This window comes from Vibrio cincinnatiensis DSM 19608 (assembly GCF_900167345.1).
In the GTDB taxonomy this organism is placed as follows: domain Bacteria; phylum Pseudomonadota; class Gammaproteobacteria; order Enterobacterales; family Vibrionaceae; genus Vibrio; species Vibrio cincinnatiensis.
Window position 1 is genome coordinate 1 of record NZ_FUXB01000016.1, and the last position, 57,200, is coordinate 57,200.

Here is a 57,200-nt window from a genome sequence, read left to right on the forward strand (position 1 = left end):
GCTCTTGCAAACAAGCTCGGTCGGGTAGCATGGCACATCTTGGCGAAAAATAGTGAATACGATATTAATCAGGCATTTAAGCCTGTTTGACTAAAAATACTAAGTTCTAAGGAGATATCCTCAAGAAGCAACTGAGTTTGCAATAGCTGATGAATAAACGGTGAACCATCCTTACTACACTCTGATAACGCAACGAGGTTATTGAAACCGAGGCTTTGAAAAGACAGTGAGGAGCGGATTACATCATGGCGCAGGTCACATAGTAGACCTAGAAAGACGTCGGATATATGTTAGCGACCGTATCATTGAATCAGTCATTGCATCCTGAGGTGCGTCCATATATGTTGCTATATTATGTTCTTGTTTTGAAATGTGTCTCTGGATGTTTCTATCGAATTGAAACTTTATGCTTGTCTATAGGTTATTTTATAGAATATCTGAATAACACAATCTGCTATAGAAAGTCTCAGTAATAGACAAGGAAGAGAGATTTATAATTCAAGGCCGTCAGGATAGCCATAACAAGGCCTACAGCAACAACATCTAATTAGGAGTTACTTATGAGTAACCAAGCCGTAAATTTATCGCCATCAGGTAAATCTAGCCGCATTGATGGTTTTTTGAACGTAATTGAACGGGTCGGAAATAAGATTCCCGATCCTGCTATTTTATTTTTCTGGGCTCTGATCATTGTCTGGATTTCTTCTGTTCTTCTCTCTCATGTCACCTTTGATTTGATCAACCCTAGAACGGGAGAAGCGTTGCAAGTGACCAACTTATTGACGGGAACGGCATTGGCCAGTTTTTTGGCTAACATGGTCACAACGTTTACCAGTTTTGCTCCATTAGGGATTGTTCTTGTTGCAATGCTTGGGGTTGGGGTAGCTGATTCATCGGGTTTCATTACCACTGGGTTAAAGAAAATGCTTAACTTTACCCCTTCTCGGCTCTTAACACCGATGCTGATTCTCGTAGCTATTGTCTCTCATACTGCCGCTGATGCTGGGTATGTATTGGTTATTCCGCTTGGGGGAATAATTTTCCATGCTGCTGGGCGTCATCCTCTTGCGGGTATTGCTGCGGCTTTCGCTGGGGTGTCGGGGGGCTTTTCTGCTAACTTTATCCCCTCGGGAATTGATCCTCTTTTAGCGGGCTTTACTCAAACCTCAGCTCAAGTGTTGGATCAAACATACCAAGTTAACCCTTTAGCCAATATTTTCTTTACTGGTCTATCTTCCATCATCATTGTTGCTATCGGTTGGTATGTTACCGAAAAAGTGATTGAACCTCGCCTAAATCAGATTCCTGTGGATGAAGATGCAGAAACGGCTCCTGATCTCGGCTCTTTTTCTGCGATAGAATCGAAAGCGTTTCGCTACGCAGGTGGAGCCATGTTACTGGGTATTGCACTATTGGTTGTGGCTCTCTGGCCAGAGACATCGGCATTACGTTCACCAGAAGGCGAACTTACGGCATTTTCAGCCCCGATTATGAAATCGATTGTGCCACTGATCTTTGTACTCTTTATTATCCCTGGTATTGTTTATGGCCGAGTGACGGGAAATTTCCGTAATAGTAACGATGTCATCAAAGCGATGTCTTCGACCATGTCGACCATGGGAGCCTATATTGTAATGTCTTTCTTCTGTGCTCAGTTTTTGTCTGCATTTAGTCATTCAAATATAGGCACAATGCTGGCTTTGTATGGTGCAGAAGGGTTGAAAGCACTCAATTTACCGGGGCAAGCGACCATTGTTGGCATGATCTTATTAACGGCGATGGTTAACCTATTGGTGGGCTCTGCTTCAGCAAAATGGGCACTCATTGGCCCTATTTTGGTTCCTATGCTGATGGCGGTTGGCATTTCGCCTGAACTGTCTCAAGCGGCTTATCGTGTTGGAGACTCTGTCTCAAATATCATTTCTCCCCTTATGGTGTTCTTCCCTCTGGTCGTGGTTTATTGCCAGCGTTATGTAAAAGGGACGGGGATTGGTACGTTAGCCTCATTGATGATGCCGTATTCGATTGCGATGTTGATTGGCTGGACTATTTTCTTACTGGCTTATTGGGCATTAGGGATCCCACTAGGTATTCAAGCCCCTTATACCTATACCTTGTAGATTACTTTTTTATGATTCCCTCAAGCCCAGACGCTGTGGGCTTGAGGGGGTAGGTTTGAACAAGACAAGGTATGCAAAGCGCCGCTAAAGAATACTTGGTAGCCAAAGTGATAGTGCTGGGATAAAAATGAGCAACAGTAAACGTAGGATATCTGCGCACCAGAAGGGGGTGACGCCTTTAAATATGGTGCTAGTTTTAATATCTTTTACCACACTACTTAATACAAAAACGTTTAAGCCAACGGGGGGGGTAATTAAGCTAATCTCCGTGACGACCACGACAACAATACCAAACCAAACAAGGTCGAGCCCTAAACTGGCCACTAATGGATAAAAGATAGGAACGGTTAATAGCAGCATGGATAAGCTTTCAAAAACCGTACCAAGTAGAATATAAATACCGATAATGGCTAGAATGATAAAAATGGGTTCCACATCCCAATCACCTAACCAGTTAACGAGTTCATTAGGTAGCCCTGCACGGTTGACAAAATTGGAATAAATCAGTGCCCCAATAATAACGCCAAATAACATGGTTGAGGTACGAGCGGTATCGATCAAAATTTCTTTTAATACTGGTATAGATAGGCTTCGTCGATATAAGGCAATCAGAAATGCTCCTCCCGCTCCTACTCCAGCGGCTTCTGTTGGGGTAAAAATACCAAGGTAAATACCTCCGATTACCAGCAGAAATAATCCAACAACGCCTGTTACTGATTTTAGAGCCGTGATTTTCTCGTTAAATGGGACTTTTTCTCCTTTGGGGCCTTCACTCGGTTTTCGCCAAACGACATATTTAGTGGCTAATAAGTAAAAGAAAATGCCGAGGATACCGGGAATAAAGCCAGCAGCAAATAAATCCCGAATACTCTGTTCGGTTAACACTCCGTAGATAATGAGAATGACACTGGGTGGAATTAGTATCCCCAATGTACCGCCTGCGGCAATTGAGGCAGAGGCAAGTCCATCTGAATAACCGTAACTTCGCATGGCGGGCATGGCTACTTTAGCCATCGTTGCCGATGTTGCCAAGCTAGAACCGGAAATCGCAGAGAAACAACCACAAGCAGCTACTGTCGCCATGGCTAGCCCACCGCGATAGTGACCGAGGAAAGCATGGCAGACTCTGTAGAGTTCTTGTGACATACCAGCACGAGTAAGGAGATTTCCCATTAAAATAAACATAGGAATCACTGATAACCCGTAATCCTGTGCGGTATCAATCAATCGTTTGGCACTGACGGTTAAAGCCCCATTAAAATTCCAATCACCAAGAGCGGCATAGCCGATAAATCCCACCACACCCATTGCAAAAGCAATCGGCATTCTCAGCAGTATGAGTAGCATTAATACTGCAAATCCAATTAAGGCAATAGTCATATCAATCCCTTTGATTTATATATTCTTTGTTAAATATCCGTGTGATCGCTAAAACCAGCGAAGTGATGGCGGTTAGCCAGCAGGATACCGCTAAGAAGTAGGTAAAATAGTAGGTTGGAATTTCAAGATATTCGGTCATTTCGTTATATCTCAATGAACGATTGGCTAGATCCCATACTTTCACCCCGATAACGAAAAGGCTGATCGATACGGCGATATCAAAGCCGATGTCACTGAGGTTTTTTAGCTTTGTTGGAATAATATGGCTGGCTAAATCGACGCTGATGTGCTCTTTTCGCCAAGTGACTAATGGCATGGTTGAGAAAACAAGGGTTCCTAAAAGAATTTCTGTTAATTCTACGCTTCCGGTAATTGGGCGTTCAAACAAGTACCTGCCCATCACATCAAAACAAGTTAAAAACATCATGGCCAACAAGATAAGACAAGCACACAGTTTTAATGCGTTATCTAAATAGTGGGCGGTGGTTTCCCAACTTTTAATAAATAAGAGGAATGAGTTTTTCATCACGGTATCCTAAAGTTCCATGGGTTCATAGTTGCTGACTATGTGACGAAATTCGGTTAGAGCGGCTTTCGCATCGACTTTTCTGGACTTCACGGATTGAATCCATTGCTCATCTAGCCCTTGGATTAATTGGTTGAAGTAGGTAACTTCTTCACTGGAAAAATTGGAAACTTGACTGCCTGAGGCAATGATATCAGCTTCTCCAATATCATCGGCTTTAGCCCAATATCGTCCGGCGAGAGCGGAGAGTTTATCTCCAGAAACGGCTCTGATGGCTTCTTGGTCCTCTTTCGATAGCTTGTCCATAAATTGGGGGCTAATAAAAATACCAAAAGATCCTAAATACAATCCTGTGGGTAATTTATAGCTATACGGCGCGACATCTTTGAAGCGAGCCGCTTTCATCATATCCATCTGCATGAAGAGTCCATCAGCGACACCTTGAGAGAGCATTTCATAGGCTTTCGTTGCTGGTGCGCTCACCCCTGACACTTCTAGTAACTTACCTACTTCTGTGGAGATCCCTCCACCTACTCGTATTTTTTTCCCTTTTAAATCTTTTAAAGAGTTGATCGGTTCCCGCATGTGCACTTGCCCCGGACCATGGACAAAGAACCCAACAATTTCCACGCCTTCATACTCAAAAGAGTTGGTAAAGTACTGTTTATGAACTCGCCAATGAGCAACGGATGCGGCTTCCCCCGTTGCCTGATTGCCCGGTAGTTCTGCAAGTTGTGATAAACGAAACCGCCCGGGAAGGTAGCCATGGAATGTCCATGCTGCATCAACGGCACCATCTTCGACTAGTTCAATCAGGCTCTTGGGGTGAGCGAGGTCGTATTCTAATTTGATGGTGACTCTACCTTCGGTTGCTGCTTCTATCCATTTTCCCCAAGTTGGTAATACATCACTATTCATGGTCTGCATGGGGCTTAACCAAGTAGCGATTTTTAATTCATGCTGGCTGGAGAAAGCGGGTTGTGTCAGAAATAAAGTTGAAGTGATAAGCCCTAAAGAGGCTTTTACTAAGTTCGATTTAAACATAATGCTTTTCCTTTATTTTATCGTTAACGATATATACAGCTAATCAATTGATACGTATTTTGTTTGTCATTTAAATTAAATGTATCATTTAAAACTCCCATTGTGTATCATAATTGTTAACAATGTGTTTGTTTTGTGAATTGAGTATTTTGTCAATTAGGTCAATTTACTTGGATTTACTCGTTAACCTCTTCTTTAATGGAACGTATCTGGTGGAGAAAGGGAGACGGTAGTGATGCTAAGAACGAAGAAGGAGTAAACAAAAATGGAACAACTCACGAGTTATATCGCAGGGAATTGGTATTACGGCACAGGGGCTGCACGTACTATCTCTAGTGCATTGATAGGAACACCGTTATACCAAGTGAATGCGGACGGGATAGACACAGCTTCTCTTCTGGAATACGGCCGAGAAAAAGGAACTAAAGCCTTATCCAGTATGACCTTTCTTGAACGAGCAAAGATGCTTAAAGACCTTGCTAAATATCTGCTGACGAGGAAAGAGGAGTTTTATCAACTTTCTCATCATTCAGGTGCAACTCGTATTGACTCATGGATCGATATCGAAGGGGGGATCAGTACGTTATTTAACTATTCAAGCTTGGCTAATAAAGAGTTACCGAATGATGTGATTTGGCCGGAAGATGAGCTGATCCCTCTCTCTAAAGAAGGGGGATTTGCTGCACGACATTTTCTGACAAGTAAAACGGGTATTGCGCTCCATATCAATGCCTATAATTTCCCTTGTTGGGGAATGTTAGAGAAGCTTGCTCCCACTTGGTTGGCTGGGGTTGCAGCGATTATTAAACCCGCCACGGATACCGCTTATCTTACTCAGGCGATGGTCAAAGCAATGACGGAAAGCGGCTTATTACCTGAAGGTGCTATCCAGCTTATTTGTGGCTCGGTTGGGGATATGTTTGAACACTTGGATTATCAGGATGTGGTGACCTTTACTGGCTCGGCTGAAACAGGGCAGAGGTTAAAATTACATCACCAGATCACGAAAAAATCCATTCCTTTCACCATGGAAGCCGATTCCCTAAACTGTGCAATTCTTGGCTCTGATGTCACTCCAGAGATGCCGGAATTTAAGCTCTTCATCCGCGAAGTGGTACGAGAGATCACCATCAAAGCGGGGCAAAAATGTACCGCTATTCGTAGAGCGATTGTCCCTGAGCATTTAATGAATGATGTCGCTGATGCCCTAGTTGCCAAACTGGCACAAGTCAAAGTGGGCGATCCTGCCAATAAAGAGGTCACAATGGGAGCGCTGGTTAGCCAATCCCAAGTGACAGATGTGAGAGAGAAAGTCGCCAGTTTACTCGCTTCATGTCAGTTGTTGACGGGGGGGAATGAGGCCAGCTTTACCATTATGGGGTCATCAGAAGGGGCTTATTATCCTCCCACACTGCTGCGTTGTGACCATCCTTTAGAGAGAGAAGACGTGCACTCAATCGAAGCCTTTGGACCGGTTTGTACACTTATGCCCTATCGAGATTTGAACGAGGCGATTTTGATCGCAAGGAAAGGTCAGGGCAGCTTGGTGGGCAGCCTTGTTACCGCTTCTGGTCAAGTTGCGGCTCAACTTGCTTTAGCTTTAGGTTCTTCTCATGGACGTTTGCATGTTTTAAATGAGGAATCAGCGAAAGAGTCTACGGGGCATGGTTCACCATTACCTATGTTGGTTCATGGCGGACCAGGTAGAGCGGGTGGCGGTGAAGAGATGGGAGGGCTACGCAGTGTGAAACACTATATGCAACGAACCGCCATTCAAGGTTCTCCTAGCATGTTAGCGAGTATTGGTCGGGAATGGGTGCGTGGTGCAGAAACCACCGGTGACCTTGTTCACCCCTTTAGAAAATATTTTGAAGATCTCTCGTTAGGAGAGCGATTAACGACAGCCAGACGGACGGTCACTGAAGCGGATATTGTTAACTTTGGCTGTTTAAGTGGCGATCATTTCTATGCCCATATGGACAAAATATCCGCTGCAGAATCCATCTTTGGTGAGCGTGTTGCACATGGATACTTTGTCATTTCTGCTGCGGCTGGTCTATTTGTTCAGGCCGCTCCAGGTCCGGTGATCGCCAACTATGGTATGGAAAATCTGCGCTTTATTGAGCCAGTAAAAATTGGCGATACCATTCAGGTTCATCTTACTTGTAAGAAGAAGATTAAAAAGCATCAACGTTCAGCCGAAGAGCAAGCACAAGGTGTGGTTGCTTGGGATGTGGATGTGAAAAACCAGCATGGAAAATCGGTGGCGCTATACACCATCATGACCTTAGTGGCGAGAAAACAGGGTGATTACTAAGTCACAGTAAGGCTGACACCTCTTTATTTGATATTCAACAGGACCTTCGGGTCCTGTTTTTTTGTTAACAAAAAGGTTACTTGTTTGGTTTTTGTAAAATTGTTGTTGCATTAAGGATTACTTATGATACATTTTGATCATCAATAATGAATATCTCGTATCACTATGGAGGCGGGTATGTCTTTGGAAAACACAGTATTTGAAGAGAAGATCAAACAAGAAGTTGCGATTGAACCAAAAGATTGGATGCCAGAGGGGTACCGTAAAACGTTGGTTCGTCAGATAGGTCAGCACGCTCATTCAGAGGTCGTGGGAATGCTGCCTGAAGCCAATTGGCTGACACGCGCCCCCTCGCTACGTCGTAAAGCTGTGTTACTTGCCAAAATTCAAGATGAAGCAGGGCATGGTATGTATTTATACAGTGCAGCCGAAACGCTAGGCGGTGATAGACATGAGCTGTATGGAAAAATGTTAAATGGGGAAATGAAATATTCGTCCATTTTTAACTATCCAACGCTGAACTGGGCAGATGTTGGTGTTATCGGCTGGTTGGTCGATGGTGCCGCAATTGTGAATCAGGTTGCGTTATGTCGAACGTCGTATGGTCCTTATGCCAGAGCAATGGTACGAATTTGTAAAGAAGAGAGTTTCCATCAACGCCAAGGTTATGAAGCTTGCCGTGCCTTAGCTGATGGCAGTGAAGAACAAAAAGCTATGTTGCAAGATTCGATCAATCGCTGGTGGTGGCCTGCTCTTATGATGTTTGGTCCTAATGATAACGATTCTCCTAACTCTGCTAAGAGCATGGGTTGGAAAATTAAACGGGTCAGCAATGACGATTTACGCCAAAAATTTGTAGATAACACCGTTCATCAAGTTCATGCACTTGGCATGACGATTCCCGATCCAGACTTAAAGTGGAACGAAGAGACTGGGCATTATGAGTTTGGTGCCATCAATTGGTCAGAGTTTTATCAAGTGATTAATGGTCATGGAATCTGCAATCACGAGCGTCTGAAAGCAAAACAACAGGCTTGGGATGATGGTGCATGGGTCAGAGAAGCGGCTCTCGTTCATTCCCAAAAACAGATGGAAAATGCGGCATAACATGAGTGCGCTGCACCGATTGACAAGGATAAGGAGAATCAAAATGAGTTCATTAAACTGGCCATTGTATGAAGTGTTTGTTCGCAGCAAACAAGGTTTAGATCATAAGCATGTGGGTAGCGTTCGTGCTGCTGATGGAGAGATGGCATTAGATGCGGCTCGTGATCTGTACACTCGACGTAACGAAGGATGTTCTATTTGGGTTGTCGAGTCGGACAAAATTACGGCGACTCAACCGAGTGATGCTGGTCCTTTCTTCGACCCGTCAGAAGATAAAGTTTATCGACATGCCAGCCATTACACCATTCCTGCTGATATTAAACACATGTAAGGAGAGGGTAATGGATACTCAACAAGTCAAAGTTAATTACCTATTGCACCTAGCTGACACCAATTTAATTTTGAGTCACCGGCTCGCGCAATGGTGCGGAATTGCTCCCGAACTCGAAATTGATATGGCACTTGCCAATATCGGTTTAGACCTTTTAGGAGAGGCTCGCAACTTATATCAATATATTGCTGAGTTAGAAGGAAAAAATAAATCAGAAGATGATTATGCCTACCTCAGAGAAGAGCGTGAGTATAAAAACCTGCTATTGGTTGAACGGCCCAATGAAGGGTTCGACCAGTCAATTGCTCGCCAGTTTCTTTACGACAGTTTCCACTCTTTATTGCTGCAAGAGTTAGTGAACAGTAACGATGCGCAATTGTCGGCGATTGCCCAAAAATCGCTTAAAGAGGTCTCTTACCACTTGCGTTACAGCTCGGGCTGGGTGATTCGCCTAGGTGATGGAACACAAGTCAGCCACACGAAAATGCAAGCGGCACTCAATGATTTGTGGCGTTACACCGATGAAATGTTTGAACCCAGCGATGAGGAGCGTGCATTAGCAGAACTGGGTGTTATCGCTGATGTAGCAAGTTTAAAAGAGCAATGGCGCAGCAATGTGCAGGCTGTTTTAGATAAAGCCACCTTGACACTTCCGGAGAGTGCTTACGCTCAACATGGCGGTAAAGGTGGTCAGCATAGCGAATACTTGGGTTTCATCTTAGCTGAACTGCAATATATGCAGCGGACATATCCAAACCAACAATGGTAGGGGGCTAAAGATGGTTAATCAAACACTTAACTCACTGGCTGACCCAGAAACCTACCGCGTATGGCAGCTAGTGAGCTCAATCCCTGATCCTGAGATCCCGGTTCTTTCTATCGGTGAATTGGGAATGGTTCGTCAGGTCATGAAAGTGGGAGAGCAGTGGGTGGTTAAGTTTACGCCCACGTATTCAGGCTGCCCTGCCACCGATATGTTAGTGAGTGATATTCAAACAACTCTAAAGAGTGAGGGATATTCGGATATCGCCGTTGAAATTCAACTTAATCCAGCATGGACAACCGACTGGATCGAAGAATCAAGCAAAAAGAAACTACGTGAATATGGAATTGCACCACCAGATAGAAAAGCTTGTATGCACAGCACGATTAATCGTCAGCCACACTGCCCACGTTGTGGGAGTGATGACACGAAAATGGTGAGTGAATTTGGCTCAACAGCATGTAAGGCACATTTCCAGTGTAGGGCGTGTAAAGAGCCATTTGATTACTTCAAATGTATATAAAAGAAGGGATTTACTATGACAGACTTTTACTCATTAAAGGTTGCTCGTGCAGATAAGGAAACGGACGACTCTCTTGTTGTGCAATTGAATATTCCAGATGACTTACAAGACGAGTTCCATTTTCATCCTGGGCAGCATTTGACCATTAAAGCCAATATTGATGGTGAAGAATTAAGACGTTGTTACTCCATTTGCTCTGCGCCTAGTGAGCCAAGCTTGCAAATTGGTATTAAAGCTATCCCTGAAGGACGTTTTTCCAATTTTGCACTGAATGAATTAAAAATGGGGGATGAACTTAACGTGATGCCACCCCAGGGGAAGTTCGGTTTTATTCCTAGGAAAGAACAAAATAAACATTATTTAGGCATCGCTGTTGGTTCGGGAATTACGCCAATCTTATCAATGTTAAAAGCCACACTGGAACAAGAGAAAAGCAGCACTTTTACTCTGCTATACGGCAACCAAAGCCTAGCGAGTATGATGTTCCGCAATCAATTATTGGATCTTAAAAACCAGTATCCTGACCGTTTCCATGTCAATTATTTCTTCTCGCGGGAAACGAACGAGATTGAACTCTGGAATGGGCGTTTAGATGGCAACAAACTCCGTGAGTTAGGTCAGTCCCTGTTCAATTGGGGGGAGTTTGATGCCTGTTATGTTTGTGGACCGGAAGAAATACTGGAGTCTTGTTATACCGCTTTAGTTGAAGGGGGCTTAGCTGAAGATCGATACCATGTTGAGCGCTTCAATACTGCAACTACCTCACGTAAAAAATCGGAGAATCAGTCAGCCAATACCGTGGTTACGCTTAAGCGAGATGGTCGGGTAATGACTATCAATATGACCTCACAGGATAACAACTTACTGGATGCCGCACTGCGCCAAGGTGTGGATTTGCCTTATGCGTGTAAGGGTGGGGTCTGTGCTACTTGTGTCTGCAAGCTGAAATCAGGTCAGGTAGAAATGAGCACCAATTATAGTCTGGAAGCGGATCAACTGGAAAAGGGCTATGTCTTAAGCTGCCAAGCAGTTCCGACGACCAGTGAAATAGAAATTGATTTTGATGTATAGGTGACAGGATGACATGGTTAACCGGCTATCCAGATCTCATCTGTGATATGAGATCTGAGGGAGTGTTGATCATTACCTTAGATCGACCTCAGAAACGTAATACACTGAGTAATGACGTCTTAGCGCAGATCGTGACAGTACTCAATGGCGCATCTGAGCATGAATCGGTCAAAGCCGTTGTTATTTATGGCGGGAAGAGATTATTCGCTGCTGGAGCGGATCTCAATGAATTGGCAGAGCAAAAATCCATTGCCACTTGGCTCAATTCGCGTCCTAAGCTATGGCAACACATCGATCAGTTTGACAAGCCGCTGATCGCTGCGGTCAATGGTTATGCGTTAGGGGCGGGTCTGGAACTGGCTTTACTTTGTGACATTACCGTCGCCGGTGACGGAACACTTTTTGGTCTACCAGAAATTACTTTAGGGTTAATGCCTGGCGCTGGTGGTACGCAGCGCCTTGCTCGCACCGTGGGTAAATCTCTTGCTAACCAAATGGTGTTTACTGGGCAGGCTATCTCTGCCCAGAAAGCATTGGATGCAGGATTGATCAGTGAAATTACGATTCCAGAGAACACCTTAAATAAAGCGTGTGAATTAGCCAGTTTAATTGCCCAGAGAGCGCCATTAGCACTTCGTGCCGCCAAAATGGCATTAAAAGCCGTGCCTAACGGTTCATTGAGCCAAGGTCTGATGATGGAGCGGCAATTGTTTAGCTTACTGGCAGAAACTCAGGACAGGGAAGAAGGCATTCTCGCTTTTTTAGACAAAAGAAAAGCGGTATTTGAAGGGAAGTAACATGGAAGAAGCAATTTTATTTCAGGTTGAAGGCGGAGTTGCGGTGATCACACTCAACCGACCGAATCAGCTCAATAGTTTTAATCCGCCGATGCATAAAGCACTAAGAGCGGCTTTACAGCAAGCAGAAAGTGATGAAGCAATACGGGCGATTGTACTCACCGGTAGCGGACGGGGATTTTGTGCCGGACAGGATCTAAATGATCGTAATGTGAATAGCGGCAATACGATGCCCGATCTGGGTGAAAGTATTGAGAAATACTATAACCCATTGATTAAACAGATCTCTACAATAAGTAAACCCATTATAGCTGCGGTGAATGGTGTGGCAGCCGGAGCCGGAGCCAATATTGCGTTAGCGTGCGACATTGTTTTTGCTGCTCAATCTGCCAGCTTTATTCAGGCATTTTGTAAGATCGGTCTGGTTCCTGATTCAGGGGGCACTTGGTTCTTACCGCGTTTAGTGGGAAGCGCAAGAGCCAAAGGGTTGATGATGCTTGGTGACAAACTCTCGGCATCTCAGGCGCAAGAGTGGGGAATGATTTGGCAATGTGTGGATGATGATCGTTTGATGGAAGAAGTGCTGACCGTTGCCCACCACTTAGCGACTCAACCAACCAAAGGGCTGGGCTATATTAAGCAAGCGTTACTCTATTCCAGTGCTAACCGTTTAGATGAACAACTCAATTTAGAAAAAGATCTCCAGCGGCTCGCCGGACGGACGAACGATTATCGTGAAGGTATTAACGCTTTCTTCGATAAACGGGCTCCAGAGTTTAAAGGAAATTAACCATGAGTAAGAGCATACAAACCGTTGCGGTGATTGGTGCTGGTACGATGGGCGCAGGGATTGCGCAAGTCGCTGCCCAATCGGGTTACCAAGTGGTGCTGTTTGATTTACAACCGGCTAAAGCGCAGCAAGCCAAGGCTGATATTTCGGCTCAATTAGCGAAGCGGGTTGCTCGTGGCAAAATGGAAGAAGCCAAACGAGAAACGCTGCTTAACGCTATTGAGTGCTCTGCCATCTTACAAGATGTCGCAAAAGCCGATTTGGTGATTGAAGCTATCGTTGAAGATCTTGCTGCAAAACAGAGTCTGTTTAGAGATTTAGAAGCCATATGTAAAGAGCATTGTCTATTGGCAAGTAACACCTCTTCTATTTCTATTACTTCCATTGCCAGCGCTTTAACGCAACCTGAGCGATTTGTCGGGCTGCATTTTTTTAATCCCGCCCCTTTAATGAAGTTAGTGGAAGTGGTGCGGGGGATAGCGACCAATGATGAGACCTGCAATACAGCAAAAGTGTGGGCGGAATCCTGTGGTAAACATGCGGTTGTGACCCGTTCGCTGCCCGGTTTTATTGTTAACCGTGTTGCTCGACCATTTTATGCTGAAGCACTGAGAGCGTTAGAAATGGAGGTGGCTCAGGTACAGGATATTGATTACTGCTTTAAACAAGCCGGTCAATTTAATATGGGACCTTTTGAGTTAATGGATCTGATTGGTCATGACGTTAACTATGCCGTGACCAAAAGTGTTTACGATGCTTATTATCAAGATAAACGCTTTCTACCCTCCTTAACTCAAAAAGAGTTGGTCGATGCGGGTTTTCTTGGGCGAAAAAGTAGACGGGGATTTTACCGTTATGATGATTCGGCTTCGCTCTCAGAGGTTAACTTTGCCTCTCTTCACACATTGCCGGATAACGCTACCTGCTCACTGCATGGTGACTGGGCATTTGCTCCGAGCTTTGTTGAGATGACGGAACTGCCTTTAGCTGACTCAACCTCTTCTCCTTATCTGAATATTAACGGTATCCATGTTGTCCCTACACAGGGCATCACAGCGACCCAACTTTCAGTATCCCTAGCATGCCCTGTGGTGGTTTTTGACTACTGCCAGAACTACCTGAATAGCCCAGTGATGGTTATCGCACCTGCCATGCAAAATACCGAACAGCAAAATCAGCAAGTGGTCGCTTACTTTCAGTCGAAAGGGAAGCAAGTCTTAATGGTCAAGGATTACCCGGGATTACTTATTTGGCGTACATGGATGATGCTGATCAATGAAGCGTTGGATTTAGCTAATCTTGGTGGAGCCTCCATGTCTGATATCGACGTTGCAATGAAAAGTGGAGTCAATTATCCGCTTGGTCCAATTGAACAAGGTGAACAGCTCGGCTGGTCGTCAGTGTTGCAGACCATCACTCATCTTCAGCATTTTTATGGAGAAGAGAGATACCGTCCTTCGCCACTACTTCGCCAACTCGCACTCGTATCATAGGGAGAAAATGATGAGTCAGCCTAAATCTATATCATCAACGCAAGATGCAAATGAGCTTACGATTGCTCAACGTTCTGCCTCAGCCATGCTAGAGCATGACTATTGTACTAAAGCAATGGGGATGACCATTGTCAGCGTGGCTAAAGGGCAAGCCACAGTAGAAATGACCGTGACTCAAGCCATGTTAAACGGTCATGGAAGTTGTCACGGTGGCATGCTGTTTGTGCTGGCAGACTCCGCATTTGCTTTTGCTTGTAATAGTGAAAATCAGGCTGCGGTTGCTTCTGGGTGCAGTATTGACTACGCCCGCCCAGTCTTTGAAGGTGAGCGCTTAACGGCTATAGCGAACGTTAAATCGCAAGGCAAAGTCATCGGTACTTATGACGTAGAAATCGTTAATCAGGATAACAAGTTAGTCGCCCTGTTTCGGGGTAAGGCACATCGATTAGGTAAGAAATTGGTAGAGGAGAATAGCTAAGTGGCAAACGCATACATTTGTGATGGTATCCGTACCCCGATAGGCCGATTTGGCGGCGTATTATCAGGTGTTCGGGCTGATGACTTAGGAGCGATTCCAATCAAAGCGTTGAAGGATCGTTATCCTGCGCTCGATTGGACATTACTTGATGATGTCATTTTAGGCTGTGCTAACCAAGCAGGGGAAGATAATCGTGATGTCGCACGAATGTCACTCCTCTTAGCCGGTATGCCGATGGAGGTATCAGGAACCACCATTAACCGTCTGTGTGGATCGGGAATGGATGCGATTAGCTACGCAGCCAGAAGCATTAAAGCAGGTGAAGCTTCATTGATGATTGCTGGCGGAGTTGAGTCAATGTCACGCGCTCCTTATGTGCTTAGCAAACCGACCGTGGCGTTTGATCGAAACGGTGAAATGTTTGATACCACTATCGGATGGCGTTTTATTAATCCACTGATGCAAAAGCAGTACGGAAGTGACTCTATGCCTGAAACGGCAGAAAACGTTGCTCGTCGCTTCAATATCAGTAGAGAAGATCAGGATGCGTTTGCTCTGCGTAGTCAGCAACGTACCCAAAATGCTAAAGAGAAAGGGGTATTGGCACAAGAAATTACGCCGGTCGCTATTCCCCAGCGTAAAGGCGAGCCTTTGCTTATCTCTGAAGATGAGCACCCTCGTCCTGAAACGACGCTAGCTCAACTATCGTCTCTTAGAGCTCCGTTTGCAAAAGACGGGTCGGTAACCGCAGGAAATGCGTCAGGAGTTAATGATGGTGCAGCTGCGGTATTAATGGCTAGTGCTGAAATGGTTTCACAGCTTGGTTTGAATCCAGTAGCGAAGGTGATCGCTACCGCAACTGTTGGCGTTGAACCTTCAATTATGGGGATTGGACCTGCGCCAGCTGCAAAAAAAGCGCTAGAAATAGCCGGGCTATCCATTGAGCAAATGGATGTTATCGAACTGAATGAGGCCTTTGCTTCACAAGCATTAGCCGTATTGCGTGAGTTGGGTTTACCTGATGATGCAGAGCATGTGAACCCCAATGGCGGTGCTATTGCCCTAGGTCACCCATTGGGAATGAGCGGTACGCGTCTGGTTATTGCTGCCTGTAATGAACTAGAACGCCGTGGTGGAAGATACGCCTTGTGCTGTATGTGCATTGGGGTTGGTCAAGGTATCGCTATGGTTATTGAAAGCGTTTGAAATAAAAGCAAGTAGAACAAGGCATGGTTGTAAGGTGCTAGAAACAAAAGGATTTTGAGGAGAAAGGATCATGATAAAATTTTCAAATACACAAGAAGCGATTGAAACCGCATCAATAGCAGAACTGAGAGAGTTACAGTTCCGTCGCATGAAGTGGACGATTGAACATGCGTATAAGAATTCCCCTATGTACAACAAGAAGTTTACCGAAGCCGGAGTGCATCCTTCAGACTTTAAATGTCTTGAAGACATCGCTAAATTTCCTTACACCACCAAAGATGATCTAAGAGAGCATTATCCTTTTGGCGCGTTTGCGGTGCCAATTGAAGATGTCGCTCGTATACATGCTTCTTCCGGAACCACCGGTAAACCGACCGTGGTTGGCTATACCCAAAATGACATTGAAACTTGGGCAAATGTGGTTGCTCGCTCGATTCGTGCTGCAGGAGGCAATGCTAAAGATATTATTCATATTGCTTATGGCTATGGTTTATTTACGGGTGGCTTAGGCGCACATTACGGTGCAGAGAAACTGGGTGCAACCGTCATTCCTATGTCCGGTGGTCAAACGGAAAAACAAGTGCAATTAATCGAGCATTTTAAGCCAACCATCATCATGGTGACCCCGTCTTATTGCCTAAACTTACTGGATAAACTGGAAGAGCATTATGGTGGTGATGCTTCTCAGTGTTCACTGAAAATTGGTATTTTCGGTGCTGAACCTTGGTCGAATGAAATGCGTCAAGAGATAGAAAAACGGCTAGGTATCGTTGCTCTAGATATTTATGGCTTATCTGAAGTTATGGGACCGGGAGTGGCGATGGAATGTGCCGATACCAAAGACGGCCCCACCATTTGGGAAGACCATTTCTATCCAGAAATTATTGATCCTAAAACGGGACAAGTTATGGCTGACGGCGAATATGGAGAACTCGTCTTTACCACGTTGACTAAGGAAGCACTGCCGGTCATTCGTTACAGAACTCGTGATCTTACCCGGCTATTACCTGGGACAACGAGAACGATGCGTAGAATGGACAGAATTACCGGACGCAGTGATGATATGATGATCATTCGTGGTGTGAATGTGTTCCCTTCACAAATTGAAGAACAGATTCTGAAAATAGAGCAGTTAAGTCCCCATTATCAACTGGAGCTTATCCGTAAAGGTAATCTTGACCATTTAGTGGTGCTGCTTGAAGCAAAAGATAACATTTACCTTGATCAAAGAGAGGTGATTATTAAGCGTCTACAACACCAAATTAAGTCAATGATCGGGATTTCAACCACGGTTGAGTTACTCCCCGTTGATAGTATTCCTCGCTCAGAAGGAAAAGCACAACGAGTAAGGGATTTACGTCCCAAATCGTTGTCATGAATCTAATCGACATCCAACAAACCTCTTACTTGGGTGTGGTATAAGCTCAGATAATTGTTAATAATAGATAGCTTGAGTATATGGCTGAGTTTCAGCTAATGAGATGTTATACATGGAGCTATTTTGAATTTAACATTAGATACTTTTTTTAAGGAAATTGTCGACCACCAATCGATCAGTGGTACATCTCTTATCATTTCTCTTTATGGGGATTATTTATGGACTTGTGGTGGTGGAATATGGCTTGGCTCTCTTATTAATAGCTTGGAAATACTAGGTATTAATCAGCGAGTGGTTCGCTCTTCTGTCTTTCGATTACATAAAGATGGCTGGTTAACCATTAGTAAGGTTGGACGGAAGAGCTACTATTATTTAGCTCAAGAAAAATATAATGAAGTACTAAGTGCTAATAAGAAAATATACCATTCTGAAAACCCAGTCTGGAATGGGAAATGGAATATTATTCATACATCACTCGGGCCAGTTAACCATTGTAAAGATAAGTTGCAGTATTTAAGATATAAAGGTTTTGGTTGCTTTGATAAGGATTTTTTTATTCAGCCTTATCTAAAAGAAATGGCTCAGGAAACAAAGGAAGAAATTATAGGTAAAATACCAAGTGCCAAGATATTTCAACAGGCAGAATTGTTCTACGATAATTTTGATATTGTTGAGAATATGATAAATAAATCGTGGGATCTAAGTAAGATAGAAAGTGAGTATAATGATTTCTATTCTAGGTTTTATCCTGTTTTTAACATGATAAATTCATTAGGTGAATCATCATTAACGGATGAGGATGCATTTAAAATTCGTTTGCTGGTCATTCACTTTTATCGAAAGATTATCATTAAAGATCCTGATTTACCTCTGGAACTGTTACCGAGTAATTGGCCAAGGAAGAAAACTGAAAAATTAACAATAGATATTTATAATCAGGTTCACTCAAAAGCATTAAATTACTTAATGAATAATGGAGAAGCGATAAATGGTAAATTACCATTGCCTTCACCAAACTACTACCTTCGATTTGGAGGTTTAATTAAATAAGGAAAATTACCAATGCCCGTCTATCAATTTGCCAATGTAACCCCTGTTATCCATAGCTCGGCATTTGTACATCCAAGTGCTGAGATTATTGGTGATGTTATTATTGAAGAGAATGTTTATATTGGGCCATTGGCTGTTCTTCGCGGCGATTTTGGACGTTTGATCGTAAAGAGTGGTTCTAATATTCAAGATAATTGTGTGATGCATGGGTTTCCTGGAAAAGATACAGTATTGGAGAAAAATGTACATGTTGGGCATGGGGCTATTATCCATGGGTGCCATATTTTCGAAAATACATTGGTAGGAATGAATTCTGTGATCATGGATCTAGTCATCATAGAGAAAGAATCCATTGTTGGAGCCAATAGCTTTGTTAAAGCTAAAAGTTATTATCAGGAAAGAAGCTTAATATTAGGAAGTCCCGCAAGAAAAATTAGAGATGTTTCTGATGAAGAATTGCATTGGAAAGAGAATGGAACTCACCTTTATCAACAATTAGCTCATCGTTGCCAAACAGAATTGAAATTGGTTGAACCATTGACAGAATTAGACGTAGATAGGCCACGAATTATTTGGGAATCTACCCATGATCTTAAGTGATTTTAACTTATATAATAAATATTTTTATTTAAAAGTGACCGATTCCGACTTTCAGTGAACATGTTGTTATTGATCGGTTTTTTAACTGAAAAATGAAAGGGTAAATATTAATTCTACCATAGTGGATAGTTACCCTTTGCAATCAATGACGAATTAAGTCGAAAGATATTGAGCATGAAACTCTAGATGTTCATCAATAAAGCTTTGAATAAAGAAATAGCTGTGATCATACTCTGGGTGCATTCGTAGCGTCACTGGTAATGCGTGCTGCTGTACAACATCCTGGAGAGTATGGGGCTGTAACTGCTCCTTTAAAAAAGGATCGGCTTCACCTTGGTCAATCAAGGTAGGAAGTGTTGTTTGTTGTTCTTTTAATAGCTCCACCGAATCATATGTTAGCCAATTTGAGGTGTCTTCACCTAAATAATGGCGGAAGGCTTTTTGGCCCCAAGGCACCACACTCGGGTGGCAGATCGGGCTAAACGCGGAAATCGATCGATAACGATGCGGATTTTTAATACCAATGGTGAGTGCGCCATGCCCCCCCATACTGTGCCCACTGATGGCTCTTTCTTGGGTGACCGGAAAGTGTTGTTCTATCAGTATCGGCAATTCATCAACGATGTAGCTATACATTTGATAGTGAGCTTTCCATGGTTCTTGAGTGGCATTGAGATAAAAGCCTGCACCAAGCCCTAAATCATAAGCGCCATCAGGCGCATCCGTGACCGATTCTCCCCTTGGGCTGGTGTCTGGTGCCACAATAGCGATACCAAGCTGAGCGGCTTTACGAAAGGCGGCTGCTTTTTGCATAAAGTTTTCATCGGTACAGGTTAAACCTGATAACCAATACAGAACAGGTACAGGGTGGTGAGGGGTAGCCTGCGGGGGGAGAAAAATAGCAAAACGCATATCACAGTTGAGAGAAAGTGAGTAGTGCTGATGCTGTTGATGCCAACCAGAACAAACTTTTGCCTGACTAAGAAGGGTAAGGCTCATTTTGTACTCCTATAGCGGACTTATTGCCCGCTAACGATAATATGAATGATGAGACGGTTATTTAAAATGAATGACAGAACGAATACTGTCACCGGAATGCATGAGATCAAACGCATCATTGATTTTATCCAGTGACATGGTATGCGTAATAAACTCTTGTAGGCCAAATTCACCGGCTAAATATTGGTCAACAATGCCAGGAAGCTGTGAGCGACCTTTTACACCACCAAAAGCGCTGCCTCGCCATACTCGACCAGTTACTAACTGGAAGGGACGTGTTGAAATTTCTTGTCCAGACCCTGCGACACCAATAATGACCGATTCCCCCCATCCTTTATGGCAACATTCGAGCGCTTGGCGCATTACGTTGACATTTCCAATACATTCAAAAGAAAAATCAACGCCACCATCGGTCATCTCGATGATCACATCCTGAATCGGCTTATCAAACTGTTGAGGATTGAGACAATCGGTAGCCCCTAACTGTTTGGCTAGAGCAAACTTTTTCTCATTAATATCAATACCAATAATTTGGCTGGCTCCAACCATGCGAGCGCCAATAATGGCAGAGAGTCCGATGCCGCCGAGGCCAAAAATGGCAACCGTATCGCCTTTTTTGACCTTGGCCGTATTCATTACCGCGCCCATGCCCGTAGTCACGCCACAGCCAAGTAAGCACACCTCTTCTAACGGAGCGGTTTTATTCACTTTTGCCAATGAAATTTCAGGAAGAACGGTATATTCAGAAAAAGTAGAACAACCCATATAGTGATAAATTGGCTGGCCATCTTTATAAAAACGAGTAGTGCCATCTGGCATGAGACCTTTGCCTTGTGTTGCTCGAACAGCCTGACATAAATTGGTTTTACCGGATAAACAAAACTTACATTGTCCACATTCCGCAGTATAAAGGGGGATAACATGATCCCCGACTTCGACGCTCGTCACACCTTCGCCCACCATTTCAACCACCCCACCGCCTTCATGACCGAGAATGGTTGGAAAGACGCCTTCAGGATCTTCACCAGAGAGTGTAAAGGCATCGGTATGACAGACCCCTGAGGCGATAATTCGGACTAGAACCTCACCTTGACGAGGAAGCATAACATCCACTTCTTCAATACTGAGTGGTTGATTCGGGCCCCAAGCAATGGCGGCGCGAGATTTAATAAATTTATCTTGTGGCATGGTGTATTCCTTACCGAAGAATCAGAAGTCGGGTTTTATTGGTTAGATTTTTAGTATAGTTCTTTCTTTATTCGAGATAATTGGGGCAAAATGAGAATAACTTTTACAAATAAGTAATAATGAGGGGTTATGGCGAGTTGGGAAGGTGTGAATGAATTTGTGGCGGTTTCCGAGGCGAGGAGTTTTACACACGCCGCGCAGCGTCTGTCCACCTCTGTCGCCAATATCAGTCGCCGAGTTTTACAGCTTGAAGAACGCTTAGGCGTCAAGTTATTAGTCAGAACGACACGTCAAGTCTCTTTGACCGAAGCGGGACTGGTTTATTACCAGCAATGCAGAGTGCTTGTGGACGGGCTACAGCAAGCAGAGCAAGCCGTGACTCAGATGCAACACTCTCCAAGCGGAAAAATCAAAGTGACGGCTCCGGTCACGTATGGTGAGCAGAAAATTGCGCCGTTATTGCATGATTTTTTATTGCACTATCCTCAATTAGAGTTAGAACTGATTCTCACCAACCAAAAGTTGGACTTAATTGAACAAGGCATCGATTTAGCGGTGAGGTTAGGCAAACTAGAAGATTCTAGTTTTATGGCACGTAAACTGAACCATCGTCAGTTGCATGTTTGTGCGAGTGAGAGCTATTTTTCGCAATTCAAACGCCCGATCCGCTTATCGGAGTTAACGGAGCATCATTGTCTGATAGGGACTTACGATCACTGGCGTTTTAAAGAAAAGGGCCAGTCTCGAGAAGTGCGGGTAAAGGGGCGAGTACGTTGTAGTAGTGGCGTGGTATTGCTGGATGCCGCTTTGAAAGGGATGGGGCTGGCACAATTGCCGGACTACTATGTGGAAGATTATTTAGCGGATGGACGCTTGATTGAAGTGCTCTCTGATTATCGAGATGATCGAGAAGGCGTATGGGCAATGTATCCGCAAAATCGGCATTTATCCACTAAGGTTCGATTGTTGGTGGATCACCTAGCTCTGCATTTATCGTCTTAACCTGCAGTAATCTTGTCGGTATACTCTCGCTCAATGAATTTAAGAGGCGATTATGACGAATTCCCCCTATAGCTTTTCTCCCCAAGATCATGCGTTTATGCGCCGGGCTATGCAACTGGCTAAGAAAGCGGAAGCGGAAGGTGAAGTCCCTGTTGGGGCGGTGTTAGTTAAAGATGGCGAAGTGATCGCTGAAGGTTGGAACCGTTCGATTGGCCACCATGATGCAACCGCCCATGCAGAAATCCAAGTGATTCGTCAAGCAGGGCAGGTATTACAAAATTACCGTCTCCTCGATACCACCTTGTATGTGACCTTAGAGCCTTGCCCTATGTGTGCGGGAGCTTTACTGCATAGCCGAGTAAAGCGAATTGTTTATGCTGCACCGGATCTCAAAGCCGGAGCCGCCGGAACGGTGCTGGACCTTTTTGCCAGCCAAGCGGCATATCATTATGCCTGTATTGAAAAAGGATTGTTGGAAGATGAATGTCGAGAACAGCTACAGGCCTTTTTCAAACGGCGAAGAAAAGAGATTAAAGCAAGAAAAGAGCAACAAAGAAACGAATAAAAGCCAGTGAAGTAGTAAGCAAACACCTAAATGGTACCGATGTTTGCTTTTTTAGGTTAATCGGTTAACTGAACAAATGCTCGATGACGAGCCAACACTTTCTTCTTTGTATTGGCCAGCATACGTCGGCGACGGTTGGCTGATACGGCTTTATTAAAGAGTTTTGACTGACGTTTACGTCGTAACATAAAACCCCTCCTACTACTGATAAATAAAAACAACCTTACCCTGATACCTCTGCCTTTATGATGTTGTGTCATCGTGAATGGGGTTGAAGTCGTGTATGTAAGGAACCAAGCATAAAAGCTTATCAATGTTTTGTGACAGTTGATTTTCACTGGTTTTTTATTTTTGACAAGCGACAGCGCTCACACTACGAATAAACACTGTACCTGAATATGTATGATTTTTAGTAATGAAAATCAAGGGGGAGAATAGAGTAAATGTCATCCATAAGATAGATGAACATTACTCTATGCTATGCGTTTTTTACTCATTATTATGGGGGGCGCTTTCTGGAGGCATCGTTTCTCCCTCATCAGGCCGACTATCGTTACTTGTTATCGCTTCGGAGACGGTAATCACAATTAAATCATCCGTTCCGGCGTCGAGATTATTGGTATTGGGGTGTTGCTCCATGTGGCCAATAATACTTTGGTAATAACGACGAATATTCTCTACATAATTTCGTGCTTCATCACCTCGAGCATAACCATAACGAGTCTGAGTAAAATATCTTTTTTGGCGCAATAATGGCAAACGATCTTTCACATCGGCCCAAGCGTCAGGTGAACCACCTTGCTGTTTTGTTAACCGACGAGCATCCATCATATGCCCATAGCCAACATTATATGAGGCAAGGGCAAACCAAATTTTTTCATGCTGTGGCACACTGTCTGGTATGCGTTCGACCATACGACGAAGGTATTCAACCCCTCCACGGATGGATTGCTCGGCATTTAATCGATCGGTTACTCCCACGCTGCGTGCGGTCGGTAAGGTAAGCATCATCATCCCTCGCACCCCCGTTGGTGATTTGGCATTGGGGTTCCAATGTGACTCCTGATAGGCTACGGCCGCAATCAGTCGCCAATCAAATTCTTCTGAATATTTCTGAAATAGAGGGATCCACTTGGGTAAGCGGGCTTCCAAAGCGCGGATAAATGCTCGGGTATCAACGTAGTCAAAATTACCGACATGACCGATGTATTTTTCTTCGAGTGAAGCCAGCATGCCGGATTGTTTCAGATTACCAAAAAATTCAATCATTAATGCATAAAGGCTTTCATCATCAGAACGGCGCATAAACCAAGATATGGGTTGGTCTTCCGTCATTTCGAAAGCGGTGGCGATGTCTGGATAGATACGTTGTGATAGAGACACTTCCACAGAGTCTGCCATAGTAAAGAGCAACTCCCCTTTAGAGACCTGTTTAAGCAGTTCACTGACATCGGCATTATTGTCAATCTGGTATTGAAACTCAGGATTTGAGGCTTTAATCGCTGCAAGAGTGCTCGTGAAATGGGTGTCGTTGACAATTTTAAAAATGGGGTGTTGATCATTTTGTGCCAGTAATTCTTCTTGTTTTGCCAGTAACTGGTCAATGTTTCGAGGACGCCATTGACCGGGCTTGTACACCACTTGCTGAGAAACATAGTAGTAAGCAGGCCCTGCTCGGTAATCTTTTAAACGAGATTCAGATTGGCTTAACCCTGCCGCGATAATATCTATTTCACCATTTTTTAGCGCTGGGAAAAGGCTAGAGAGGCGGTAAGCGGGCTTCATTTCTAACCGAACACCCAATTCACGGGCAAATTCACGGGCAAGTTCATAATCAAGCCCTGATGGCCCTTCGGGACCAATGTAGTAAGACAACTGATTATTGAGCGTTCCTACCCGGAGCACGCCGCGAGCGCGAATTTGTTCCAACTCACTTTGAGGGTCTGAGTCAATCTGACAACCCGTCATCAATAGTGCCAAACAAATGAGAAATAAGGTGCGACTGAAAGACGCGAAAGGAAATACGGTCATTAATTCGAGTTCTCTTACATCAAGTACTGCCTTTATATCAAACCCCAGCGCCAAGGCAAAGTTTAGACTTTATTCTTTGCTGGACCCGTAATTTAAAGAGAGCGGAATGCGCAATAACTCAAATTTAAGTAAAAAATGACGCAAACGGTTGCTTTTGGTGTTACGTCACAAAAAGAAATCCTCTATAATGCCCACGCAATGACGAGGTGACATTGGCATACGCTTTATAAAATACCGTTAACTTATTGTAATTTATTAAACTTATGCCAATTCCATCTTAATCACTTGTATATAGAGACCTAAGCACATGAGAATTTTGCGTGGCTCCCCAGCTCTTTCTGAGTTTCGAGTTCAAAAACTGCTTGAAGCATGTCGTGAACAAAACCTACCTGTGACTGGCATCTATGCTGAGTTTATGCATTTTGCTGATCTAAAAGCAGAGTTAGGGGCATCTGACCTGAGTAAGCTAGAGAAACTCCTAACTTACGGTCCCACAATTCAAGAACATCAACCACAAGGCTTGCTTCTTCTCGTCACTCCTCGTCCGGGGACCATTTCTCCTTGGTCATCGAAAGCGACCGATATTGCTCATAACTGCGGCTTAGCCCAAGTAAAGCGTCTTGAGCGAGGAACCGCTTACTATGTAGAAAGCGAAAGCACTTTATCTGAATTACAGCAGGCAGTACTGCAATCGCTTCTCCATGATCGAATGATGGAAACGGTGTTTACTGAACTGGATTCTGCAGCGGCTTTATTTAGTGTGGCTGAACCGGCTCCTATGTCTCAAGTCGATGTCTTAACCGGTGGCCGTGTTGCGCTTGAAGAGGCAAACATTTCCCTTGGCCTCGCATTAGCTGAAGATGAAATTGATTATTTGGTAGAAAGCTTTACTCAGTTAGGGCGAAATCCGAATGATATTGAGTTGATGATGTTTGCACAGGCAAACTCAGAGCACTGCCGCCACAAAATTTTTAATGCAGATTGGACTATTGATGGGGTTGAACAGCCCAAATCACTGTTCAAGATGATTAAAAATACTTTCGAAGTCACGCCAGATCATGTGCTTTCTGCTTATAAAGATAACGCAGCGGTAATGACGGGTTCGAAAGTGGGTCGTTTCTTCCCTGATCCCAATTCTCGTCAGTATGGTTACCACCATGAAGATGCGCATATCTTAATGAAGGTTGAAACCCATAACCACCCAACGGCAATCTCACCTTGGCCGGGAGCGGCAACGGGTTCTGGGGGGGAGATTCGTGACGAAGGCGCAACCGGAATTGGTGGTAAGCCAAAAGCTGGGTTGGTGGGCTTTACCGTTTCTAACTTACGTATTCCTGGGTTTGTTCAACCATGGGAAAGCGATTTTGGTAAGCCAAGCCGAATTGTTACCGCATTGGATATCATGATTGAAGGCCCACTGGGCGGCGCCGCATTTAACAACGAGTTTGGTCGCCCGAACTTATTAGGGTATTTCCGTACTTATGAAGAGAAAGTCACCTCGCATGCAGGGGAAGAGGTGCGTGGTTATCATAAGCCGATCATGATCGCTGGCGGGATGGGAAATATCCGTGATGAGCATGTACAGAAAAAAGAGATCCCAGTCGGTGCGAAACTGATTGTACTGGGTGGCCCTGCGATGAACATTGGTCTTGGTGGTGGTGCAGCCTCATCCATGGCTTCCGGTCAATCAGCTGAAGATCTGGATTTTGCTTCTGTTCAACGTGAAAACCCAGAAATGGAGCGTCGTTGTCAAGAAGTCATCGACCGCTGCTGGCAAATGGGGGATGCCAACCCTATCGCCTTTATTCATGATGTGGGTGCTGGTGGTATTTCAAATGCGCTGCCTGAATTAGTCAATGATGGCGATCGTGGTGGTGTCTTCCAATTGCGTGATGTACCGAATGATGAACCCGGCATGAGCCCGCTAGAAATCTGGTGTAATGAGTCACAAGAGCGCTATGTGATGGCGGTGGCGCCTGAAAATATGCCGGTGTTTGATGCGATCTGTCGACGTGAACGTGCCCCTTATGCCGTAGTGGGGGAAGCGACAGAAGCCCGTCATCTGACGCTAGAAGACAGCCACTTTGACAATACACCGATTGATATGCCTATGGACATTCTATTGGGTAAGCCGCCTAAGATGCATCGTGATGCGGTGACTCAAAAGGTGGTTAGTCCAGCATTGGATCGGTGCGGTATTGACATCAACGACGCGCTGGATCGCGTACTGCGTTTACCTGCCGTGGCGGAAAAAACCTTCTTGATTACTATTGGTGACCGTTCGGTAACTGGTTTGGTCGCTCGTGACCAAATGGTGGGGCCATGGCAAATTCCTGTGGCAAACTGCGCGGTAACTGCGGCCAGTTTCGATACTTATCATGGCGAAGCCATGTCGATGGGAGAACGCACACCGGTTGCTCTGCTTGATTTTGGCGCTTCAGCACGCTTAGCGGTCGGTGAGTCACTCACCAACATTGCTGCGACCGATATCGGGGATATTAAACACATTAAACTCTCGGCTAACTGGATGTCGCCAGCCGGTCACCCCGGTGAAGATGCCGGTCTTTATGAAGCGGTTAAAGCGGTAGGCGAAGAGCTGTGTCCTGCGCTAGGGTTAACCATTCCGGTTGGTAAAGACTCCATGTCGATGAAGACCAAGTGGCAAGAAAATGGTGAGCAAAAAGAGGTGACCTCACCCCTTTCATTGATCATCACCGCTTTTGCTCGTGTTGACGATGTGCGTAATACCGTAACGCCACAACTGAGAACCGATCAAGGTGATAGTTGCTTGCTGCTGGTTGATTTAGGTAATGGTAAAAATCGCCTTGGGGCTACCGCATTAGCGCAAGTCTATAAGCAGTTGGGTGATAAACCTGCTGATGTGGATAATGCAGAGCAGCTCAAAGGATTCTTTGATGCGATGCAAACCCTCGTTCGTACCCAGCAACTACTCGCTTATCATGATAAAGGGGATGGCGGTTTATTGGTGACGCTAGCCGAAATGGCCTTTGCTGGGCACTGTGGAATCACCGCTAACATTGAAGCTTTGGGAGACGATGCGCTTGCGGCGTTATTCAATGAGGAGCTAGGTGCGGTTATCCAAGTCAAAAATGATGAACTGGATGATGTGCTTTCTGTTCTGGCTGAGTATGGATTAGCCGACTGCTCACACGTGATTGGTGCGGTTGAATGTTCAGATAAATTTGTGATTAACCAAGGTGCTCAAATCTTGATTGATCGTTCTCGAACTGAATTACGGACTATCTGGGCAGAAACGACGCATAAGATGCAAGCGCTGCGTGATAACCCTGCTTGTGCTGATCAAGAATTTGTCGCTAAACAAGAGAATAATGACCCCGGTTTGAACGTCTCGCTCTCTTTTGATGTGAACCAAGACATTGCTGCACCTTATATTGCGAAAGGGATAAAACCTAAAATGGCCATTTTGCGTGAGCAAGGGGTTAACTCTCATGTTGAAATGGCGGCGGCTTTTGATCGCGCTGGCTTTCATGCCGTCGATGTACATATGAGTGATATTTTAACAGGCCAAGCGGTATTGGATGAGTATCAAGGTCTGGTGGCTTGTGGTGGCTTCTCTTATGGCGACGTGTTAGGGGCCGGTGAAGGCTGGGCAAAATCGGTGTTGTTCAATACACAAGCGCGTGATCAGTTTGAAGGGTTTTTTAATCGTCAAGATACCTTCTCACTCGGTGTGTGTAATGGTTGTCAGATGCTCTCTAACTTAAAAGAGTTAATTCCCGGTGCGGATTTATGGCCACGGTTTGTACGTAATGAATCAGAACGGTTTGAAGCTCGCTTTAGCTTAGTGGAAGTGCAAAAATCCGATTCATTATTCTTTGCGGATATGGCGGGCTCTCGCATGCCGATTGCGGTTTCTCATGGCGAAGGTCGTGTGGAAGTTCGTGATGATGCGCATTTAGCCGCTATTGAACAGTCTGGTACGATTGCGGTACGTTTTGTTGATAATTTCGGTCAGCCGACTCAGCAGTATCCGAATAACCCGAACGGTTCACCGAATGCGATTACTGGCTTAACCACTCAAGATGGTCGCGTCACGATCATGATGCCACACCCAGAGCGAGTGTTCCGCACGGTTGCCAACTCATGGCACCCCGACAATTGGGGTGAAAATGGTGCTTGGATGCGAATGTTCCAAAATGCCCGTAAATATTTAGGGTAATGGATGAGGGCCTAGGTTTCTAGGCCCTTTCTTTTGTTAGCGAAATTGTCCAACGTTAGGTAAAAATTCAAAGCCAGCACTGGCTAAACGCGCTTCGAGTTTTGTGCGATCGATATCAAAATAAGCAACAAGCTTATCCAAATCTCCCTCAAATTCATCACGCAATTTCATATTGACAATACTCATCAGCATGATGGGATCCATACTGGCAAAGTTGTTGAGATTCATTCTTAGTCCTCAAAATCAGAAATCAGTAGATTTGCCGCTGCGAATGCGGCTTTTTCGCGGGTCTCTTTCGGTAAAGAGGTATCGGCAGCCACTTCATTGAGTGCTCGAATGGCGCAGGAAATGGCTTGTGGGATATAAGCTTGATCGCCACTGCCAATTTGTGCGTAGAGCTCACGCACTAAGTCACAACAACCGTAAACTTGCATGGTTTATTCCTATCTTAATAAATGATAACTGCTCTCAATAATACTACAGAGAGCCGGAAGAACACAAAACTCTCATTTTGCGCAGGCGCAACGTGATGAAAGGATGGGTGAATTAATCAACCGTTGATGATTGTTGCGGTTATTGGACGTTGAGGTTTTGACTCAATAAGGATGAGTGCCCTAAATCGCCTCTGTTTTTTATCGAGAGAAAAAGAGGGAAATGGTTAAAGATAAATAAAAAGGCTGCGATTAGCAGCCTTTATGAATAACAGCAAGAAAATTAAACCAATTGTGCTTGAATAAAGCTCACCATGTTGGCCATCGGTACGGCAGATTTTTCACCGCTGCGTCGATGTTTATATTCGAAATTCCCTTCATCCATACTGCGATCACCAATGATGATTGTATGAGGAATACCAATCAATTCCATATCAGAGAACATAACGCCAGGGCGTTCTTTACGATCGTCAAAGAGAACATCGATACCGGCTGCGGTCAGTTCTGCGTACAATTTCTCTGCCGCTTCTTGAACGCGCTCAGATTTGTGCATGTTCATCGGTACGATAGCCACTTGGAAAGGGGCAATGGCATCTGGCCATATGATGCCGTATTTATCGTTGTTTTGTTCGATAGCAGAGGCCACCACGCGTGAGACACCAATACCGTAACAACCCATCTCTAGAATGGTGTTCTTACCGTTTGAGTCCAATACACCACAGTTCATTTTCTCTGAATAGTTGGTACCCAGTTGGAAGATGTGGCCGACTTCGATACCCCGTTTAAGTAGCAGGGTACCGTTACCGCATGGGCTTGGGTCACCTTCAACGACATTACGCAAATCTTCTACTTTGCCCAGTTCAACATCACGACCCCAGTTGATACCAAAGTAGTGTTTGCCATCTATGTTTGCGCCAGCGCCAAAATCGCTCATCACCGCGACACTGCGATCGACGATAAAGGGTAATTTTAGGCCAACAGGACCAAGCGAACCTGGGCCTGCACCAATGAGAGCGCGGATTTCTTCTTCACTTGCCATTTCAAGCGGGGAAGCTACTTCAGAAAGATGCTCTGCTTTAATCTCGTTTAATTCATGATCGCCACGAATGATCAGGGCAATAATGGGCGCTTCAATGCCATCAGATGCTTTGACAAATAGGGTTTTAACCGTTTTTTCGATGGGCAAACCATGTTGCTCAACCAATTCTGCAATGGTTTTTGCATTCGGCGTGTCAACCAGTGTCATCATTTGAGTTGGCGCAGCACGTTCAATCGCAGGGGCAACGGCCTCTGCTTTTTCAATGTTAGCGGCATAATCCGATTCGGTTGAGAAGGCAATAATATCTTCGCCGCTTTCTGCCAATACGTGGAATTCGTGTGAACCATTACCACCGATAGCGCCGGTATCGGCTAATACTGGGCGGTAATCAAGCCCCATGCGGTCGAAAGCTTTACAGTAAGCTTGGTGCATGGCTTGGTAAGATTTTTCTAATCCAGCTTTGTCGATGTCGAAGCTATAAGCATCCATCATACAGAATTCACGGGCGCGCATAACGCCAAAACGAGGGCGGCGTTCATCACGGAATTTAGTCTGGATTTGGTACAGATTCAGAGGCAATTGTTTATAAGAGCTCACCTCATTACGCACTAAGCTGGTGATCACTTCCTCAGCGGTTGGGCTAAGTACAAACGGACGAACATGGCGGTCAGTAAAGCGAAGTAGCTCGGGGCCCATTTTTTCAGAGCGACCTGTTTCTTCCCACAGTTCAAACGGTTGAACTACGGGCATTAAGGTTTCAATAGCACCGGCATTGTCGATCTCTTGACGAACAATATTTTCGACTTTACGCAAGACGCGCAGACCTGTAGGTAGCCAAGTATAAAGACCTGAAGCTAGCTTACGGATCATACCTGCACGTAGCATGAGCTGATGGCTCACAACTTCTGCGTCGTTTGGAGTCTCCTTTAGAGTAGAAAGAAGATATTTACTGGTACGCATTTAGGTATCCGTTCATTAAAAGTTTAAAGGATTACCACCGAGTAGGTGGTAAAAATACATGAGCTGCTAATAATATCAGTCAAACGCTCATGTCAAAAGCGTTCTATTGTTGTGACCGTCACTAACTGCTCATTGACGGTGAATTTTACGTTAAGGTCGTACAAATTTACCGCATATTCCCGTGGATCTGGGCGATTTTTCTTATAAGCAGGGCGGGGGTCTTGGGCTAACACTTCCGCAATCACCGCTTGTTGAGTCTGGCCTTGGGGTAAGTTTTGGAGCGTATTGAGTGCTGATTGGCTAAATATCACGTCACTGCGGCTGGGTTCATTATCTGCATATCCGCCTTTTGCTTCTGGAATTGCATCGGAATAGGGGATATAGGGTTTTATATCAACAATGGGGGTTCCGTTAACCAAATCGACACTCCCCAGTTCTAAGTAAATTTGTTCTTCCTGTTTCACGACACCTTTGAGCTCTACTGCTGACATGCCAATTCCATTGGGGCGAAAGGTGGATCGAGAAGCCAGTACGCCGATGCGTTCATTTCCACCCAAACGAGGGGGGCGAACGGTGGGTTTCCAGCCTGAGGATAAATTCTTATCAAACAAAAAAAGCAGCCAGAGGTGACTAAATTGTTCAATACCTCGTACGGCTTCTAAGCAATTCAGTTCTCCAAGTAATTTGACTCGGGCTGTCGCACTGGGAACAAGGCGAGGCTGACGGGGTACAGCAAATTTCTCTTGATAAGGGCTTTCTATTATCGCAATGGGATCAAGGTTATACATTATCGTGATATTAGGCAAAAAACAGAGCTAACAAAATATCACAGCCTTAATCATAAATCGCTTGCAAAATCTTTGATAATCACTCTTAATTGTATTGTTATAACATAACAATTTTATAGGAGTAGACATGAAAGAGGGCATTCATCCGGAATATCGGCCAGTGGTATTCCATGATACGAGCGTTGATCACTACTTTGTGATTGGTTCGACGTTGAAAACGGATAGGACGATTGAATTTGAAGGAAAAATCTATCCTTATTTTACGATTGAAGTGTCATCACAGTCACACCCGTTCTACACCGGAAAACAGAGAGTCGTTCAAAAAGAAGGACGTGTTGCAAACTTCAATCGTCGATTTTCTCGTTTTAGTGAATAAGGAAGAGTAAGTGAAAGTATTAAGTTCGTTAAAGAGTGCCAAGAGTCGCCACCCTGATTGTCAAGTGGTTCGTCGTCGTGGTCGTTTATATGTTATTTGTAAAACGAATCCACGTTTTAAAGCGGTGCAGCGTTAGCGGGGGGAGTAAACTCGAAGCGATTTATAAGGATTTGAACAATAAGGGAAGTGAATATCGCGCTTCCCTTATTGTTATTTAGCGCCGTTTGGTTAGCCATTTGTCGAGGTGATTGGCAAACTCGCGTCGCTCTGTTTGTGAAAGGGCGCTGGGGCCACCCGTTTGAATGCCACTTGAGCGCATGGTATCGAGGAAGTCTCGAATATTTAAACGTGCTTTAATGGTTTCGGTGGTGAAAAGCTCACCTCTTGGGCTTAATGCGAGAGCCCCTTTGCTGATTACTTCATCTGCCAGAGGGATATCTGAGGTGATCACCAGATCATGGGCATCGACACGTTTAACGATTTCGTTATCAGCAATGTCAAACCCTGCTGGTACTTGCACTGCGAAAATATTGGCGCGTTTAGGGAGAGGTATCAGGTGGTTTGCCACAAAAGTGCATTCAACCCCCGTACGCTCTGCTGCCCGAATTAAGGTTTCCCGAATCACTTTCGGGCAAGCATCGGCATCAACCCAAATTTTCATACGGTTTCCTTATTCAGTAAGGCTATTTCCAGCTGTTCGACTCGGGCAATGAGCGCGAGAACGGTTTGTTCGAGCTCTTGAATTCGTTGTTGATCGTCATTTTTTGATGTGGCGATTTCCACTTTGGGGACTCGCTGGCTATTTTTCCAACTTTTGATGGCTGAAATTATCGCTGGCATGGGAATGCTGGAGGATAACCGGGCTTTCACTAAGGCGACGGTGGGCTCTTTCCCTTGTTGTTGTAGCTGAGCCAAGATAGTGGCTAACTCGTGGGTGACGTCTTTGGTGAGCATAATGGATCCTTGTATTTGGTCTGGTTTCATCTTACTGATAAATCACCGTTAGCAAAAGAGGGAGCTTGATGTAAGAGATCTCTCACAAAAACTGTGAGAGAAGAGCGTTTTATTATGATTTTTAATGGGGTGTTTTTATATAGTTGTATGAATTTAAAGGATTTTATTGTTCATTGGTGAGTTGGGGACGCTTGGGTTACTTACTTAGAGGGGTTGTAAAAAGGAGGGGAAGAGGTAGATTAAACCTTGTCGAGAGGGAAAGTGACACGGAATTGGAACGATTCACGGAAGAACACTTCAGGATGAATACGGTGAGTAAGGATATTCGCTGAGTAGGAATGATGGAGCAATAAGGATACGACCATTAACAAGATGTTGATGGGCATGGATCGCAAGGACCCTATGGATGAGGCAGGGATACCATCAGGATGATGGAAGGACACCGCTCAGGGAACAAGTGATGAAAGCTGACCGGGATAGGTGAGCGAAAAGGATTGTTAGGACACCGTCAAGGTGGCGATGCAGAGGATTGGGTTGCAGGATTCAACCGCTATTAAGGATGATGCAGGGAGCAACCATTGGTAGCCGGATAGCTACAAGTAAAACTTAAGCCCCGATACACTAGTGTCGGGGCTTTTCTTGATATTTTCAAGAGTGCCATCTCGGTTTGAACGGCTCATAGCGTGAATAAATAGAATAATGATTTGATGTGGTAAAAACCTTATCAAGATCAATACAGCATCGTCAGCATTGGTTTACTTTCTCGCACGTTTCTTAAAGCTTGGTCTTTAAGAGCGGGTGAGTTCTAGAATATCTGCAAACAAAGGATTGTCAGTGACGATAGTGACACGTAGAACATTAATTGTTCCTTATACCGATGCGTTTGAATCTGACTTTTTAATGCTCAATTGTTGTGTGAAAAATCGGGCCCAAATGAATGGCCCAAAAACCGTCGCATCAGCTCGGCAGCTCTTTCAGCGTCTCTTGCATGATGATCATTTATATGCCATGGCGGTGTTAGATAACTATAACCGAGAATACATGGGGCACATGTATATTGAGGTAGATGATGAACAGGCCGAACTCGGTTTTTTGTTTGATAAAGCCTATTGGGGACAAGGTTTGGCGAGTGAAGCTTTGAGCGCTTTTTTCCCTAATATTTGCCAGCGTTTGAAGCTAAAACAAGTGATTTCTATGGTGAATGTGGAACATGCTTCGGCGATTGCCATCTTACATAAGTTGGGTTTTCATCATCAACATACTCAAGAAGAGATGTTTGGTCATTTTCACCAATACCAATGGGTGTCAACGGAGCTTGAATAACCGCTTACGTTATATTCGGTAGGGAGGGAGCTGAATCTTGAATGGGTGAAACCCGACCATCATGAGCTCTCCTTGATAACAATCATCACCGAGTGCTGAAAACTCAAAATAGTAGATCGTATGCCAACGCCAGCCTTTGTCTGGCGTTTTCCATTTATGGTGACCGAAAGAGACGCTAAGAAGCTGCAACTCTAGGTTAGAACAGTGACGAGTAATGTGTCGTTTCGCTATCTCAGATTGACGTCGTTGCTGCCAAAAAGCAAAGCAGAGCACGCTGAGTAAAAGGAGATGAATGAGGTTGCTCGTCATGAATGCTTCTTCCTTGATTTATGATGACTGTTTCGTTGAGTGCTGTAGCTGGAGCAGCGCTTGGGCTAATTCAGGTGATGGACTTGTATGTAGCAAAGGCAATAACACCATGCGTAGTTCCGGTAACATGACTAAATCTGCAAAGAGTTGGTTAAACAGGGCTTGATTACCAGTTTGTGCTAAGCGAAGTAAAAAACGTTGAGCGCGACCAGCCTCTTTGAGTGTTGACCAAGCTCGTCCGGCAAGACCAATTAATACCTCTGGATGGCAATCGTCAGGGGTAGCGAGGATGGCATCCGTCAATTTGTCTAAATAGTTTGGTGTTGCGCCTGAAAGGGCTCGCACCAAGGCTGAGAGCAAAAAGAGATCCGTTTGTGAGTGGGTCATTTGCTCTTTCGCCATCTCGTACAGCTTACTGGCAATGTTATCGGGAATACTGACATGCTCAAGCACTCCAAGCAGAGCATACAGTGGTGAGCTGGGGAGGTGGTTAAGTGCTTTACGAATCAATACACGATTGTTTTGATCTAAACGAACGCCAATATCACTGATGCCTTGTAGACCGACCGTTTGCCAATTTTCCCACCCAAGCCCTCCGGAAAAATAGTGTTGAGCATGTTCATAATATTGGCTGGTGGGCAAATGAAATTGGGCTCGAATTTGGCTATGGAAAACGGCCATTTTCTCTTCGGTTGGTTTAAAAGTGTAGGGGTTATTGGCTAATTTTTGTTGCTGGGCTTCGGTGAGTGTTTGTTGTAAGCGGGAGCCCATCGCTTCAATCACATACTTGATAAACTGATTCACCTCGGCTTGGATAAGTAAGCCTCGCTCATCCAGTGGAAATTTCTCGAACCAGATCCACGGCTGCTGATGTTCATTCCAATACACAATGGCTAAGTGAGCCTGGCGTTGTAAAGGGTAAGGATAGGGCTGCTGGCCTTGTTCAATTTTTTGAAATTGTTTTGCTTCGATTGGCTGAATTCTCCGGCCAAGATCAAACACCAAGTATTGGCAGCCACTGTGATGAAGCAGAGCCGTAAGGGTATGGATAGGTTGCATAGCGATCAATTTGGTCCTAACTTTTTGTCATGAATAGATGGTATCATCTGCCGCTAATTCAAGGCTAGCGATGTAAACTTTCATGATAAATCCAACGGAGTTCACCGTTTTATTACCCGCATTGGAAAGAGAGCTTAAAGCGGCAGCTTTATGGCAAACCCAGCGGCCAGAAGATCAATCTCTGCAAAGTACAGAGCCCTTTTCATTGGATACATTGCATCCCCATGAGTGGTTACAATGGATTTTTTTACCGCGTATGCAGCAGTTATTGGCAGATAAAGCCCCATTACCGCAAGGTTTTTTACTTACGCCTTATTTTGATGAAGTGTGGAAAGAACACCCACAATATCAGGCAATATTGACGGTGTTACACCAGATAGATGGGGCAGTGGCATCATGTTAGAGATCATTTATCAAGATGATTACTTGGTGGCGGTGAACAAACCCGCTGGAATGTTAGTACACCGTTCTTGGTTAGATAAGCATGAAACACAATTTGTGATGCAGACATTGCGTGATCAAATTGGTCAGCATGTTTATCCTCTGCATCGTTTAGATAGGCCTACATCGGGAGTGTTGGTTTTCGCTTTATCGAGTGAAATCGCGGCCACGGTAATGCCGATGTTTGCTGAGCATCAAATGGAAAAAACTTACCATGCTATTGTTCGGGGCTGGATAGAACAAGGAGCAGTATTAGATTATCCACTGAAAGAAGAGCTTGATAAAATCGCCGATAAATTTGCTCGGCAGGATAAAGCGCCTCAGTCAGCCATTACAGCTTATCAACCCATTGATAAAATAGAAGTTCCATATTCAACGGGTACTTTTCCAACCACGCGGTACTGCTTAATGGAGCTAAAACCGCAAACCGGGCGTAAACATCAGTTGCGTCGTCATATGGCTCATTTACGTCATCCGATAGTGGGGGATACCACGCATGGAGATGGAAAACATAACCGTTTGTATCGAGAGCAATATCAGGTACAGCGTTTGATGCTACATGCCAGCGAACTCACTTTTATTCACCCTTATACAAAGCAACCGTTAGTACTGACGGCGCCTTTTGATGAGCATTGGCAACGGCTATTTAGTTTATTTGCTTGGCAAAATCCATTACAAAAAGGCCTTCTCGAATAAGAAGGCCTGAGTATTATTTCGTTAAATAGGCTTCAATGGCCCTTTGAATACCGGGGCCATCCAAACCTAATTCAGTGTGCATCTCTTCTTGCGTACCTTGAGCGATAAATTGATCGGGCAAACCGAGGTTCAAGACGGGCTTGAGTAATTTATGGCGCATTAAAAATTCAACCACACCCGCCCCAGCTCCCCCAGCAAGCACATTCTCTTCTAGAGTAACCAGAATATCGTGGGAATGAGCGAATTCTTTAATGAGCGTTTCATCGAGCGGTTTCACAAAACGCATGTCAGCAACCGTTGCATTCAATGCTTCAGCGGCTTCTAACGCATAAGGAAGTAAAGTACCAAAGTTGAGAATGGCGACTTTTTCTCCACGGCGTATTATTCGTCCTTTACCGATTTCTAATGCGGAAAACGTTTTATCGATAGCAACACCCATACCGTTACCTCTAGGGTAGCGTACCGCGCTTGGGCCTTGATGCAAATGACCAGTATAGAGCATTTGCCGACATTCATTCTCATCAGCAGGAGCCATGATCAACATATTAGGGATGCAGCGCATAAAGCTAAGGTCAAATGCCCCTTGATGGGTTTGTCCATCAGCGCCAACAATGCCTGCGCGATCAATGGCGAACATGATGGGTAAGTTCATAATCGCTACATCGTGGATCAGTTGATCATAAGCGCGTTGTAAAAAGGTGGAATAAATGGCAACAATTGGGTGGTGACCACTGATCGCCATCCCCGTTGCGAGTGTCACTGCATGTTGTTCAGCAATGGCCACATCAAAATATTGCTTGGGATACTCTTTGGAAAAACGAACCATACCAGAGCCTTCACGCATGGCTGGGGTTATCGCCATCAGCTTAGGATCTTGCGCGGCCATGTCACACAGAAAGTCACCAAAAATTTTTGAAAAAGTGGGTTGGCTATTGGTACTTTTGGGTAAGCTGGTATGGCTTAAATCAAACTTAGGCACCCCATGGTAACCGATAGGGTCTTTTTCTGCAGGTTCATAGCCTTTGCCTTTTTTGGTCATCACATGCAAAAACTGTGGCCCTTTGAGATCTCGCATATTTTTGATGGTTTTGATCAATTCAAGTACGTCATGACCATCGACCGGACCAATATAGTTAAAGCCCAATTCTTCAAATAAAGTGCCAGGAACCACCATCCCTTTTAAGTGTTCTTCTGTTCGGCGTACAAGTTCTTTAATAGGAGGAATACCCGATAGAACTTTTTTCCCACCTTCACGAATCGAGGTATAAAGGCTACCCGATAACACTTGAGCAAGGTGATTATTGAGTGCGCCAACATTTTCAGAAATGGACATCTCATTATCATTGAGAATAACCAGCATATCGGTATTGACATCACCAGCATGATTCATGGCTTCAAAGGCCATACCTGCTGTAATTGCGCCGTCACCAATTACACTGACGACTTTACGGTTTTGTCCTTCTTTCTCGGCACAAATAGCCATACCAAGAGCCGCGCTGATCGAGGTTGATGAGTGACCCACGGAGAGCGTGTCATACTCACTCTCTTCTCGCCAAGGGAAAGGATGGAGCCCCTCTTTTTGACGAATGGTCGACATTTGTTCACGGCGTCCGGTGAGAATTTTATGTGGGTAGGCTTGGTGGCCCACATCCCAAATCAGCTGATCAAAAGGGGTTTGGTACACATAATGCAGCGCGACAGTTAATTCAACGGTCCCTAGACCAGAAGCGAGGTGACCACTGGAACGGCTGACCGAATTGAGTAAATAGGTTCGCAGTTCTTCACACAGTTTAGGGAGAACCTCTTTTGGCATACTACGCAATTCATCAGGAGTATTTGCTAGTGCCAGTGTTGGGTATTTCGAAATATCAAGAGTCATAGTTATGCGCGCTTATAGTGTTAGTTTTTGCGCTCGATGACATATCGGGCGAATGCTTCTAGGTGCTCTGTATTATAGGGAATTGTACGCAACGCTTCGAGCGCTTCTTCAAACAGTGATTGAGCTTTATTCATCGCTCCCTCTAACCCAAGAAGAGCGGGGTAAGTGCTTTTATGTAATTGTTGATCGGAGCCTTGGGGTTTTCCCAGTGTTTCAGTATCACTGATGACATCTAAAATATCATCTTGTACTTGAAAAGCGAGACCGATAGCAGCGGCGTAGCGATCCAGTTGGGGCAGGATGTCTAATCCCGCTTGACCCGCAGCCATTGCGCCTGTTCGAATGGCGCAGCGCATTAAGGCCCCTGTTTTGTTGTGATGAATCGTTTCTAGCTCTTGTAACGTAATCGTGCGGTTTTCTGCTGCTAAATCTAACGCTTGGCCTAAGCACATGCCTTGAGCACCGGAGGCTTGAGCAAGGGTTTGAATCATTTTAATACGGTTACTTTCCCCTTGAGCCGAGAGCGGTCCTTCCGACAGAATAGTAAAAGCCAACGTTTGTAGGGCATCGCCTGTCAAAATCGCGGTCGATTCATCAAATTTAATATGGCAAGTTGGTTGACCACGGCGCAGTTCATCATCATCCATGGCGGGCAAGTCGTCATGAATCAATGAATAAGCGTGAATACATTCCACAGCACAAGCGGGTGTATCAAGGTCTGATAATTTACAACCGAGCATCTGCCCTGTGATGTAAACAAGATAAGGGCGAGCTCGTTTGCCCCCGAGCAATAGCCCGTAGCGCATGGCTTCGATCAAAGGAAGATGCGGGTAGGGTAAACGATTTAACCATTCATCCAGCCGTTGGTTATTTCTCTGCTGAAGAGAAGAAAGCGCCTCAATCATAGAACACTCATTAACCTTTAGTTATTCAGGTAAGTCAGTAAATTCGGTCAGTGGAGCATCGTCACTGTTACGAAGTAAAATACTGACTCGTTGCTCGGCTTCATCGAGCTTAGTTTGCCCACTGCGAGCCAGCGCGATGCCTCGCTCAAATTTTTTCAGTGCTTCATCTAATGCAATGTCGCCACTTTCTAGTTGTTCAACTAAGAGATCCAACTCTTCAATGGTGGCTTCGAAAGACATGTTTTCAGGTTTTTTGCTCGCCATAATCATTTTGCCTTAGAAAAAGATGCACGAAAGTTACCTTAGGGCGTGGAGATGGTCAAATTTAACCAAGAAATTTGTTAGAAATAGAACGCTTTTTATGATTGTGAGGGTTTTATGTAAAAATAAGCCATCAAACAGGCTGACTCTCTCCAAACTATTGTTATCGTGAGCGAGAAAAGAAAAGTACGTAATAACACACTTGAAGCGTTATGCTCGCTTGGGGATAGCAGACTTTAAGTATAAACTTACCCATAATTTAGTTAAAGATTTGACACTCTTGCCGATAACGAGAGTAATCAGAGAAAACGCGGATGACAAGCATGAGGAGCGCTTCGTGGATTTAGCAACGCTGATAGGCCTGATAGGAGGCTTAGCTTTCGTCGTTATGGCAATGGTCGTAGGCGGAAGTCTGATCATGTTCGTTGATGTGACCTCGATCTTGATCGTAATTGGGGGAACAACGTTCGTTGTGTTAGTCAAATTCACAGCAGGACAGTTTTTCGGTGCAGCCAAAATTGCCGCTAAAGCGTTTATGTTTAGGATCGAAGATCCAGAAGAACTGATCGCAAAAATTGTTGAAATGGCGGATGCGGCTCGTAAAGGGGGATTTTTAGCGCTAGAGGAGATGGAAATTTCCAACTCATTTATGCAAAAAGGCATTGATTTACTGGTCGATGGACATGATGCCGATGTGGTTCGAGCGGCATTACAAAAAGACATTATGTTGACGGATGAACGCCATGAAATGGGGACGGGGGTTTTCCGTGCTTTTGGTGATGTTGCCCCCGCAATGGGAATGATTGGGACTTTGATTGGTTTGGTTGCCATGTTATCTAACATGGATGACCCTAAAGCCATTGGTCCAGCGATGGCGGTTGCATTGCTAACGACGCTTTATGGGGCCATTATGGCCAATATGATTTTTTTCCCTATCGCCGATAAATTAGCCCTACGTCGAGGGCAAGAAACCCTGAATCGTCGGTTAATTATGGATGGTGTCCTTGCCATTCAAGATGGGCAAAACCCACGAGTTATTGATGGTTATTTAAAAAATTACCTGAATGAAGGCAAACGATCGCTTGATGTTGATAACGAATAAGCGGAGTGAATGATGGATGAACAACCGTGCAAATGTCCACCCCCCGGAGCCCCGGCATGGTTAGGGACGTTTGCTGATCTCATGTCACTGTTGTTATGCTTTTTTGTGCTGTTACTTTCTTTCTCTGAAATGGATGTACTGAAATTTAAGCAGATAGCGGGCTCAATGAAGTTTGCTTTCGGGGTACAAAATCGCCTTGAAGTGAAAGATATCCCGAAAGGGACCAGCGTCATTGCTCAGGAATTTCGTCCCGGTCGGCCAGAACCCACCCCCATCGATGTGATTATGCAGCAAACTATCGATATTACTCAGCAAACGTTAGAGTTTCATGAAGGGGATTCTGATCGTGCGGGGGGAGCGCAGCGTGACTATGGTCAATTAACCGGAGGGGAGTCACCGGAAACCTCCACGCAAAATAACCAAGATGATGATCAAGTACAGCAACAGGCGCAACAGTCTCAGGAATCGATGTCTGAAGAGCTGGAAATTATTTCTGAAAACATCAAAAAAGCATTACAAAGAGAGATAGACCAAGGGGCGGTTGAAGTGGAGAACCTTGGGCAGCAGATTGTGATCCGTATCCGTGAACGTGGTGCCTTTCCTGAAGGCTCGGCATTTTTACAACCTAAGTTTCGCCCTTTAGTACGACAAATTGCTGAATTAGTGAAAGAGGTACCGGGGATTGTGCAAGTCTCAGGTCACACCGATAACCAGCGTTTGGAGTCTGAGCTTTACCGCTCTAATTGGGATTTATCCGCTCAGCGAGCCGTTTCTGTGGCTCAAGAGATGGAAAATGTTCAAGGGTTTGATCATATGCGATTAAAAGTTCAAGGGCTAGCCGATACCGCTCCCATTGGACCCAATGACACCGAACTTCAACGCTCACGTAACCGTCGGGTAGAAATTAGCATTATGCAAGGTAAGCCTTTGTATAGTGAAGAAGTGCCGTCTTTACCTCAACCATAAGGTTTTTAAAAGGCACATTCTTGGAGATGGATAAAGGCAAGCTTGTGGGCTTGCCTTTTTCTATTCTTTTCTCTCCGGTGACAGATCGTGTATAATCTCGCCCCTTTAGTAACGCCAGCGGTGGACAAACTGTCCGAAAACTGAGCGCTAACGTTGTTCAAACCTGATTGCGAATAGCCTTATGAAATTTATCGTTAAGCCCCATCCAGAAATTTTTATTAAAAGTGAATCGGTTCGTAAGCGTTTCACTAAGATTCTCGAATCCAATATTCGCAACATAATTAAGAAGCGGACGCAAGGTGTCGTGGTGTTTAATCGCCGTGATCATATTGAGGTTACCGCCAATAACGATGATTACTATGCACAAACGCTGGAAGTGTTGACGACAACGCCAGGAATTCAACAAGTGTTAGAGGTGAAACAGTCACACTTTGAAGATATGCATGATATTTATCTACAAGTGTTGGAGCAAAGCCGCCACCTTATTGAAAATAAAACCTTTGTTGTGCGTGCTAAGCGTCGAGGAAAACACGATTTCTCTTCCATTGAACTTGAGCGCTACGTGGGTGGTGGTTTGAACCAAGCGGTTGAATCGGCCAAAGTTAAACTGACAAAACCAGAGGTAACCATTCAAATCGAAGTGGCAGATGAGCTGCTTAACCAAGTGATTACCCGTTATAAAGGGTTGGGTGGTTTCCCTCTAGGCACTCAAGAAGACGTATTAAGCTTAATTTCGGGTGGGTTTGATTCGGGCGTTTCTAGCTATCTACACATCAAACGTGGTTCTAAAGTTCATTACTGCTTTTTTAACTTAGGCGGACCTGCTCATGAAATTGGGGTTAAACAGGTCGCGTATTATCTATGGAATAAGTATGGTTCTTCTGCCAAGGTCCGATTTATTTCTGTTGATTTTGAACCGGTTGTGGCGGAGATTTTAGAAAAAGTTGAGGATGGCCAGATGGGGGTTATCCTTAAGCGTATGTTTATGCGTGCCGCTGGCATGATTGCTGAGAAGCTTGGGATTCAAGCCTTGGTAACCGGAGAAGCATTAGGGCAAGTTTCTAGCCAAACATTGACCAATTTACGCCATATTGATGGAGTCACCGATTCGTTAATTCTTCGCCCGCTGATTAACTGGGATAAAGGCGACATTATTGATGTGGCGCGTGAAATCGGTACGGAAGATTTTGCGAAAACCATGCCGGAATATTGTGGGGTGATCTCCAAGAGTCCGACCGTTAAAGCGGTAAAAGCGAAATTAGAAGAAGAAGAAGCGAAGTTTGACTTTTCTATCCTTGAGCAGGTGGTTTATAACGCTCGACAAATGGATATTCGCAATATAGAAAAAGAGAGCCAACAGCAAGCACCAGAAGTTGAGCAAGTGGACGCCGTTCAGGAACACGCTATCGTGCTGGATATTCGCAGCCCAGATGAAGAAGATGAAAAGCCATTGCAGATTGATGGGGTAGAAGTCAAACATTTACCTTTCTATAAATTAGCGACCCACTTTGGTGATCTTGATCAGGCTAAGACTTATTTATTGTATTGTGAACGAGGCGTTATGAGCCGTTTACAAGCCTTGTATTTAAAAGAACAAGGCTTTAATAATATAAAAGTTTACCGCCCATAAAAGATCATCTCTCTTGAGCCTAGCTAAAGGGTTAGGCTCAACCTTTCCTCATGTTCCTTTAAGCGAATTTTCTTTCATCCATAAAAAAACACCGCCTATAGGCGGTGCTAAATATTTGACAGACAGGTCAAAAATAAATACAGGAAGTATATTTTGTAGCAGGGGATAACTGCACAAAATAGGATGGTAGAAACTACCTAACTCGAATTCCGAGTTTGCAAACACAACATCGCAACAACAAAGCCTATTGATTCTCTTAAGAATCAAGCCGTTCAGGCTTGCGTTACGAGGTGAAATATAGATTTTCTCTGGCTGGTTAGCAATGGACAATTTATAATGTTTCAGATTAAAAAAACTAATCTGCCATAGAGTGTACCCATGTCCAGAAGATTACCCCCGCTAAACTCACTGAAAGTGTTTGAAGCCGCGGCTCGTCACTTGAGTTTTACCCGTGCGGCAGAAGAACTGTTTGTCACTCAGGCTGCCGTTAGCCACCAAATTAAAGCATTGGAAGAGTTTCTGGGTTTAAAACTTTTTCGACGTCGTAACCGCTCTTTATTACTGACTGAAGAGGGGCAAAGCTATTTTCTCGATATTAAAGATATTTTTGGCTCGCTGGCGGAAGCGACCGATAAATTATTAGAACGCAGTGAAAAAGGGGCACTAACCATTAGTTTGCCTCCGAGTTTTGCTATTCAGTGGTTGGTTCCTCGTTTGGCTGATTTTAACCAGCAAGAGCCAGATATTGATGTTCGAATTAAAGCGGTGGATATGGAAGAAGGCTCGTTGACTGATGATGTTGATGTTGCGATTTATTACGGACGAGGCAATTGGCCCGGTTTGCGTGCCGATAAGCTTTATCAAGAATTTTTAATACCGCTCTGTTCCCCTGCTTTGCTGTTAGGGAGTAAGCCATTAGCTTGTTTGGGTGATTTAGCGCAGCACACCTTACTGCATGATACCTCTCGTAAGGATTGGAAGCAGTTTGCTAAAGAGAATGGGCTGGATTCGGTTAATGTTAACCACGGGCCCATTTTTAGCCATTCTACTATGGTGCTACAAGCCGCAGCTCATGGCCAAGGGGTCGCTTTAGGTAACAATGTGCTTGCCCAACCTGAATTGGAATCAGGCCGATTGATTGCTCCTTTTGATCAAGTTTTAATGACCAAAAATGCTTTTTATGTCGTCTGTCATGAGAAACAGGCCGATATGGGGCGTATTGCCACTTTTCGTGACTGGATGCTTAATAAGGCGCGTCGTGAACAAGAGGTGATCTTAGAAGAGGTGACGACGTCTCATGAATGAGTGGGTGACGGTGAATGAGCCACCAAATGTCGGTGAGAGTGCTTCGACCCCGACATGGATTTTTGCTCACGGCGCGGGGGCCGATAAAGATCATGAATTCATGTCACGAGTCGCCACAGGGCTAGCCGAGCGGGGCATTCGTGTTGTGCGTTTTAATTTTCCCTATATGATCAAGCGAAGCCAAGATGGTAAGCGCCGTCCCCCCGACAAAGCGGCCACATTACTGGCCTCTTATACTCAAATCATTGAGCAATGGGCAGATAAACCCGTGGTCATTGGTGGTAAATCGATGGGGGGGCGTATCGCCTCTTTGCTTGCAGAACATCCTAATGTTCGAGCCATCGCTTGTTTAGGGTTTCCTTTTCATCCCCCAGGAAAACCAGACAAGAATAAAGGGGCACACCTTGCTTCCATTACGAAGCCTTGTCTTATCTTACAAGGGGAAAGAGACCGGTTTGGCAGTGAAGACGAGTGCCAACATTTTGCGCTGAGTGAGGCTATTCAACTGCATTTTATTCCCGATGGCGATCATAGTTTTGTTCCAAGAAAGCGTTCAGGTTATCGCTTTGAAAGCAACATGATTTTAGTGTTGGATCAATTAGCTCAGTTTATTTGGGAGGTTTATGATGAAAAGTAAGTCCTTACTCATCTTTGGCGGTCTTTTTTCTGGTGTTGCGGTTGCTCTGGGGGCTTTTGCGGCCCATGCGCTAAAGTCTCAACTTTCAACCTATTTATTATCCGTGTTTCAAACTGGGGTGAATTATCAATTTATCCATGGTGCCGCTTTATTAATTTGTGGTGTGTTACTGCAATTTCCTCTGAGTGAAAAAGCTCGAAAATATTTTAGCCAAGCAGCCATTTGTTTTATCATCGGCATCTTTTGCTTTAGCGGTAGCCTTTATGCGTTGGCGTTGACTGGCGTGAAGTGGTTTGGCCCGATTACCCCATTAGGTGGGGTATTATTTTTATTTGGCTGGGGAATCTTTATCCTGGCTGCCATGAATATGAAAGAGGTGAAACAGTGAAACAAGTGATGCTCTATTGTCGCGCTGGCTTTGAAAAAGAGTGCGCTGGCGAAATTCAAGACAAAGCGAGCCAACTGGAAGTGTATGGTTTTCCTCGTTTAAAAAATAATACTGGGTATGTTCTATTTGAATGCTACCAAGATGAAGACGCCGATAAATTGATTAAACAGATCGACTTTCAGGCATTGATTTTTGCACGCCAGATGTTTGCTGTTGAAGCGGAGTTCATCGATTTACCCAAAGATGACCGCATCTCTCCCATTTTGTCACAGCTGTCAGCGATTGATTATTTGCCGCTTTGTGGTGATCTTCGCATTGAAACACCAGACACTAATGAAGCGAAAGAACTACTGAAATTTTGCCGTAAATTTACCGTTCCTTTGCGTCAAGCACTACGGGGGAAAGGGCTATTACTGGCTAAAGATAATGCTAAGAAGCCTGTTTTTCATGTCTGCTTTATCGCCCCCGGCCATTGCTATATGGGCTATTCTTACAGTCAGAATAACTCTCCCTTTTTTATGGGCATTCCTCGTTTGAAATTTCCTTCAGATGCGCCGAGCCGTTCAACTCTGAAATTAGAAGAAGCATTCCATGTTTTTATACCTCGAGAGGAGTGGGAAACACGTCTCGCGTCGGGGATGTGGGCGGTCGATTTAGGAGCTTGTCCAGGAGGGTGGACTTATCAACTGGTGAAGCGCTCGATGTTTGTTTATGCCGTTGATAATGGCATGATGGCGGAGAGTTTGATGGAAACAGGCCAAGTGAAACACCACATGGAAGATGGCTTTAAATTTGAGCCGCCTCGTAAAAATGTGACTTGGCTGGTGTGTGATATGATCGAAAAGCCTTCACGAGTGGCTCAACTCATGGGTGAGTGGCTGATCAGTGGCTGGGCGAAAGAGGCTATATTTAATCTCAAATTGCCGATGAAAGGCCGTTATGATGAAGTGTTAGAGGATATTGAAAATCTGAAACGATTCCTTAAAGAGCATCAAGTGAAGTTTAAGTTACAAGCCAAGCATTTGTATCATGATCGTGAAGAAATCACCGTCCACGTACAAAGCTTATCTCATATTTCGGCTTACTAATTCGGCCTGTTAGTCTTGTGTTATTCCGCTTTGGGCGCACTGAGCGGCTGAAACCGAATGTCTTGTAAGTTAAAGCCTAACTCAATATCGGTTTTGAGTTGGGCAACTTGCTTGCAGATCCTCGCCATTTCTATCTGCTCATCCAGTTTTTTTCGATATTTATCGGCTAACTGGTCACTGGCATAGGCTTCTTCAATGCTGGTAAACTGGTGCAAAATAGCTTGCGCTGCCTTAGGGCCAATCCCTGTAACGCCGGGAACTTGGCTGGAGCTGATTCCCGTTAACCCCCAGAAATCAGCCAGTTGGCTTGGCTGTACACCAAATTCTTTTTCAATAAAAGGGGAATCAAGCCAACGCTGTTGAAAGTAGTCTCGAATTTGCAAGGTGGGCGAGAGAAGCTGGCAATAGCCTTTATCGGTAGAAATGATGGTGGCCTTTTCTTGATGATTCGCCACTTTACAGGCGAGTGTGGCAACTAAATCATCGGCTTCATCGCCATCAGAAAGTAAAGAGTCGATACCCAATTCCCACCAAGCTTGTTGAATGGACTCTAATCCTTCTTGCAGTGGTGTGGGCATGGGTTTACGCCCTTGCTTATAGGAGGGTAGCAACTGAGCTCGCCAGCCTCTGTCTTGTAGGTAGTGATCAAACACGGCAATGATATGGGTTGGCGCTGATTCATCAATGATACGTTGCAGCGTCCGGCAAGTGGTTGCGGTGGTCCGAGCAATATCGGCGGGATCGGGCTGAGCTGAATGCACTCGGCGAATGAGGTTTAACGCATCAATAATTACAAGATGAAGAGACATAACTACCAAAAAAATAAGGGCCGATAAGCCCTTATTGTAATGAAATAAATTCAGATGACTATCCCTGTTCTCTTAGAGCGCAGGGATAAGCGATTACGTGGTGATACGATAGCAAGGCACATAAGCCGTGCCACCCGGTAATTTCATCCGATGTTGTTGTACAAAGTCACTGAGTAACTTATCCATTTTTTTCATTAATATTGGGTCGCCGTGCAATTCAAATGGCCCTTTGCGCTCTATTTCACGAATCCCTTCCGCTTTCACGTTACCCGCCACTATGCCGGAGAACGCTTGGCGTAGATTGGCTGCGAGCACTTCAGGACGTTGGTTGAGGTGCAAATCTAAACTGGCCATATTGTCATGGCTGGGTTCGAAAGGCAGCTGGAATTCAGGCTCAATTTTAAGCGACCAGTTAAAGCTATAAGCATCATCATGATCTCGACGATGTTGGCGAACTAAAGGCATCGCATCTTTCATAATGCGTGCCGCTTGAGCTGGATCGTCGATAATAATGGTGTAGTGTTTTCTCGCTTCTTCCCCTAAGGTTGCCGCAATAAACTGGTCGATGGATTGGAAGTAGGCCTCACTTTCCTTTGGACCGGTGAGGACGATAGGCATAGGTTGATCTGCATTATCTGGGTGCATCATAATGCCTAAAATATACAGCAGCTCTTCTGCGGTGCCTGGGCCTCCAGGGAAAATAATAATACCGTGAGCCATACGAGCGAATGCTTCTAGCCGTTTTTCAATGTCTGGCATAATGATCAGTTCATTGACAATCGGGTTGGGTGGCTCTGCAGCGATAATCGATGGTTCGGTGAGGCCAAGGTAACGCTGTTGGCGATAATGCTGTTTTGCGTGACCAATGGCGGCTCCTTTCATGGGCCCTTCCATGGCTCCAGGCCCACAACCGGTACAGATATTGAGTTCACGCAGCCCAAGTTCATGACCAACGGCCCGCGTATACTGATATTCCGTTTCATTGATAGAATGGCCACCCCAACAGACAATTAAGTTAGGATCGATGCCCGTCACTAATGTTCCAGCATTGCGCAAAATACCAAAGACAAGGTTTGTAATATGGCTGGCGTTGGTGAGGTTTAATCGCTGTTGATCCGACAAATGCATGTTGACGTAGACAATATCACGTAACACAGCAAACAAGTGTTCTTGAATGCCTTTGATGATTTGCCCATCCACAAACGCTTGCTCGGGAGGATTGGTGAGCTCAAGTTTAATACCGCGCTCACGACGCAAAACGGTAATGTCAAAATTTTTGTACTGATCCAATAACTCCTTTGAGTTATCGGTATGGCTACCAGAATTTAGTACCGCAAGGCTGCAATTACGATACAGTTGATAGAGATCACTGGACGCGGTTTTTTTTAGTCGTTCTACCTCAAGCTGAGACAGTAAGTCCATACTGCCCGCTGGGCTAACTTGAGTGATCATCGAGACCTCCTTAATTGAGTTACCTACGTGACAAGGTGAATGGATTCACGGATTGAATCGAGGGGGAGCCTACTATAACGGCGGGTAACTCATTGAAATACGTCTACCAATCTTGTGCGCTTCCTCTGCATTGGGGAATCGTCTACCACGTAAGATGTGAGTTTAGTCACTAAGTTTTCTTGTCTTATTACGTATTTGTATGAAATTTGACCGAACAACTTATTTCCACGCTAATTGGTTGGGGCCGTATTTTTTCACTTCTTGCAAAGAACGATAAAGGCGATCAAGCACAATTTCAGGTGTATCGGATTCTTTAAATGCCGTGGTTGAACCACTGAGCGTGATGGTAATGTGCTTATCTCGGAATTTAAATGGTAAACGGGCAATATTACGCTGTATTTGTTGGACCAATTGATGACATTCACTGTCACTGCGCTCTGGTAACAGGAGAATGAATTCTTCACCTGAAAAACGGGCTAAGGTGTCCGTTTTATTTAATTCTTTATGGATGGTTCTGGCGATGATTTTTAAAGCTTTGTCGCCCGCTAAGTAACCAAAACTCTCATTGATCGCTTTAAACTTATCGATATCGAGCACGACTAAGCGCAAGGGGTGTTGAGAGCGAATCCAGCGCCGATACTCCAGTTCTAAGTGATCATTAAAAGCGGTGCGGTTATACACTTTTGTTAATGGATCTTGCAACATTCGTTGCGCTTGGTCTTCCAAACGGCGCCGGTAGTCTTGCGTCAGCTCAAACAGGGCTTCCACTTGATTTTTGGTATAATGCATGCGTTCAATGAGTGCTTGCTCACGTTGTTGAGCTAACTCGAAACGTTCGGATAAGGATGTCATGTCACTGAATACGGTATCCAGTGTTTCGGCTGCTACTTCTCCTTTCTTTAATTCATGATGTCCACGTGCGACCAATTGGCGAAACTCTTGATTCATCTCTTGGCGATGGGTTTGGTACTGAATACTTTGTTGTAGATTTTGCCCAGTACTTTTTAGGTTTTTCATTAATGAGGCATTAACTTGCTCTAAAAATTTTTCTGAGCTTTTTCGCTCATATTGAGTTCCATCTATGACAAGTTTCAGCACTTGTAGCGCCAGTTCCAACAAAGTTTGGGTATTGACTCCGAGCAGTAGCTTGGTTCGAATGTCCGCCAATAAATCACCGGATTCCCCTTCAAAATCCAGCTCTGTTATCAGGTTTTGTAATTCACTGCTAAGTTGAGTGAGCAAAAGATTCTCGGCCGAAGATGGCTGCTCATTATGGGAAGAGGGGGAGTTATGGGTAAGAATCTTGATAGCTCGTTCATAGAGGCCGAGTAGATGGACCGCTTGTGCGGTTTTAGACTGTGATTGAGCGCTGGGTTGAGTAAATAGTTCTCGAAGATCTCGCTTGATTTTTACTGGTATTCCAGGAATCCGTAGCAAAATATCACGGCTATGTTTGATTTGTGCATCGAGGTGGTGATGCTGTTCTTCCGTTGCTAACGAGGTTGATTTCAACATAGGCTCCAGTACTGCTCAACGAGGGAGAATGAAAACCGGCATTCGTAGGTGGCTTGGTTGAGTGATACTCGAATGCGGTCGTAAACCCTGAACTTATTTACTTATTTGTCGATAATAACAAATAATTGTCCAGCGTCACCTAGCTTCCCTCATTAACCGTATACTATTTATCCATCTTTTAAGAGTTTTTTGATGTTCTCCTCATTCTTACAAGAAGAGTGAACTTTAATTAATCCCTGACTGATCGCTTGCTGGCAACATTTACGGATATTGTTGGATGCAAAGCTAGCCGCTGGCGCATTATCGATGGCCTTGAAGTAGATCCAATGGCTGGTTTTATCTTTCAAACTCAATTCACGAGCGACGCTGGTTGCCATCAACAAGATATCTAACAGCTCTTTATCATTAATCGCAGTATAAGCTCTGGGTAAGAATGGGTAATCGGCAATCCCCACCCGAATGGTTCGATTAAGCCGACGTTCAGGCTGGAATTGATCAACCCAAGTTTGAATTTTATTAAACAAAACTTCAGGTGGCCGCTCTCTATCAGTATTCGGTTCGATGTACAGTAAATTGGCATCGGAAAAATGATAGAGACGAGAGGGATCGGTGATATTCGCCTTTAAAAAAGCGCCAAAAGCATGCTCCATTTCAACACCAGCACTATACCCATGTTGTAGGTACATGTTCCGCAGGAAGGGAAGATCGATCATCACAAAGCGTAAGCGATCATTGAGGGGTTCATGAATTAATTCACCAATGTGCCATTGCTCATAATTATGGCTACTGCGTTGTAAGGATGAGAGTAACTTGGTGTTGAGCATTCGCAAGTTCGGAAGCCGTGAACGAGAGTGAGTGAATAAGTTGTTATTGAGTTCATCAATTTCATCTTGCTGACGTTGGATGATGTAACCTCGGCGCATTAAAAATAGGAATAAAATGACGCTGGTGACAAACAACGAAAAAGCAATTTTTTGAAATTTGTTATATTCCTGTTGAGTGGCTAATAGCGCTTTTTCTTGCCCCACTAAGTGTAGTGCTTGCTCGGCAAATTCTTTCTGACGACGAAACGCATCTTCACTGATTTGATTAAGTTTATTTTGACGAATTTGTGTAATGGCATTGCTTTGCTTGATATTTTCTAGTGCATTGGCGTATCGGCCTTTTTGCTCATAACCTAATGAGAGTAGTCGATACGCTTGTTCTTCAATCGTTAAGTCGCCTAACGATTGAGCTATCTGAAGCGCTTCTTGAGCGAATTGAATCACTCGTTGACTCTCTTTTTGCGAATAAGCAAGCCCGGCATTAAGTAACGCGGCTTGACCTTGTAGTTTTGGTATTGGGTGAGATTGTAAACGTTCTTCTGCCAGTACTAAATATTGCTCAGCCAGAGGGTAATTATAGAGTTGTAAATAAGTGGCGGCTAAATTTAACCGCACATCAATGACGCTGGAGATATTGATATCACCGTTTTCATGGTCAATGGCATTGAAATAATGAACCAGTGCTAAATTATATTTTCCCTGTTGGAAATAGACATCCCCCATTCGTTTTAATACGGCTGCCAAAATAGGCGATTTTTCGTAATTGCCATAAAACTCGGCAGCTTGAGAAAGATGAATTAAGGCTTTGTCGAATACACGTCGTTCATAAAAAAGTTGAGCAAGTAACGTGTTGGTCTTCGCAAGCAGAGCGCTGGCATCGATTTCAATCGCTTTCCAATAAGCAATCAGCAGATCAGAGAGTGCTAAATTGTATAGCTCATGTCTTAGATAGTGTTCACCCACAGTAATATGGTAGTCAATCATCGGCTTTTGTGCCGTTAAAGACTCGATATAAGGTTTAACTTCAAGAAAGAGCCGGTTCGCCAATTGAATATCATTGGCTTGAGAGGCTATTTCAGCTCTTAACATAGTGGTTTGATAATCGATATCTTTGGTTAACCGGCTGCTTTCTTTTAACGCTTCATAGCGGGCGGTGATGTCACGTAACTGCTTTCTCGCCACACTGGCATCACCATCAAAACGCCAATGTAGGCGAACCGTTAAGATATCGACCCCAAGTTCGAGATAAGGCAACTGATATTGAATGGCAAGTAATTTGGCTTCATCTAATTGTTGAAAGGCCGTCTCGGCATGGCCAAGGCGAAATTCAGCACTGGCTAAGATTTTCAACGCATCAATACTGCTGCCCGGTGTTCGAATTCGGCTATCGGTTTCATCGCGGCTGATGCTCGATGGATTTTTTTCCGTTTTATCGGCCAATTTTCGTAGCTGCAAATACTCTTCTGCTAGTGCTTTTGCTTGTATCGGTGATATGTCGATCAAACTATAGGCTTCATTCAGCATTGGGGATGAGTAGACGCCTGCTTGAGCCCAAGTGGATAGAAAAAGTAGAGCAATGAAGCCGCGTGATATCCAACGGAAAAAGTGCATGCTGAACGGGTTCCTTTTATTGTCTGGCCATACGAAAATGATGAGTAGGAGTCGCTTGATGAGTAGAACGAAATGGATTGATATCTAAGCCACCGCGACGAGTATATCGAGCCATAACCGTCAAATGTTCAGGGTGGCAGTAACGCTGGATATCCGTGAAGATGCGCTCAACACACTGCTCATGAAATTCATTGTGCTCACGAAACGAAACAATATACCGTAATAACGCTTCTCGGTGTATCTGTGGCCCTTGATACGTGATTTCTACGCTTCCCCAATCCGGTTGATTGGTGATTAAACAGTTCGATTTAAGTAAATGGCTGTGTAGGGTTTCTTCAACGATGATTTCGCTGGTGGCCTGACACAATACTTCTGGATTGAACTGATAGTCGGTGATGGCAATCTCTTGTTCATCAATACACTCACCTTGCATATTAACGATGGGCTGATGAGTGTAATGAGACAGAGGAAAGAGTTGCACACTTACGGTTTCGCCTGCGCACTGGGAGAGATCGTGAGTTAGGCACTCATGTACGGCTTGCCAAGACGAAAATTGGGTTTGATTCAAGCTATTGAGGTAGAGCTTAAAAGATTTTGACTCAATTAAATTCGTACTGGTTGCTGGAATGCTTACTTCTCCAATCGCAACTTGAGGAAGGCCTTTGTCATTTAGCCAAGAGATTTCATATAAGGTCCAAAGATCGCATCCAATAAACGGTAGTGATTCATGAAGGTTAAGTTGCTCTCGATTTAAACGGCGAGGTACAGGCTGCAATAGCTTGGGATCGTACTGGTGGGTATAGTCCGTTTTTTTTCCTAGCGTTAGCTCTGCCAGTTCTTTTGCTTCAGAATATTTGCTCATCATTTATTGTCAATTCGATTAGAATACCGAGAATTTTACGCAATATGACTGCTGGTGTCACTGGTCGTCTATGCTTTGTTTACCATGGAGAACGACATGGCTCATTTCGTCGCCTCAGCCTTATTATCTTTTACGCAACGTTATCGTGATGCTTACCAACAAAAGTATCAAACCTTCCCTTGTAGTACGGAACTTGCAGGTTTACCTTCGTTGTGTATTCAAAAGCAAGAGGGGGATAATGTTTACTGGCAAGCCCATCAACGGGAGGGCATTGCCTCTCTACAAGCGGTTGAACAAGGGATTGAGCTAACGCTTCACTCTGACATCGCCCCTTTTTATGGCTCGCAATATTGTGCTGATATGCCCGCATTATGGCGTGATAACGCATTAACGTTGTTACAGGTATGGAATGAAGATGACTATGTTAGGCTCCAAGAAAATATACTTGGTCATCTGGTGATGCAGCGACGCCTCAAGCAAAAACCAACCATTTTTATTGCGACAACGGATGACGATATGACGGTCATTTCAATCTGTAACTTAACGGGGAATGTTATTCGGGAAACGTTAGGACGTTCACAGCGAGAAGTTCTGTGTGCAGATGTGGCCGATTTTTTAGATCAACTTAAACCCGTGGTGTAGTTTTTATGTATGTGGTGGAACTGGAATTTGAGTGCTTTGATAACACAACCATCAGTGCGGTGGATAAAGCCGTTAATGGGCTAATGGAGGCGCTGCGTTTTAATGGTCAAGTACTTGGGCGTGAATTTCCTCTGGTGCTAGGGGAGGGGGAGTTTTTCCTGCGTGCGGTATGTCCTGAAAAAGATAGCCTACACCCTAACTACCATTCTGACTTTGTTAAAACCCGTTTGGCTCGTTTATCTGAAGCGAGTTTATTAGCACCGAAAGTTCGTTTATTAGGGCGAGATATTAACTCTGAGCAAGCCGCCGAAGCAACAGCACCTGCTTGGCAAGTACTTTATACCACTTATGTACATACCTGCTCACCTTTGCGTAGTGGTGAAACGTTATTACCGATCCCTTTATATCGTAATCCGGCCACGTTTAATGGCGATCATAAAGCGGTAATTAAGTGGCAAACGGAATGGCAAGCATGTGATGAAATTCAGATGGCAGGCGGCTGTAAAGCCGAGTACGCTGCATTGCATGAGTTGTGTGATATGAGCAGTGATTTATTTCGTCGAGGTTGGGATTTACGCGGGAGGATTGAGTACTTAACGAAAATTCCGACTTACTACTACCAATACCGAGTGGGGGGCGTGAGTTTAGCGGCGGAAAAAGCGCGCCCTTGTCCTAAGTGTGGTGGAGCGTGGTTACTCAGTGAACCATTGCATGAGATCTTTCATTTTAAGTGCGATCATTGTCGTATCGTGTCAAATATTTCGTGGGATCATCTGAAGAACTAAAAGATGGCAGAGCATTCATTGCACATTGAATGACAGGAGATAGCTGAAAAAAAGATAAAACCCGCTTGGGTTTTATCTTTTTGTTGTTTTCACCTCAGTCGTTTTTTGTCTTACCAGCCTTTGACTGAACCACCATGGAAAATGGTTGAAGCGGCTTCTGCTACTTCATCGGTCTGGTACGCTTTGAGGAAGTTCTGCACGTTTTCAGCATTGACGTTGTCTTGACGTGCCACCAGTAAATTCACATAAGGTGACTCTTTATCTTCGACAAAAATCCCATCTTTCTCTGGAGTGAGGTTGATAGAGCTGGCGTAAGTGGTATTGATGATAGCCAATGCAACATCATCCAGTGAGCGAGGTAGCTGAGCTGCGTCCAGCTCCATAATACGAATGCCTTTAGGATTATCGATAACATCACGAGCGGTGGCTAAAAGGCCAACATTGTCACGTAGTGTAATCAACCCTTGTTGCTCAAGTAACAACAAAGAACGGCCTAGGTTGGTCGGATCATTGGGTACCGCAATACGTGCACCTTGTTCTAGTTCATCAATGTGGCTTATCTGCTTTGAATAGCCCGCAATAGGGTAAACAAAGGTATTGCCGACGATGGCTAATTTATAGCCGCGATCAGAGATCTGTTTTTCTAGATAAGGTTTGTGTTGAAATGCGTTAGCATCAATAGAGCCATCATCTAATGCGGCATTGGGTGTCACATAATCGGTAAAGATCACCAATTCCACATTAAGGTTGTATTTTTCTTTGGCAATTTTTGCTGCCACTTCTGCCACTTGTGCTTCTGCCCCAGCGATGACACCGACTTTGATCCGATTCATATCAACGCTTTTCTCCCCACAGCCCGATAAAACCAGAGCTGAAGCTGCAGCGGTAATGGCTAGTAACCCTTTTAAATTCCACTTCATATGTATTTTCCTTGTTATAGATAGTTAACTTATTTGTGATCTACTCGGCGAACTAATCTATCACCGATAGATTGAATAATTTGTACTAAGATGATCAGCATAATCACCGTTACCGTCATGATAGTGGCATCATAGCGGTGGAATCCGTAACGAATGGCCACATCCCCTAAACCACCACCACCGACGGTGCCAGCCATGGCCGAATAACTGACCAGTGTCACTAAAGTAATCGTCACCGAGTTTAAGATGGTTGGCATCGCTTCAGGTAATAACACTTTGCTGA

The 57,200-nt window shown here is 44.5% G+C and carries 57 protein-coding genes and 1 pseudogene (1 of these 58 running past the window's edge); 32 read left to right on the forward strand and 26 right to left on the reverse strand.

The genetic code is table 11. The features are described 5' to 3' along the window. Positions 1–560: 560 nt before the first annotated feature. The gene (locus tag B5D54_RS13995) at positions 561–2,120 is read left to right on the forward strand and encodes an AbgT family transporter (RefSeq protein ID WP_078927185.1); all 1,560 of its coding nucleotides are present in this window, start codon (positions 561–563) and stop codon (positions 2,118–2,120) included. Between the two features lie 84 nt (positions 2,121–2,204). Here the strand turns inward: B5D54_RS13995 and B5D54_RS14000 are convergent, their stop codons facing one another. From B5D54_RS14000 to B5D54_RS14010, 3 genes are read right to left on the reverse strand one after another with little or no spacing between them, the layout of a single operon-like run. Beyond that, positions 2,205–3,500, reverse strand: a complete 1,296-nt coding sequence (locus B5D54_RS14000; RefSeq protein WP_078927186.1) for a TRAP transporter large permease — start codon at positions 3,498–3,500, stop codon at positions 2,205–2,207. 1 nt (position 3,501) lies between these two features. Then, complete coding sequence (locus B5D54_RS14005; protein WP_078927187.1) at positions 3,502–4,026, reverse strand: TRAP transporter small permease; 525 nt, start codon at positions 4,024–4,026, stop codon at positions 3,502–3,504. A gap of 9 nt (positions 4,027–4,035) precedes the next feature. Next, positions 4,036–5,070: a TRAP transporter substrate-binding protein gene (locus tag B5D54_RS14010; protein ID WP_078927188.1), complete on the reverse strand. Its 1,035-nt coding sequence runs from the start codon at positions 5,068–5,070 to the stop codon at positions 4,036–4,038. 265 nt (positions 5,071–5,335) lie between these two features. Between B5D54_RS14010 and paaZ the strand changes: the two genes are divergently transcribed. The 14 genes from paaZ (at position 5,336) to B5D54_RS14080 (ending at position 18,974) form a co-directional block, all read left to right on the forward strand. Beyond that, complete coding sequence (paaZ, locus tag B5D54_RS14015) at positions 5,336–7,387, forward strand: phenylacetic acid degradation bifunctional protein PaaZ (RefSeq protein ID WP_078927189.1); 2,052 nt, start codon at positions 5,336–5,338, stop codon at positions 7,385–7,387. A gap of 177 nt (positions 7,388–7,564) precedes the next feature. Beyond that, complete coding sequence (gene paaA, locus B5D54_RS14020) at positions 7,565–8,494, forward strand: 1,2-phenylacetyl-CoA epoxidase subunit PaaA (RefSeq protein WP_078927190.1); 930 nt, start codon at positions 7,565–7,567, stop codon at positions 8,492–8,494. A gap of 43 nt (positions 8,495–8,537) precedes the next feature. Beyond that, positions 8,538–8,825 (forward strand): 1,2-phenylacetyl-CoA epoxidase subunit PaaB, encoded by a 288-nt coding sequence (gene paaB / locus B5D54_RS14025; RefSeq protein ID WP_078927191.1) that lies wholly within the window; start codon positions 8,538–8,540, stop codon positions 8,823–8,825. 10 nt (positions 8,826–8,835) lie between these two features. Further along, positions 8,836–9,594, forward strand: a complete 759-nt coding sequence (paaC, locus tag B5D54_RS14030) for a 1,2-phenylacetyl-CoA epoxidase subunit PaaC (RefSeq protein ID WP_078927192.1) — start codon at positions 8,836–8,838, stop codon at positions 9,592–9,594. Positions 9,595–9,604: 10 nt separating this feature from the next. Next, on the forward strand, positions 9,605–10,111 hold the full coding sequence (paaD, locus tag B5D54_RS14035) for a 1,2-phenylacetyl-CoA epoxidase subunit PaaD (protein ID WP_078927193.1): 507 nt from the start codon (positions 9,605–9,607) through the stop codon (positions 10,109–10,111). A gap of 15 nt (positions 10,112–10,126) precedes the next feature. Continuing rightward, the gene (paaE, locus tag B5D54_RS14040; protein WP_078927194.1) at positions 10,127–11,182 is read left to right on the forward strand and encodes a 1,2-phenylacetyl-CoA epoxidase subunit PaaE; all 1,056 of its coding nucleotides are present in this window, start codon (positions 10,127–10,129) and stop codon (positions 11,180–11,182) included. An 8-nt stretch (positions 11,183–11,190) separates the two neighbouring features. Then, positions 11,191–11,979, forward strand: a complete 789-nt coding sequence (locus B5D54_RS14045; protein WP_078927195.1) for an enoyl-CoA hydratase-related protein — start codon at positions 11,191–11,193, stop codon at positions 11,977–11,979. Between the two features lies 1 nt (position 11,980). Next, entirely contained in the window at positions 11,981–12,769 is a 789-nt protein-coding gene (gene paaG, locus B5D54_RS14050; protein ID WP_078927196.1) for a 2-(1,2-epoxy-1,2-dihydrophenyl)acetyl-CoA isomerase PaaG, read from the forward strand. 2 nt (positions 12,770–12,771) lie between these two features. Continuing rightward, positions 12,772–14,262: a 3-hydroxyacyl-CoA dehydrogenase gene (locus B5D54_RS14055; protein ID WP_078927197.1), complete on the forward strand. Its 1,491-nt coding sequence runs from the start codon at positions 12,772–12,774 to the stop codon at positions 14,260–14,262. Positions 14,263–14,269: 7 nt separating this feature from the next. Further along, on the forward strand, positions 14,270–14,740 hold the full coding sequence (gene paaI, locus B5D54_RS14060; protein ID WP_242004475.1) for a hydroxyphenylacetyl-CoA thioesterase PaaI: 471 nt from the start codon (positions 14,270–14,272) through the stop codon (positions 14,738–14,740). Continuing rightward, positions 14,741–15,946 (forward strand): 3-oxoadipyl-CoA thiolase, encoded by a 1,206-nt coding sequence (pcaF, locus tag B5D54_RS14065; RefSeq protein WP_078927199.1) that lies wholly within the window; start codon positions 14,741–14,743, stop codon positions 15,944–15,946. Between the two features lie 70 nt (positions 15,947–16,016). Next, a complete protein-coding gene (paaK, locus tag B5D54_RS14070) occupies positions 16,017–17,324 on the forward strand; it encodes a phenylacetate--CoA ligase PaaK (RefSeq protein ID WP_078927200.1) in 1,308 nt (435 codons plus the stop codon). 123 nt (positions 17,325–17,447) lie between these two features. Beyond that, positions 17,448–18,374: a PaaX family transcriptional regulator gene (locus B5D54_RS14075; protein ID WP_078927201.1), complete on the forward strand. Its 927-nt coding sequence runs from the start codon at positions 17,448–17,450 to the stop codon at positions 18,372–18,374. Positions 18,375–18,386: 12 nt separating this feature from the next. Next, positions 18,387–18,974 carry a phenylacetic acid degradation protein PaaY gene (locus B5D54_RS14080; RefSeq protein ID WP_078927202.1) on the forward strand — a complete coding sequence of 196 codons (588 nt, stop codon included), beginning with the start codon at positions 18,387–18,389 and terminating at the stop codon, positions 18,972–18,974. A gap of 153 nt (positions 18,975–19,127) precedes the next feature. Here the strand turns inward: B5D54_RS14080 and fghA are convergent, their stop codons facing one another. Together fghA and B5D54_RS14090 are read right to left on the reverse strand one after the other, a co-directional pair. After that, positions 19,128–19,973 (reverse strand): S-formylglutathione hydrolase, encoded by an 846-nt coding sequence (gene fghA / locus B5D54_RS14085; RefSeq protein WP_078927203.1) that lies wholly within the window; start codon positions 19,971–19,973, stop codon positions 19,128–19,130. 57 nt (positions 19,974–20,030) lie between these two features. Continuing rightward, positions 20,031–21,161, reverse strand: coding sequence for an S-(hydroxymethyl)glutathione dehydrogenase/class III alcohol dehydrogenase (locus B5D54_RS14090; protein ID WP_078927204.1), 1,131 nt, complete (start codon positions 21,159–21,161; stop codon positions 20,031–20,033). 129 nt (positions 21,162–21,290) lie between these two features. Here B5D54_RS14090 and B5D54_RS14095 point away from each other — a divergent pair, with 129 nt between their 5' ends. Both B5D54_RS14095 and tadA read left to right on the forward strand, forming a co-directional pair. Further along, positions 21,291–22,163: a LysR substrate-binding domain-containing protein gene (locus B5D54_RS14095; protein WP_078927205.1), complete on the forward strand. Its 873-nt coding sequence runs from the start codon at positions 21,291–21,293 to the stop codon at positions 22,161–22,163. Positions 22,164–22,215: 52 nt separating this feature from the next. Then, positions 22,216–22,728, forward strand: coding sequence for a tRNA adenosine(34) deaminase TadA (gene tadA, locus B5D54_RS14100; RefSeq protein ID WP_078927206.1), 513 nt, complete (start codon positions 22,216–22,218; stop codon positions 22,726–22,728). Positions 22,729–22,784: 56 nt separating this feature from the next. Here tadA and B5D54_RS17445 read toward each other — a convergent pair whose 3' ends face one another. After that, positions 22,785–22,916 (reverse strand): hypothetical protein, encoded by a 132-nt coding sequence (locus B5D54_RS17445; RefSeq protein WP_267490085.1) that lies wholly within the window; start codon positions 22,914–22,916, stop codon positions 22,785–22,787. A gap of 301 nt (positions 22,917–23,217) precedes the next feature. After that, the gene (gene mltF / locus B5D54_RS14105; RefSeq protein WP_078927207.1) at positions 23,218–24,759 is read right to left on the reverse strand and encodes a membrane-bound lytic murein transglycosylase MltF; all 1,542 of its coding nucleotides are present in this window, start codon (positions 24,757–24,759) and stop codon (positions 23,218–23,220) included. Between the two features lie 307 nt (positions 24,760–25,066). Here mltF and purL point away from each other — a divergent pair, with 307 nt between their 5' ends. Continuing rightward, positions 25,067–28,960: a phosphoribosylformylglycinamidine synthase gene (gene purL, locus B5D54_RS14110; RefSeq protein WP_078927208.1), complete on the forward strand. Its 3,894-nt coding sequence runs from the start codon at positions 25,067–25,069 to the stop codon at positions 28,958–28,960. 36 nt (positions 28,961–28,996) lie between these two features. Here the strand turns inward: purL and B5D54_RS14115 are convergent, their stop codons facing one another. The 4 genes from B5D54_RS14115 to tsaA form a co-directional block, all read right to left on the reverse strand. Next, positions 28,997–29,188, reverse strand: a complete 192-nt coding sequence (locus B5D54_RS14115) for a DUF4250 domain-containing protein (protein WP_078927209.1) — start codon at positions 29,186–29,188, stop codon at positions 28,997–28,999. A gap of 2 nt (positions 29,189–29,190) precedes the next feature. Further along, the gene (locus tag B5D54_RS14120) at positions 29,191–29,394 is read right to left on the reverse strand and encodes a YaeP family protein (RefSeq protein ID WP_078927210.1); all 204 of its coding nucleotides are present in this window, start codon (positions 29,392–29,394) and stop codon (positions 29,191–29,193) included. Positions 29,395–29,674: 280 nt separating this feature from the next. Next, a complete protein-coding gene (locus B5D54_RS14125) occupies positions 29,675–31,390 on the reverse strand; it encodes a proline--tRNA ligase (protein WP_078927211.1) in 1,716 nt (571 codons plus the stop codon). A 92-nt stretch (positions 31,391–31,482) separates the two neighbouring features. Continuing rightward, positions 31,483–32,178, reverse strand: coding sequence for a tRNA (N6-threonylcarbamoyladenosine(37)-N6)-methyltransferase TrmO (gene tsaA, locus B5D54_RS14130; protein WP_078927212.1), 696 nt, complete (start codon positions 32,176–32,178; stop codon positions 31,483–31,485). Positions 32,179–32,305: 127 nt separating this feature from the next. Between tsaA and B5D54_RS14135 the strand changes: the two genes are divergently transcribed. Both B5D54_RS14135 and ykgO read left to right on the forward strand, forming a co-directional pair. Beyond that, a complete protein-coding gene (locus B5D54_RS14135) occupies positions 32,306–32,554 on the forward strand; it encodes a type B 50S ribosomal protein L31 (protein ID WP_078927213.1) in 249 nt (82 codons plus the stop codon). 10 nt (positions 32,555–32,564) lie between these two features. Then, positions 32,565–32,690, forward strand: coding sequence for a type B 50S ribosomal protein L36 (ykgO, locus tag B5D54_RS14140; protein ID WP_078927214.1), 126 nt, complete (start codon positions 32,565–32,567; stop codon positions 32,688–32,690). A 78-nt stretch (positions 32,691–32,768) separates the two neighbouring features. Here ykgO and B5D54_RS14145 read toward each other — a convergent pair whose 3' ends face one another. The 3 genes from B5D54_RS14145 to B5D54_RS17240 all read right to left on the reverse strand — a co-directional run bounded on the left by B5D54_RS14145 (position 32,769) and on the right by B5D54_RS17240 (position 33,894). Further along, the gene (locus tag B5D54_RS14145; protein WP_078927215.1) at positions 32,769–33,215 is read right to left on the reverse strand and encodes a YaiI/YqxD family protein; all 447 of its coding nucleotides are present in this window, start codon (positions 33,213–33,215) and stop codon (positions 32,769–32,771) included. Beyond that, entirely contained in the window at positions 33,212–33,508 is a 297-nt protein-coding gene (locus tag B5D54_RS14150; RefSeq protein ID WP_078927216.1) for a hypothetical protein, read from the reverse strand. The genes B5D54_RS14145 and B5D54_RS14150 overlap by 4 nt, the downstream gene beginning before the upstream one ends. Before the next feature lie 239 nt (positions 33,509–33,747). After that, positions 33,748–33,894 (reverse strand): hypothetical protein, encoded by a 147-nt coding sequence (locus tag B5D54_RS17240; protein ID WP_158142136.1) that lies wholly within the window; start codon positions 33,892–33,894, stop codon positions 33,748–33,750. A 448-nt stretch (positions 33,895–34,342) separates the two neighbouring features. Here B5D54_RS17240 and B5D54_RS14155 point away from each other — a divergent pair, with 448 nt between their 5' ends. Continuing rightward, positions 34,343–34,831 (forward strand): GNAT family N-acetyltransferase, encoded by a 489-nt coding sequence (locus B5D54_RS14155; RefSeq protein ID WP_078927217.1) that lies wholly within the window; start codon positions 34,343–34,345, stop codon positions 34,829–34,831. A gap of 9 nt (positions 34,832–34,840) precedes the next feature. Here the strand turns inward: B5D54_RS14155 and B5D54_RS14160 are convergent, their stop codons facing one another. Then, positions 34,841–35,140, reverse strand: coding sequence for a DUF3301 domain-containing protein (locus B5D54_RS14160; protein ID WP_078927218.1), 300 nt, complete (start codon positions 35,138–35,140; stop codon positions 34,841–34,843). An 18-nt stretch (positions 35,141–35,158) separates the two neighbouring features. Further along, entirely contained in the window at positions 35,159–36,199 is a 1,041-nt protein-coding gene (locus B5D54_RS14165) for a DUF3549 family protein (RefSeq protein ID WP_078927219.1), read from the reverse strand. Positions 36,200–36,281: 82 nt separating this feature from the next. Between B5D54_RS14165 and B5D54_RS14170 the strand changes: the two genes are divergently transcribed. Then, the gene (locus tag B5D54_RS14170; protein WP_078927220.1) at positions 36,282–36,602 is read left to right on the forward strand and encodes a YqcC family protein; all 321 of its coding nucleotides are present in this window, start codon (positions 36,282–36,284) and stop codon (positions 36,600–36,602) included. Continuing rightward, positions 36,596–37,336, forward strand: coding sequence for a tRNA pseudouridine(65) synthase TruC (gene truC / locus B5D54_RS14175; protein ID WP_078927221.1), 741 nt, complete (start codon positions 36,596–36,598; stop codon positions 37,334–37,336). The genes B5D54_RS14170 and truC overlap by 7 nt, the downstream gene beginning before the upstream one ends. 13 nt (positions 37,337–37,349) lie before the next feature. On the opposite strand, the gene dxs is transcribed toward truC, so the two are convergent. The 3 genes from dxs to xseB are packed head-to-tail and all read right to left on the reverse strand — an operon-like array spanning position 37,350 to position 40,384. Continuing rightward, on the reverse strand, positions 37,350–39,215 hold the full coding sequence (gene dxs, locus B5D54_RS14180; protein WP_078927222.1) for a 1-deoxy-D-xylulose-5-phosphate synthase: 1,866 nt from the start codon (positions 39,213–39,215) through the stop codon (positions 37,350–37,352). A gap of 20 nt (positions 39,216–39,235) precedes the next feature. Then, on the reverse strand, positions 39,236–40,120 hold the full coding sequence (gene ispA, locus B5D54_RS14185) for a (2E,6E)-farnesyl diphosphate synthase (RefSeq protein WP_078927223.1): 885 nt from the start codon (positions 40,118–40,120) through the stop codon (positions 39,236–39,238). A gap of 21 nt (positions 40,121–40,141) precedes the next feature. Then, positions 40,142–40,384 carry an exodeoxyribonuclease VII small subunit gene (gene xseB / locus B5D54_RS14190; protein WP_078927224.1) on the reverse strand — a complete coding sequence of 81 codons (243 nt, stop codon included), beginning with the start codon at positions 40,382–40,384 and terminating at the stop codon, positions 40,142–40,144. A gap of 334 nt (positions 40,385–40,718) precedes the next feature. Here xseB and pomA point away from each other — a divergent pair, with 334 nt between their 5' ends. From pomA to rlmM, 7 genes are all read left to right on the forward strand, one after another. Beyond that, a complete protein-coding gene (gene pomA / locus B5D54_RS14195; protein ID WP_078927225.1) occupies positions 40,719–41,483 on the forward strand; it encodes a flagellar motor protein PomA in 765 nt (254 codons plus the stop codon). A gap of 9 nt (positions 41,484–41,492) precedes the next feature. Beyond that, positions 41,493–42,449 (forward strand): flagellar motor protein MotB, encoded by a 957-nt coding sequence (locus tag B5D54_RS14200; RefSeq protein WP_078927226.1) that lies wholly within the window; start codon positions 41,493–41,495, stop codon positions 42,447–42,449. 181 nt (positions 42,450–42,630) lie between these two features. Continuing rightward, on the forward strand, positions 42,631–44,079 hold the full coding sequence (thiI, locus tag B5D54_RS14205) for a tRNA uracil 4-sulfurtransferase ThiI (RefSeq protein WP_078927227.1): 1,449 nt from the start codon (positions 42,631–42,633) through the stop codon (positions 44,077–44,079). 378 nt (positions 44,080–44,457) lie between these two features. After that, complete coding sequence (locus B5D54_RS14210) at positions 44,458–45,384, forward strand: transcriptional regulator GcvA (RefSeq protein ID WP_078927228.1); 927 nt, start codon at positions 44,458–44,460, stop codon at positions 45,382–45,384. Then, on the forward strand, positions 45,377–46,021 hold the full coding sequence (locus B5D54_RS14215; RefSeq protein ID WP_078927229.1) for an alpha/beta fold hydrolase: 645 nt from the start codon (positions 45,377–45,379) through the stop codon (positions 46,019–46,021). Before B5D54_RS14210 ends, B5D54_RS14215 begins: the two co-directional genes overlap by 8 nt. Beyond that, on the forward strand, positions 46,011–46,409 hold the full coding sequence (locus B5D54_RS14220; protein WP_078927230.1) for a DUF423 domain-containing protein: 399 nt from the start codon (positions 46,011–46,013) through the stop codon (positions 46,407–46,409). Before B5D54_RS14215 ends, B5D54_RS14220 begins: the two co-directional genes overlap by 11 nt. Continuing rightward, complete coding sequence (rlmM, locus tag B5D54_RS14225) at positions 46,406–47,497, forward strand: 23S rRNA (cytidine(2498)-2'-O)-methyltransferase RlmM (RefSeq protein ID WP_078927231.1); 1,092 nt, start codon at positions 46,406–46,408, stop codon at positions 47,495–47,497. The genes B5D54_RS14220 and rlmM overlap by 4 nt, the downstream gene beginning before the upstream one ends. Before the next feature lie 20 nt (positions 47,498–47,517). Here the strand turns inward: rlmM and xni are convergent, their stop codons facing one another. The 5 genes and pseudogenes from xni to queF form a co-directional block, all read right to left on the reverse strand. After that, positions 47,518–48,306 carry a flap endonuclease Xni gene (xni, locus tag B5D54_RS14230; protein WP_078927232.1) on the reverse strand — a complete coding sequence of 263 codons (789 nt, stop codon included), beginning with the start codon at positions 48,304–48,306 and terminating at the stop codon, positions 47,518–47,520. Positions 48,307–48,399: 93 nt separating this feature from the next. Then, on the reverse strand, positions 48,400–49,758 hold the full coding sequence (ppnN, locus tag B5D54_RS14235) for a nucleotide 5'-monophosphate nucleosidase PpnN (protein ID WP_078927233.1): 1,359 nt from the start codon (positions 49,756–49,758) through the stop codon (positions 48,400–48,402). Positions 49,759–49,977: 219 nt separating this feature from the next. Continuing rightward, positions 49,978–51,288: pseudogene (locus B5D54_RS14240) on the reverse strand (GGDEF domain-containing protein); the annotation flags it as partial. Positions 51,289–51,440: 152 nt separating this feature from the next. Next, positions 51,441–53,708, reverse strand: coding sequence for a tetratricopeptide repeat protein (locus B5D54_RS14245; RefSeq protein WP_078927235.1), 2,268 nt, complete (start codon positions 53,706–53,708; stop codon positions 51,441–51,443). A gap of 16 nt (positions 53,709–53,724) precedes the next feature. Further along, a complete protein-coding gene (gene queF / locus B5D54_RS14250; RefSeq protein ID WP_078927251.1) occupies positions 53,725–54,570 on the reverse strand; it encodes an NADPH-dependent 7-cyano-7-deazaguanine reductase QueF in 846 nt (281 codons plus the stop codon). A gap of 96 nt (positions 54,571–54,666) precedes the next feature. Here queF and syd point away from each other — a divergent pair, with 96 nt between their 5' ends. Together syd and B5D54_RS14260 are read left to right on the forward strand one after the other, a co-directional pair. Continuing rightward, positions 54,667–55,212 carry a SecY-interacting protein gene (gene syd / locus B5D54_RS14255; protein ID WP_078927236.1) on the forward strand — a complete coding sequence of 182 codons (546 nt, stop codon included), beginning with the start codon at positions 54,667–54,669 and terminating at the stop codon, positions 55,210–55,212. A 5-nt stretch (positions 55,213–55,217) separates the two neighbouring features. Further along, a complete protein-coding gene (locus B5D54_RS14260; protein WP_078927237.1) occupies positions 55,218–55,997 on the forward strand; it encodes a Zn-ribbon-containing protein in 780 nt (259 codons plus the stop codon). Between the two features lie 110 nt (positions 55,998–56,107). Here the strand turns inward: B5D54_RS14260 and B5D54_RS14265 are convergent, their stop codons facing one another. Both B5D54_RS14265 and B5D54_RS14270 read right to left on the reverse strand, forming a co-directional pair. After that, on the reverse strand, positions 56,108–56,917 hold the full coding sequence (locus B5D54_RS14265) for a MetQ/NlpA family lipoprotein (protein ID WP_078927238.1): 810 nt from the start codon (positions 56,915–56,917) through the stop codon (positions 56,108–56,110). 29 nt (positions 56,918–56,946) lie between these two features. Continuing rightward, a protein-coding gene (locus tag B5D54_RS14270; protein ID WP_078927239.1) for a methionine ABC transporter permease crosses the window boundary here: on the reverse strand, positions 56,947–57,200 show its end. The gene runs 424 nt beyond the window's last position; only the last 254 of its 678 coding nucleotides appear in the window; the start codon falls outside the window, past its right edge; its stop codon occupies positions 56,947–56,949.

What these genes read in the sequence shown, in the direction of transcription:
- B5D54_RS13995 (WP_078927185.1), top strand. Translation starts at nt 561, where the DNA reads ATGAGTAACCAAGCCGTAAATTTATCGCCATCAGGTAAATCTAGCCGC.
- B5D54_RS14000 (WP_078927186.1), bottom strand. Translation starts at nt 3,500, where the DNA reads ATGACTATTGCCTTAATTGGATTTGCAGTATTAATGCTACTCATACTG.
- B5D54_RS14005 (WP_078927187.1), bottom strand. Translation starts at nt 4,026, where the DNA reads ATGAAAAACTCATTCCTCTTATTTATTAAAAGTTGGGAAACCACCGCC.
- B5D54_RS14010 (WP_078927188.1), bottom strand. Translation starts at nt 5,070, where the DNA reads ATGTTTAAATCGAACTTAGTAAAAGCCTCTTTAGGGCTTATCACTTCA.
- paaZ (WP_078927189.1), top strand. Translation starts at nt 5,336, where the DNA reads ATGGAACAACTCACGAGTTATATCGCAGGGAATTGGTATTACGGCACA.
- paaA (WP_078927190.1), top strand. Translation starts at nt 7,565, where the DNA reads ATGTCTTTGGAAAACACAGTATTTGAAGAGAAGATCAAACAAGAAGTT.
- paaB (WP_078927191.1), top strand. Translation starts at nt 8,538, where the DNA reads ATGAGTTCATTAAACTGGCCATTGTATGAAGTGTTTGTTCGCAGCAAA.
- paaC (WP_078927192.1), top strand. Translation starts at nt 8,836, where the DNA reads ATGGATACTCAACAAGTCAAAGTTAATTACCTATTGCACCTAGCTGAC.
- paaD (WP_078927193.1), top strand. Translation starts at nt 9,605, where the DNA reads ATGGTTAATCAAACACTTAACTCACTGGCTGACCCAGAAACCTACCGC.
- paaE (WP_078927194.1), top strand. Translation starts at nt 10,127, where the DNA reads ATGACAGACTTTTACTCATTAAAGGTTGCTCGTGCAGATAAGGAAACG.
- B5D54_RS14045 (WP_078927195.1), top strand. Translation starts at nt 11,191, where the DNA reads ATGACATGGTTAACCGGCTATCCAGATCTCATCTGTGATATGAGATCT.
- paaG (WP_078927196.1), top strand. Translation starts at nt 11,981, where the DNA reads ATGGAAGAAGCAATTTTATTTCAGGTTGAAGGCGGAGTTGCGGTGATC.
- B5D54_RS14055 (WP_078927197.1), top strand. Translation starts at nt 12,772, where the DNA reads ATGAGTAAGAGCATACAAACCGTTGCGGTGATTGGTGCTGGTACGATG.
- paaI (WP_242004475.1), top strand. Translation starts at nt 14,270, where the DNA reads ATGATGAGTCAGCCTAAATCTATATCATCAACGCAAGATGCAAATGAG.
- paaK (WP_078927200.1), top strand. Translation starts at nt 16,017, where the DNA reads ATGATAAAATTTTCAAATACACAAGAAGCGATTGAAACCGCATCAATA.
- B5D54_RS14080 (WP_078927202.1), top strand. Translation starts at nt 18,387, where the DNA reads ATGCCCGTCTATCAATTTGCCAATGTAACCCCTGTTATCCATAGCTCG.
- fghA (WP_078927203.1), bottom strand. Translation starts at nt 19,973, where the DNA reads ATGAGCCTTACCCTTCTTAGTCAGGCAAAAGTTTGTTCTGGTTGGCAT.
- B5D54_RS14090 (WP_078927204.1), bottom strand. Translation starts at nt 21,161, where the DNA reads ATGCCACAAGATAAATTTATTAAATCTCGCGCCGCCATTGCTTGGGGC.
- B5D54_RS14095 (WP_078927205.1), top strand. Translation starts at nt 21,291, where the DNA reads ATGGCGAGTTGGGAAGGTGTGAATGAATTTGTGGCGGTTTCCGAGGCG.
- tadA (WP_078927206.1), top strand. Translation starts at nt 22,216, where the DNA reads ATGACGAATTCCCCCTATAGCTTTTCTCCCCAAGATCATGCGTTTATG.
- B5D54_RS17445 (WP_267490085.1), bottom strand. Translation starts at nt 22,916, where the DNA reads ATGTTACGACGTAAACGTCAGTCAAAACTCTTTAATAAAGCCGTATCA.
- mltF (WP_078927207.1), bottom strand. Translation starts at nt 24,759, where the DNA reads ATGACCGTATTTCCTTTCGCGTCTTTCAGTCGCACCTTATTTCTCATT.
- purL (WP_078927208.1), top strand. Translation starts at nt 25,067, where the DNA reads ATGAGAATTTTGCGTGGCTCCCCAGCTCTTTCTGAGTTTCGAGTTCAA.
- B5D54_RS14115 (WP_078927209.1), bottom strand. Translation starts at nt 29,188, where the DNA reads ATGAATCTCAACAACTTTGCCAGTATGGATCCCATCATGCTGATGAGT.
- B5D54_RS14120 (WP_078927210.1), bottom strand. Translation starts at nt 29,394, where the DNA reads ATGCAAGTTTACGGTTGTTGTGACTTAGTGCGTGAGCTCTACGCACAA.
- B5D54_RS14125 (WP_078927211.1), bottom strand. Translation starts at nt 31,390, where the DNA reads ATGCGTACCAGTAAATATCTTCTTTCTACTCTAAAGGAGACTCCAAAC.
- tsaA (WP_078927212.1), bottom strand. Translation starts at nt 32,178, where the DNA reads ATGTATAACCTTGATCCCATTGCGATAATAGAAAGCCCTTATCAAGAG.
- B5D54_RS14135 (WP_078927213.1), top strand. Translation starts at nt 32,306, where the DNA reads ATGAAAGAGGGCATTCATCCGGAATATCGGCCAGTGGTATTCCATGAT.
- B5D54_RS14145 (WP_078927215.1), bottom strand. Translation starts at nt 33,215, where the DNA reads ATGAAAATTTGGGTTGATGCCGATGCTTGCCCGAAAGTGATTCGGGAA.
- B5D54_RS14150 (WP_078927216.1), bottom strand. Translation starts at nt 33,508, where the DNA reads ATGCTCACCAAAGACGTCACCCACGAGTTAGCCACTATCTTGGCTCAG.
- B5D54_RS17240 (WP_158142136.1), bottom strand. Translation starts at nt 33,894, where the DNA reads ATGCCCATCAACATCTTGTTAATGGTCGTATCCTTATTGCTCCATCAT.
- B5D54_RS14160 (WP_078927218.1), bottom strand. Translation starts at nt 35,140, where the DNA reads ATGACGAGCAACCTCATTCATCTCCTTTTACTCAGCGTGCTCTGCTTT.
- B5D54_RS14165 (WP_078927219.1), bottom strand. Translation starts at nt 36,199, where the DNA reads ATGCAACCTATCCATACCCTTACGGCTCTGCTTCATCACAGTGGCTGC.
- B5D54_RS14170 (WP_078927220.1), top strand. Translation starts at nt 36,282, where the DNA reads ATGATAAATCCAACGGAGTTCACCGTTTTATTACCCGCATTGGAAAGA.
- truC (WP_078927221.1), top strand. Translation starts at nt 36,596, where the DNA reads ATGTTAGAGATCATTTATCAAGATGATTACTTGGTGGCGGTGAACAAA.
- dxs (WP_078927222.1), bottom strand. Translation starts at nt 39,215, where the DNA reads ATGACTCTTGATATTTCGAAATACCCAACACTGGCACTAGCAAATACT.
- ispA (WP_078927223.1), bottom strand. Translation starts at nt 40,120, where the DNA reads ATGATTGAGGCGCTTTCTTCTCTTCAGCAGAGAAATAACCAACGGCTG.
- xseB (WP_078927224.1), bottom strand. Translation starts at nt 40,384, where the DNA reads ATGGCGAGCAAAAAACCTGAAAACATGTCTTTCGAAGCCACCATTGAA.
- B5D54_RS14200 (WP_078927226.1), top strand. Translation starts at nt 41,493, where the DNA reads ATGATGGATGAACAACCGTGCAAATGTCCACCCCCCGGAGCCCCGGCA.
- thiI (WP_078927227.1), top strand. Translation starts at nt 42,631, where the DNA reads ATGAAATTTATCGTTAAGCCCCATCCAGAAATTTTTATTAAAAGTGAA.
- B5D54_RS14210 (WP_078927228.1), top strand. Translation starts at nt 44,458, where the DNA reads ATGTCCAGAAGATTACCCCCGCTAAACTCACTGAAAGTGTTTGAAGCC.
- B5D54_RS14215 (WP_078927229.1), top strand. Translation starts at nt 45,377, where the DNA reads ATGAATGAGTGGGTGACGGTGAATGAGCCACCAAATGTCGGTGAGAGT.
- B5D54_RS14220 (WP_078927230.1), top strand. Translation starts at nt 46,011, where the DNA reads ATGAAAAGTAAGTCCTTACTCATCTTTGGCGGTCTTTTTTCTGGTGTT.
- xni (WP_078927232.1), bottom strand. Translation starts at nt 48,306, where the DNA reads ATGTCTCTTCATCTTGTAATTATTGATGCGTTAAACCTCATTCGCCGA.
- ppnN (WP_078927233.1), bottom strand. Translation starts at nt 49,758, where the DNA reads ATGATCACTCAAGTTAGCCCAGCGGGCAGTATGGACTTACTGTCTCAG.
- B5D54_RS14245 (WP_078927235.1), bottom strand. Translation starts at nt 53,708, where the DNA reads ATGCACTTTTTCCGTTGGATATCACGCGGCTTCATTGCTCTACTTTTT.
- queF (WP_078927251.1), bottom strand. Translation starts at nt 54,570, where the DNA reads ATGAGCAAATATTCTGAAGCAAAAGAACTGGCAGAGCTAACGCTAGGA.
- syd (WP_078927236.1), top strand. Translation starts at nt 54,667, where the DNA reads ATGGCTCATTTCGTCGCCTCAGCCTTATTATCTTTTACGCAACGTTAT.
- B5D54_RS14260 (WP_078927237.1), top strand. Translation starts at nt 55,218, where the DNA reads ATGTATGTGGTGGAACTGGAATTTGAGTGCTTTGATAACACAACCATC.
- B5D54_RS14265 (WP_078927238.1), bottom strand. Translation starts at nt 56,917, where the DNA reads ATGAAGTGGAATTTAAAAGGGTTACTAGCCATTACCGCTGCAGCTTCA.